Origin of the sequence: Streptomyces sp. WAC05292, from assembly GCF_003949955.1 — a bacterium.
GTDB classification, from domain to species: Bacteria; Actinomycetota; Actinomycetes; order Streptomycetales; family Streptomycetaceae; genus Streptomyces; species Streptomyces globosus.
Genome location: NZ_RPSE01000011.1, coordinates 1 through 50,194 on the forward strand (window position 1 = coordinate 1; position 50,194 = coordinate 50,194).

General features: G+C 69.8%; 32 protein-coding genes and 3 pseudogenes. 8 read left to right on the forward strand and 27 right to left on the reverse strand.

The window, feature by feature from the left end; genetic code table 11:
* Positions 1 to 176: 176 nt before the first annotated feature.
* Complete coding sequence (locus EF903_RS02580) at positions 177 to 413, reverse strand: hypothetical protein (RefSeq protein WP_125540943.1); 237 nt, start codon at positions 411 to 413, stop codon at positions 177 to 179.
* A gap of 692 nt (positions 414 to 1,105) precedes the next feature.
* On the opposite strand from EF903_RS02580, the gene EF903_RS02585 reads away from it, so the two are divergent.
* Complete coding sequence (locus EF903_RS02585) at positions 1,106 to 1,435, forward strand: MerR family transcriptional regulator (protein ID WP_125540944.1); 330 nt, start codon at positions 1,106 to 1,108, stop codon at positions 1,433 to 1,435.
* Positions 1,436 to 1,463: 28 nt separating this feature from the next.
* Here the strand turns inward: EF903_RS02585 and EF903_RS02590 are convergent, their stop codons facing one another.
* The 15 genes and pseudogenes from EF903_RS02590 to EF903_RS02665 form a co-directional block, all read right to left on the reverse strand.
* The gene (locus EF903_RS02590; RefSeq protein WP_125540945.1) at positions 1,464 to 2,735 is read right to left on the reverse strand and encodes an APC family permease; all 1,272 of its coding nucleotides are present in this window, start codon (positions 2,733 to 2,735) and stop codon (positions 1,464 to 1,466) included.
* A gap of 104 nt (positions 2,736 to 2,839) precedes the next feature.
* A complete protein-coding gene (locus EF903_RS02595) occupies positions 2,840 to 3,493 on the reverse strand; it encodes a DUF305 domain-containing protein (protein WP_125540946.1) in 654 nt (217 codons plus the stop codon).
* 93 nt (positions 3,494 to 3,586) lie between these two features.
* On the reverse strand, positions 3,587 to 4,024 hold the full coding sequence (locus tag EF903_RS02600) for a DUF6153 family protein (protein WP_125540947.1): 438 nt from the start codon (positions 4,022 to 4,024) through the stop codon (positions 3,587 to 3,589).
* Positions 4,021 to 6,522: a cation-translocating P-type ATPase gene (locus EF903_RS02605; RefSeq protein WP_125540948.1), complete on the reverse strand. Its 2,502-nt coding sequence runs from the start codon at positions 6,520 to 6,522 to the stop codon at positions 4,021 to 4,023. The genes EF903_RS02600 and EF903_RS02605 overlap by 4 nt, the downstream gene beginning before the upstream one ends.
* A 119-nt stretch (positions 6,523 to 6,641) precedes the next feature.
* Positions 6,642 to 9,185, reverse strand: a complete 2,544-nt coding sequence (locus EF903_RS02610) for a sensor histidine kinase KdpD (RefSeq protein WP_125540949.1) — start codon at positions 9,183 to 9,185, stop codon at positions 6,642 to 6,644.
* 20 nt (positions 9,186 to 9,205) lie between these two features.
* A complete protein-coding gene (locus tag EF903_RS02615; protein WP_125540950.1) occupies positions 9,206 to 9,892 on the reverse strand; it encodes a response regulator in 687 nt (228 codons plus the stop codon).
* 98 nt (positions 9,893 to 9,990) lie between these two features.
* Positions 9,991 to 10,668, reverse strand: a complete 678-nt coding sequence (locus EF903_RS02620; RefSeq protein ID WP_125540951.1) for a potassium-transporting ATPase subunit C — start codon at positions 10,666 to 10,668, stop codon at positions 9,991 to 9,993.
* A gap of 7 nt (positions 10,669 to 10,675) precedes the next feature.
* A complete protein-coding gene (gene kdpB / locus EF903_RS02625; RefSeq protein WP_125540952.1) occupies positions 10,676 to 12,778 on the reverse strand; it encodes a potassium-transporting ATPase subunit KdpB in 2,103 nt (700 codons plus the stop codon).
* 29 nt (positions 12,779 to 12,807) lie between these two features.
* Entirely contained in the window at positions 12,808 to 14,472 is a 1,665-nt protein-coding gene (gene kdpA, locus EF903_RS02630) for a potassium-transporting ATPase subunit KdpA (RefSeq protein WP_125540953.1), read from the reverse strand.
* 7 nt (positions 14,473 to 14,479) lie between these two features.
* Positions 14,480 to 14,569, reverse strand: a complete 90-nt coding sequence (kdpF, locus tag EF903_RS02635) for a K(+)-transporting ATPase subunit F (RefSeq protein WP_125540954.1) — start codon at positions 14,567 to 14,569, stop codon at positions 14,480 to 14,482.
* A gap of 476 nt (positions 14,570 to 15,045) precedes the next feature.
* Positions 15,046 to 16,379, reverse strand: a pseudogene (gene lysA / locus EF903_RS02645) (diaminopimelate decarboxylase).
* The gene (locus EF903_RS02650) at positions 16,376 to 16,786 is read right to left on the reverse strand and encodes an SAV_915 family protein (RefSeq protein WP_125540956.1); all 411 of its coding nucleotides are present in this window, start codon (positions 16,784 to 16,786) and stop codon (positions 16,376 to 16,378) included. The pseudogene lysA and the gene EF903_RS02650 overlap by 4 nt, the downstream one beginning before the upstream one ends.
* Before the next feature lie 209 nt (positions 16,787 to 16,995).
* A complete protein-coding gene (locus EF903_RS02655; RefSeq protein WP_125540957.1) occupies positions 16,996 to 17,202 on the reverse strand; it encodes a ferredoxin in 207 nt (68 codons plus the stop codon).
* On the reverse strand, positions 17,199 to 18,392 hold the full coding sequence (locus EF903_RS02660) for a cytochrome P450 (protein ID WP_125540958.1): 1,194 nt from the start codon (positions 18,390 to 18,392) through the stop codon (positions 17,199 to 17,201). The genes EF903_RS02655 and EF903_RS02660 overlap by 4 nt, the downstream gene beginning before the upstream one ends.
* A 238-nt stretch (positions 18,393 to 18,630) precedes the next feature.
* Complete coding sequence (locus tag EF903_RS02665) at positions 18,631 to 19,038, reverse strand: RidA family protein (protein ID WP_125540959.1); 408 nt, start codon at positions 19,036 to 19,038, stop codon at positions 18,631 to 18,633.
* A 100-nt stretch (positions 19,039 to 19,138) separates the two neighbouring features.
* Between EF903_RS02665 and EF903_RS02670 the strand changes: the two genes are divergently transcribed.
* Entirely contained in the window at positions 19,139 to 19,525 is a 387-nt protein-coding gene (locus EF903_RS02670; protein ID WP_125540960.1) for a helix-turn-helix domain-containing protein, read from the forward strand.
* Positions 19,526 to 20,222: 697 nt separating this feature from the next.
* On the opposite strand, the gene EF903_RS02675 is transcribed toward EF903_RS02670, so the two are convergent.
* Positions 20,223 to 21,317 (reverse strand): hypothetical protein, encoded by a 1,095-nt coding sequence (locus tag EF903_RS02675; RefSeq protein ID WP_125540961.1) that lies wholly within the window; start codon positions 21,315 to 21,317, stop codon positions 20,223 to 20,225.
* A 501-nt stretch (positions 21,318 to 21,818) separates the two neighbouring features.
* On the opposite strand from EF903_RS02675, the gene EF903_RS02680 reads away from it, so the two are divergent.
* Positions 21,819 to 27,065, forward strand: a complete 5,247-nt coding sequence (locus EF903_RS02680) for an AAA family ATPase (protein ID WP_125540962.1) — start codon at positions 21,819 to 21,821, stop codon at positions 27,063 to 27,065.
* Positions 27,062 to 28,258, forward strand: coding sequence for a hypothetical protein (locus EF903_RS02685; protein WP_125540963.1), 1,197 nt, complete (start codon positions 27,062 to 27,064; stop codon positions 28,256 to 28,258). Before EF903_RS02680 ends, EF903_RS02685 begins: the two co-directional genes overlap by 4 nt.
* A 649-nt stretch (positions 28,259 to 28,907) precedes the next feature.
* Here the strand turns inward: EF903_RS02685 and EF903_RS34950 are convergent.
* On the reverse strand, positions 28,908 to 29,243 hold the full coding sequence (locus tag EF903_RS34950; RefSeq protein ID WP_260614732.1) for a hypothetical protein: 336 nt from the start codon (positions 29,241 to 29,243) through the stop codon (positions 28,908 to 28,910).
* A 300-nt stretch (positions 29,244 to 29,543) separates the two neighbouring features.
* Between EF903_RS34950 and EF903_RS02695 the strand changes: the two genes are divergently transcribed.
* The 3 genes from EF903_RS02695 to EF903_RS02705 all read left to right on the forward strand — a co-directional run bounded on the left by EF903_RS02695 (position 29,544) and on the right by EF903_RS02705 (position 36,674).
* A complete protein-coding gene (locus tag EF903_RS02695) occupies positions 29,544 to 34,811 on the forward strand; it encodes a sacsin N-terminal ATP-binding-like domain-containing protein (RefSeq protein ID WP_125540964.1) in 5,268 nt (1,755 codons plus the stop codon).
* Between the two features lie 643 nt (positions 34,812 to 35,454).
* Positions 35,455 to 35,718, forward strand: a complete 264-nt coding sequence (locus EF903_RS02700) for a hypothetical protein (RefSeq protein WP_125540965.1) — start codon at positions 35,455 to 35,457, stop codon at positions 35,716 to 35,718.
* Between the two features lie 155 nt (positions 35,719 to 35,873).
* Complete coding sequence (locus tag EF903_RS02705; protein WP_125540966.1) at positions 35,874 to 36,674, forward strand: hypothetical protein; 801 nt, start codon at positions 35,874 to 35,876, stop codon at positions 36,672 to 36,674.
* Here the strand turns inward: EF903_RS02705 and EF903_RS33785 are convergent.
* From EF903_RS33785 to EF903_RS02745, 9 genes and pseudogenes are all read right to left on the reverse strand, one after another.
* Positions 36,671 to 37,494 (reverse strand): annotated as a pseudogene (locus EF903_RS33785) (IS5 family transposase); the annotation flags it as partial. The gene EF903_RS02705 and the pseudogene EF903_RS33785 sit on opposite strands and share 4 nt — an antisense overlap.
* An 18-nt stretch (positions 37,495 to 37,512) precedes the next feature.
* Positions 37,513 to 38,682, reverse strand: a complete 1,170-nt coding sequence (locus EF903_RS02715; RefSeq protein ID WP_125540967.1) for an HNH endonuclease — start codon at positions 38,680 to 38,682, stop codon at positions 37,513 to 37,515.
* Between the two features lie 14 nt (positions 38,683 to 38,696).
* The gene (locus EF903_RS02720) at positions 38,697 to 40,340 is read right to left on the reverse strand and encodes an ATP-binding protein (protein WP_185902500.1); all 1,644 of its coding nucleotides are present in this window, start codon (positions 40,338 to 40,340) and stop codon (positions 38,697 to 38,699) included.
* A gap of 10 nt (positions 40,341 to 40,350) precedes the next feature.
* Positions 40,351 to 43,260, reverse strand: coding sequence for an N-6 DNA methylase (locus EF903_RS02725; protein ID WP_125540969.1), 2,910 nt, complete (start codon positions 43,258 to 43,260; stop codon positions 40,351 to 40,353).
* Entirely contained in the window at positions 43,257 to 46,160 is a 2,904-nt protein-coding gene (locus EF903_RS02730; RefSeq protein WP_125540970.1) for a type I restriction endonuclease subunit R, read from the reverse strand. The genes EF903_RS02725 and EF903_RS02730 overlap by 4 nt, the downstream gene beginning before the upstream one ends.
* Positions 46,161 to 46,741: 581 nt before the next feature.
* A complete protein-coding gene (locus EF903_RS02735) occupies positions 46,742 to 47,215 on the reverse strand; it encodes a hypothetical protein (protein ID WP_260614733.1) in 474 nt (157 codons plus the stop codon).
* 317 nt (positions 47,216 to 47,532) lie between these two features.
* A complete protein-coding gene (locus tag EF903_RS34955) occupies positions 47,533 to 47,889 on the reverse strand; it encodes a hypothetical protein (RefSeq protein ID WP_260614734.1) in 357 nt (118 codons plus the stop codon).
* On the reverse strand, positions 47,867 to 48,871 hold the full coding sequence (locus EF903_RS02740; RefSeq protein WP_260614735.1) for a hypothetical protein: 1,005 nt from the start codon (positions 48,869 to 48,871) through the stop codon (positions 47,867 to 47,869). Before EF903_RS02740 ends, EF903_RS34955 begins: the two co-directional genes overlap by 23 nt.
* A 132-nt stretch (positions 48,872 to 49,003) precedes the next feature.
* Positions 49,004 to 49,189 (reverse strand): annotated as a pseudogene (locus EF903_RS02745) (thioredoxin-disulfide reductase); the annotation flags it as partial.
* Between the two features lie 312 nt (positions 49,190 to 49,501).
* Between EF903_RS02745 and panD the strand changes: the two are divergent.
* Entirely contained in the window at positions 49,502 to 49,924 is a 423-nt protein-coding gene (panD, locus tag EF903_RS02750; protein ID WP_125540972.1) for an aspartate 1-decarboxylase, read from the forward strand.
* Positions 49,925 to 50,194: the final 270 nt, after the last annotated feature.

Here is a 50,194-nt window from a genome sequence, read left to right on the forward strand (position 1 = left end):
GGGCGGGGGAACGGAGCGAGGGTGCCGCGGGCGGAGATCCGACGGATCAGCGGCCGCGGGGGCGCGCCGCCGGCGGACGCACCGGCGAGTGACCCGGGTACGCCCGGCGAGCCGGGCGACGGATGGAGCGTCGGGCCGACGGGGCCGGGAAAGGCGGGCCCCGAGCCGGGAACGTGTCAGAAGCGCCGGTCGCCGGAGCCGCTGAGGCCGATATCAGGCACGCGGCCGCGGGGGGCGTTGTCGACGCGGACGGCCCGCAGGGCACGGCCCCGGAACGGGCGGAAGCGCTGATCCGCGGGAGCGGAGGGCAGGGTCGGGGCGTTGCAGTGTCGTCGCACGTCGTCCCCCGTTCTTCCGTCCGGCATCGGCGGGCCGCCCACGGCGTCCGCGAAGTTGAGCGCGAACCCGCTCAACGGAGCGTAAGGGCTCGGTAAAGGATTCTAGCGCAGGAAAAATACGATCATCCTGGCCGTATCGGCCGAACGGGATCAAAGGGTTCTTCGCCGCGGCTGCGGCGGCTCCCTGCCGGGGGCGGGGTCCCGGAGTGCCGGCCTTCTTCCGGCGGATCCGAAAATCTGTCGCGGCTGAAGTAGATTTTCCGCAGCGGCGGGGGTATGGTTTCTCTCGTAACGCAGACGGTCCGCAGGGCCTGGCAGAGACGAACTGCCAGGAAGCAGTACGTAGTTGCATGTCCGCAGGACGGTGCGGCGGTGGAGTTCCGAAGCCAGGTTGAGCGTAGGACGGCGACGGGGCTGACCACCGCACCGGGCGGCTCGCAGTGATCAGGAGCCGCCGACAGCCGCAGGTGCGGCTGGGCAGTGAAGCAGTGAAGTGCAGAGCACACCGAGGGAAGAAACGGAGGAACAGAGCGCCATCAGGATCGCCCGGGCGGGCAGTCGAGCCCGGGTACCGCAGGACATCGACAGCGAGGTGGTCTCCGGTCAAGCAGCCGCGATCCCCGCACTCCCGGCAGACTCTGCGCCGGGGCGGCGGAAGTACAGGGTCGGCGCCATGTCAGGGCCGACAGATGGTGTAGTAGTTCCTTCGGGGCCCTGGTGCCGTACGGCGCCAGGGCCCCTCAACGCGTTCCGTGAGAGAGGTGCAGATGACAGCACGCGAATCGTTCGACGATCGTCTCGACGACGACGACTACCCCGCCTACACGATGGGCCGGGCCGCCGCCATGCTCGGCACCACCCAGGGCTTCCTCCGCGCCATCGGCGAGGCCCGCCTGATCACCCCGCTCCGCTCCGAGGGCGGACACCGCCGCTACTCCCGCTACCAGCTGCGCATCGCCGCCCGGGCCCGGGAACTCGTCGACCAGGGCACCCCCATCGAGGCCGCCTGCCGCATCATCATCCTCGAAGACCAGCTCGAAGAGGCCCAGCGCATCAACGCCGAGTACCGCCGCGCGGCCGAAGCGTCGTCGGACTGAACCGGACCGCCACCCGCCCGCGCCGGACCTACGGCTCCCGGGTGAACAGCGCACGGCGCACCGCGTAGGCGGCGACGCCGACGGCCAGCACCGCCGCTCCGGAGACCACGGAGGAGGCGGGCAGGGCGAAGGCGAGGACGAGGCAGCCGGCCAGGCCGACGACGGGAACGATCCGTGCCGGCCGCCCTTCGCCGGGGGTGAGCGTCCAGGCGGAGGCGTTGGCCACGGCGTAGTAGACGAGCACGCCGAAGGAGGAGAAGCCGATGGCGCCCCGCAGGTCGGCGGTGGCGGCGAGTACGGCGACGACGGCGCCGACCGCGAGTTCGGCACGGTGCGGCACCTGGAACCTCGGGTGCACGGCGGCCAGCGCGTGCGGCAGGTGGCGGTCGCGGGCCATGGCCAGCGTCGTCCGCGAGACCCCCAGGATCAGGGCGAGCAGCGAGCCGAGCGCGGCCACCGCGGCGCCCACCCGGACCACCGGCGCCAGCCGGTCCGCGCCCGCGGCACGTGCGGCATCCGACAGCGGAGCGGCGGCGTCCGCCAGCCCCTGCGGGCCCAGCACGAGCAGCACGGCGACGGCGACGGCGGCGTAGACGGCGAGCGCGATGCCGAGAGCCAGCGGGATGGCCCGCGGAATGGTGCGGGCTGGGTCGCGGACCTCCTCCCCGAGCGTGGCGATGCGGGCGTAGCCGGCGAAGGCGAAGAAGAGCAGGCCCGCCGCCTGGAGAACCCCGCCGAAGGTCGCGTCGCCCCCGACGTCCAGGCGGGCGGCGTCCGCGGCGCCGGAAGTGGAGGCGGCGACCACCACCGCGGCCAGGACGGCCAGCACCACGCCGACGATGACCCGGGTGAGCCAGGCGGACTTCTGCACTCCGGCGTAGTTGACGGCCGTCAGCGCCACCACGGCCGCGACGGCGACGGCGTGGGCCTGCCCGGGCCAGACGTAGGAGCCGACGGTCAGCGCCATCGCCGCACAGGAGGCGGTCTTGCCGACCACAAAGGCCCAGCCGGCGAGGTAGCCCCAGAACTCGCCCAGCCGCTCACGCCCGTAGACGTAGGTCCCTCCCGAGGCGGGGTAGCGGGCGGCGAGCCGCGCCGAGGACGTGGCATTGCAGTACGCGACCACCGCCGCCAGCGCCAGGCCGAGCAGCAGCCCCGACCCGGCGGCACCGGCCGCCGGAGCCAGGGCCGCGAAGATCCCCGCCCCGATCATCGACCCCAGGCCGATCATCACGGCGTCGAACACACCCAGGTGCCGCTTCAACCCGCCCGCGCCCGCCGACCCCGACGCCACGCCCATCACTTGCTCCCCGACCGCTCCGGCAGATGTACCGGCGCACCGTACAGCAGCAAGGTGACGGGACAGGAGCAGGGGGCGGCAGTCCGGCCGCGGGCCCGGTCCCCCTACGGCCGTCCGGCGTCGAGCATCTGCCGCATCCGGGCGATCTCGGCCGTCTGGGAGGTGATGATGGCGTCGGCCAGATCCTTGGCGGGACCGTAGGCGCCCCGCTGCTTCTCGGTCCCGGCCATGTCGATCGCGCCTTCGTGGTGCTCGATCATCATGGTCAGGAACATGGTGTCGAAGGCGTTGCCCCGGGCGTCGCCCAGCCGGCCCATCTCCCGGTGGTCCATCATCCCGGGCATGCCGGAGCCGTCGTCGCGGTGGCCCATGCCGTCCATGCCCGTGCCGGCGGGAACCTTCTCGCCCCATGCCCTGAGCCAGCCGGACATGGTCTCGATCTCCGGGACCTGTGCCTTCCTTATCTCGGCCGCGAGCGTCTTGACGTCGGCGGAGGCGCCGTGCGCGGCGACCATGTCGGACATCAGGACGGCCTGGCGGTGGTGGGGGATCATCCCCTGCGCGAACGCGACGTCCGCCTGGTTGTGCCGGTCGTCCGGTGTCGACGCAGGCGTGGTCGTGGTCGTGGTCGAGGCCGCGGCGCTCGTGTCGGCCGTGACCGTGCTCTCGCCGCCGCCGGACGCGGCGACGACCAGTGCGGCTGCGAACGCCGTGGCCGCCAAGGCCGCGCGGCGCGGCAGGGATCGGTGCGTGTTCATGTCTCTGGACTCCAGTGATCGGATGCGGAGGGAAGGGCTGTGCGGTCCGCGCCCTGTGCCCGCAGGCGCAGGCGCAGGCCTGGGCACGGACCCTCATGTCCGCATGGTCTGGAGTTCGGTGATCAGGGGCGGTGCCCGTCCGCCGGCGGGCTCGTAGGCCAGAGCGGCGATCGGCAGGGCGGCCGGGAGGTGGGCGAGGCCGCCGGGCCGGCCGGTGAGAGGCGCGGTGTCCGGCGCGAGGATGCCGGGGGATCCGGGCAGTGCCGCGGACGCGCACATCCGGTCCGCGTGGCCGGTGTGCCGGGCCGGCGCCCCGTCCTCGCCGTCCGGGCACTGGTGGCGTGGGGCGTCCTCGGCGGTCGCGGCGTGGTGGACCGGGACGTACCCGGCTCCCTCCCGCGGCGGCAGGGCGGCGGCCGTGCCCAGGGCGTGCATGCCGAGCAGCCCGATCAGGAGCCCGAGGGCAAGCAGCAGGACGGTCCGCGGCGGTCGCCGGGACTGCGGATGCGAGCGGGGCTCGTGACCCGTCATGTCTCCACCGTACGACCGCTCCCGGCCCGCGCGTGTGACGGGCCGGAACCCGGCTGTCCGTCCTTGCCGGCGCCCCGGGCCGCCGGGTCCGCGGGGTCGGGACCGGGCAGGCGGAGGCGTTTGAGGGCCAGGGCGTTGACGGCGACGATGATGCTGGATCCGGACATGGAAAGAGCGGCGATCTCGGGGCGGAGGACCAGCCCCGTGGCGGGTTCGAAGACGCCCGCGGCGATGGGCAGGGCGATGGCGTTGTAGCCGATGGCCCAGCCCAGGTTCTGGCGCATCTTGCGCAGGGTGCCGCGGCCGATGCGCAGCGCGGTGGGGACGTCCAGCGGGTCGGAGCGCATCAGGACGAGGTCGGCCGTCTCGATGGCGACGTCGGTGCCCGCGCCGATGGCGATGCCGAGGTCGGCCTGGGCGAGGGCGGGCGCGTCGTTGACGCCGTCGCCGACCATGGCGACCGTGCGGCCGCCGCGCTGGAGCTCGGCGACGGTGGCCGCCTTGTCGCCGGGCAGGACCTCGGCGATCACGGTGTCGATGCCCAGCTGGCGGGCGATCCTCTCGGCGGTGGCCCGGTTGTCGCCGGTGAGCATGACGACCTCGACGCCCAGCGCGTGCAGCTCGCGGACCGCCGCCCGGGAGGTCTCCCGCGGTGCGTCGGCGATACCGATCAGGGCGGCGGCCCGTCCGTCGGCGGCGGCGATGACGACGGTTCGGCCGGTGGCGGCGAGCTCGTCCCGCCGGGCGGCGAGCGGGCCGAGGTCCACGCCCTCCCGTTCGGCCAGCCGCCGGTTGCCCACGGCGATGCGGTGACCGTCCACCACGGCGGTCGCCCCGTGACCGGGCACGTTCTCGAAGTGACGGGCCCGGTACGGCGGGGCGCCGCGCGAGTCGGCGTGGCGGACGATGGCCCCGGCCAGCGGGTGCTCGGACTCCCGCTCGACCGCGGCCACCAGCCGCAGGACCTCGTCCGCATCCTGCCCGGGTGCGGCGACGACCTCCGTGACCTCCGGTTCTCCGCGGGTCAGGGTGCCGGTCTTGTCCATCACGACGGTCCGGACGCCCGCCGACGCCTCCAGGGCCATCGCGTTCTTGAACAGCACCCCCCGCTTGGCGCCCAGCCCGGTCCCCACCATGATCGCGGTGGGGGTGGCGAGGCCCAGTGCGTCGGGGCAGGTGATGACGACCACCGTGATCGCGAACAGCATGGCCTCGCCGAAGGGGCGGTCGGACGCCACCAGCCAGACGGCGAGGGTGAGTGCGCCGCCCACGAGGGCGACGAAGACCAGCCAGAACGCTGCCCGGTCGGCCAGCCGCTGGCCCGGTGCCTTGGAGTTCTGGGCCTCCTGGACCAGCCGGACGATCTGGGCCAGGGCCGTGTCCGCGCCCACCTTGGTCGCCCGTACCCGCAGCGTGCCGTTCGTGTTGAGGGTGGCGCCGACCACGGCGGAGCCCGGCGCCTTGTGCACCGGCAGGCTCTCCCCGGTCACGGTCGACTCGTCGACCTCGCTCTCGCCGTCCTCCACGACCCCGTCCGCCGCGATCTTCGTACCGGGACGGACGAGCAGCAGGTCACCCACGGCCACCTCGGCGGTGGTGACCTCGACCGGTTCGCCGTCCCGCAGGACGACGGCCTTGGGCGGTGCGAGGTCCAGCAGGGTGCGGATCGCGTCGTTGGCGCCGCCGCGGGCGCGCATCTCGAACCAGTGGCCGAGCAGGACGAAGGAGGCCAGTACGGTGGCGGCCTCGTAGAAGACCTCCCCGCCGCCGGTGAGCGTGACGACGAGCGAGTACAGCCAGCCGGCGCCGACGGCGACCGCCACGAGCACCATCATGTCCAGCGTCCTGGCACGCAGGGCACGGGCGGCCCCGGCGAAGAACACCGAACACGAGTAGAAGACCACCGGCAGGCTCAGCAGCAGCGCCCACACGTCCTGCCGGAGGCCGAACGGGACGGGGGCGTGCCACCCGAAGACCTCCTCGCCGATCGGTGACCAGACCACGATCGGAACGGAGAAGAGCACCGCGACGAGGAAGCGGTTGCGCATGTCGGCCGCCATCGCCGCCATCGACGTCCCCGCATGCCCGCCGTGCCCGCCGTGCCCGCCGTGGCCCGCCGCCTCGTCGGGCGGCGCGCCCCCCGGCCCGTGCTCCACGTGCGCGGGGCGTACCGCTTCGGCCGATCCCGCCGCACCCGGCGGGTCGGGCTCGTCCATCGGGTCGCAGATGCGGGCCGGCACCGACTGGCCGGCGCAGTGGTAGCCGCACTCGACCACCCATCCGCGCAGCTGGGCGAGTGAGGTCCGGCGCGGGTCGAAGACGACCGTGGCCGACTGCGCCACGGGGTTGACCTCCACGTCGAGGACGCCCGGCCGGCGGCCCAGCACGGCGGCGACGGTGTTCTGCTGGGTGGCGCAGACCATCCCCCGCACGTCCAGCACCGCGGTACTGCGCTCCTTGCCCGCCCCGCCCGGTCCGAGGTTCCTCGGGTACGGCATGCCCGTTCACCTCCCCGGTACGCCGCGGGGGGCGCACCCGGTCGCAGTGCCTCCCCTCCTTCACCCTGGGGCCGCGGCGGCGTCCCCGCAACGGCGGCCCGGGCAGCGGCTGCCGACCGTCAGCTGACTGCCGAGGTGGGCAGATCGGCCGTGAACGGCGGCTCGTGCCCCGCCATGGGCAGGGTGAGGACCATGGTCAGTCCGCCGCCGGGTGTGTCCTCCGCGGCGAGGGTGCCGCCGACGGCCTCGGTGAAGCCGCGGGCGACCGCGAGGCCCAGGCCGACGCCGGCACCGCGCGGGGCGTCACCGTGGCGCTGGAAGGGTTCGAAGATGCGGCCCTTCGCCTCGTCCGGGACGCCCGGTCCCCGGTCCACCACGCGGAGTTCGACCCGGTCGCGCAGGGCGCTGGCGGTGATGAGCACCGGCCGGCCCGCGGGGCTGTACTTGACGGCGTTCTCGACGACGTTGGCGACGGCGCGCTCCAGCAGCCCGCGGTCGACGGCGACCATGGGGAGGGTTTCGGGGATGTCGAGCGCGACGCTGTCCTCCGGCAGGCCGCCCAGGGCCATGGGCACGACCTCGTCGAGGTAGGTCTCGCGGATGAGCGGCACGACGGTGCCCGTGTTGAGCCGGGACATGTCCAGCAGGTTGCCGATGAGCTGGCCCAGCCGGTCGGCGCCCTCCTCGATGCCCTCCAGCAGGTCGGCCCGGTCTTCTTCGGACCATTCGACGTCGTCGGAGCGCAGCGAGCTGACGGAGGCCTTGATGCCGGCGAGCGGGGTGCGCAGGTCGTGGCTCACGGCTGCGAGGAGCGCGGTGCGGATCCGGTCGGCCTCCGCGAGCCGCCGGGCCTCCTCGGCCTCGCCGACCAGGCGCTGCCGGTCGAGGACGACGGCGGCCTGGGCGGCGAAGGCGCCGAGCACGCGGCGGTCCTCGGCGGGCAGCACCCGGCCGGACAGGGCCAGCGACAGGTTCTCGCCGACGGGCATGTCGACGTCGGCGTCCTCGGGGCGGCCGACCGGACGGGACCCGACGCCGGCGGCGAGCGTCCAGGGTTCGACCTCGCTCGCACGTTCCAACAGCGCCACGGAGTCCATCGTGAAGGTCTCGCGCAGGCGTTCCAACAGGGCGTCCAGGGAGTCGTCGCCCCGCAGGACGCTGCCGGCCAGGAACGACAGGATCTCGGACTCCGCCCGGAGGCGGGCGGCCTGGTGGGTGCGGCGGGCGGCCAGATCCACCACGGAGGCCACCGAGACCGCCACCCCCACGAAGATCACGAGGGCCACGATGTTCTTCGGGTCGGCGATGGTGAACCGGTGGACGGGCGACGTGAAGAAGTAGTTCAGGAGCAGTGAGCCGACAGCCGCCGAGGCGAGCGCCGGCATCAGCCCGCCCAGCAGGGCCGCCGCCACCGTGCAGGTCAGGAACAGCAGCATGTCGTTCGCGAGCCCCAGACCGGGGAGGACCTGGCTGAGCAGCAGGGTGAGCAGGGCCGGGCCGGCGATCGCCGTCAGCCAGCCCCAGATGATCCGGGACCGCCCCAGCCGCGCCGTACGCGGGATGGGCAGGCCGCGCCCCTTGGCGGCGGCGTCATGGGTGACGATGTGCACGTCGAGGTCCGGCCCGGACTCCCGGGCCACGGTGGCGCTGACCCCGGGCCCGAACACGTACTGCCAGGAGCGGCGCCGACTCGCGCCGAGCACGATCTGCGTGGCGTTCACGCCGCGGGCGAACTCCAGCAGGGCCTCGGAGACGTCGTCGCCGATGACGTGGTGGAAGGTGCCGCCGAGGTCCTCGACCAGGGTGCGCTGGACGGCGAGTTCCTTGGGCGAGGCGGTGCTCAGCCCGTCGCTCGCGGCGATGTACACGGCGAGGACCTCCCCGCCCGCGCCCTTCTCGGCCAGGCGGGCCGCCCGGCGGATGAGCGTACGGCCCTCGGGGCCGCCGGTGAGGCCGACGACGATGCGTTCGCGGGCCTGCCAGGTGGTGCGGATGTTGTGCTCGCCGCGGTACTCGCGCAGGTACTCGTCGACCCGGTCGGCGGTCCAGAGCAGGGCGAGCTCGCGCAGGGCGGTGAGGTTGCCGGGCCGGAAGTAGTTGGACAGGGCGGCGTCGACCTTGTCGGCCTTGTAGATGTTGCCGTGGGCCATCCGGCGGCGCAGCGCCTGGGGGGACATGTCGACCAGTTCGATCTGGTCGGCCCGCCGGACGACCTCGTCGGGCACGGTCTCCCGCTGGCGTACCCCGGTTATGGTCTCGACGACGTCGCCGAGGGACTCCAGGTGCTGGATGTTCACCGTCGAGACCACGTCGATGCCGGCCTGGAGCAGCTCCTCGACGTCCTGCCACCGCTTGGTGTTGCGGGAGCCGGGGACGTTGGTGTGCGCCAGCTCGTCCACCAGGGCCACCGCAGGCCTGCGGGCGAGGATGGCGTCCACGTCCATCTCGGCGAACGTGGTGCCCCGGTACTCCAGGTCGCGCCGCGGGACCAGTTCCAGGCCGTGCAGCATCACCGCCGTGCGCGGCCGGCTGTGGTGCTCGACGAACCCGACCACGCAGTCGGTGCCCCGCTCGATCCGGCGGTGGGCCTCGGAGAGCATGGCGTACGTCTTGCCGACGCCCGGTGCCGCGCCCAGGTAGATGCGCAGCTTTCCGCGTCCCATGATGGTGGCTCTTCTTCCGTTCAGGGTTCGAAGCGGTAGCCCATGCCGGGCTCGGTGATCAGGTACCGCGGCCGGGAGGGGTCGGCCTCCAGCTTGCGCCGGAGCTGGGCCATGTAGACCCGCAGGTAGTTCGTGTTCTCGCGGTAGGTGGGACCCCAGACCTCCAGCAGGAGCCGGCTCTGCGAGACGAGGTGTCCCGGATGGGTGACGAGGATCTCCAGCAGGTGCCACTCCGTCGGGGTGAGCCGTACGGTCCGGTCACCGCGCCGCACCTTCTTCGCCGGCAGGTCGATGGTGAACTCGTCGGTCTCGACCACCGTGACGTCGTCGGCCCGCCGGGCCGGCTCGAGCTGCCTTCGGGAGGCGGCCCGCAGCCGGGCGAGGAGCTCGTCCATGCTGAACGGCTTGGTGACGTAGTCGTCGGCCCCGGCGTCCAGCGCCCGGACCTTCTCCTCGGAGGTGTGCCGGGCCGACAGCACCAGGATGGGGACCCGGCTCCAGCCGCGCACGCCCTTGATGACCTCGATGCCGTCCATGTCGGGCAGCCCGAGGTCGAGGACGATGACGTCGGGTTTGCGGGCGGCGGCGAGCCGCAGGGCGGTACCGCCGTCGGAGGCCTGCTCGACGTCGAACTTGCGCGCCTGGAGGTTGATCCTCAGTGCGCGGACGAGCTGGGGATCGTCCTCCACCACCAGCACCCGGGTCATCGGTGGGCAGCCTTTCCTTCGTAGCGGGCAACGCGGTGGGAACCGGCGGGCGCGCGTGTCCGTGCCCCCGCCGGTCCCCGGTCATGCGGGGTGGGCCGTCAGTCCTCGGCCAAGGCCTTGAGGGCCGTGTTGAGCTCCAGCACGTTGACGCGGGGCTCGCCCATGAAGCCTAGCTGCCGGCCCTCGGTGTGTTCCCTCACCAGCTTCTCGACCTGCCGGACGTCCAGCCCGTTCCTCTCGGCCACCCGGTGCACCTGGAGCTGCGCGTACGCGGGGGAGATGTGCGGGTCGAGTCCGGAGCCGGAGGAGGTGACGGCCTCGGCCGGCACGTCTTCCGGTTTGACCTGGTGGGTGGCGGTGGAGTTGTCGGCGATGACGGCGGCCTTGGCGTCGGTGACCCACGCGATGAGGTCCTCGCTGTCGCCGGCACGGTTGGTGGCGCCGGAGAGGACGAGGGAGTACCGGGTGTTGACGCTGTTGGTGCCGAGGCCGTTGGAGGGGCGGGGCTGGAACCACTTCAGGTCCGGCTCGGCTGCCTCCTCCGGGTCGTCGGGGTTCTGCCGGGGCAGGTTGTACGTCTGCCCGATGAGGGAGGAGCCGACGACCCGTCCGGTCTTGTCCTTGATCTCGGAGCCGTTGGCCTTGTCGTGGAAGAGGGCCTGGGCGATGCCGGTGACGGCGAGCGGGTAGAGCACGCCGCACACGATCGTCAGGACGAGCAGGGCCCGCAGGCCCGCGCCGATCAGGCGTGCCGTGCCGGCTACGGAGTTGTTCATGGTCGTCTCAGCCGATTCCGGGGATGAGGGAGATGAGGAGGTCGATCAGCTTGATGCCGATGAACGGGGCGATCAGGCCGCCGAGTCCATAGACGCCGAGGTTGCGGCGGAGCATCCGGTCGGCGCTGGTCGGCCGGTACCGGACGCCCTTGAGGGCGAGGGGCACGAGGGCCACGATGATCAGCGCGTTGAAGACGACGGCGGACAGGATCGCCGACTCGGGGGAGGACAAGCCCATGATGTTGAGCTTGTCCAGGCCCGGGTAGGCCACGGCGAACATGGCCGGGATGATCGCGAAGTACTTCGCGACGTCGTTGGCGATGGAGAAGGTCGTGAGCGCGCCGCGGGTGATGAGGAGCTGCTTGCCGATCTCGACGATCTCGATGAGCTTGGTCGGGTCGGAGTCGAGGTCGACCATGTTCCCGGCCTCCTTGGCGGCCGAGGTGCCGGTGTTCATCGCCACGCCGACGTCCGCCTGGGCCAGTGCCGGGGCGTCGTTCGTCCCGTCGCCGGTCATGGCGACGAGCTTGCCGCCGGCCTGCTCCCGCTTGATGAGGGCCATCTTGTCCTCGGGGGTGGCCTCGGCGAGGAAGTCGTCGACGCCGGCCTCCTCGGCGATGGCCCTGGCGGTGAGCGGGTTGTCGCCGGTGATCATGACGGTCTTGATGCCCATGCGGCGCAGCTCCTCGAACCGCTCGCGCATGCCCTCCTTCACCACGTCCTTGAGGTGGACGACCCCGAGGATCCGGGGCCCGTTCTCGTCCTCGGCGGCGACGAGCAGCGGCGTACCGCCCGCCTGCGCGATCGTGTCGGCGAGGGCTCGGGCTTCGTCGCAGACGGTGCCGCCGCGCTCGGCCACCCACGCGAGGACCGCCCCGGTCGCGCCCTTGCGGATCTTGCGGCCGTCGACGTCCACGCCCGACATGCGGGTCTGGGCGGTGAAGGCGATCCACTCCGCGTGGGCCAGTTCGCCCCGGTGGCGCTCGCGCAGTCCGTACTCCTCCTTGGCCAGGACGACGATCGAGCGGCCCTCGGGGGTCTCGTCGGCCAGGGAGGAGAGCTGGGCGGCGTCGGCGAGTTCGGCCGCGGTGGTGCCCTCGACGGGGACGAACCCGGCGGCCCTGCGGTTGCCGAGGGTGATGGTGCCCGTCTTGTCGAGCAGCAGGGTGGAGACGTCGCCCGCCGCTTCCACCGCGCGGCCGGACATGGCCAGGACGTTGCGCTGGACGAGCCGGTCCATGCCGGCGATGCCGATCGCGGAGAGCAGGGCGCCGATGGTGGTGGGGATCAGGCAGACCAGCAGGGCGGTCAGCACGATCATCGACTGCTTGGCGCCGGCGTGGACCGCGAACGGCTGGAGGGTGACCACGGCCAGCAGGAAGACGATGGTGAGGGACGCCAGGAGGATGTTGAGGGCGATCTCGTTGGGTGTCTTCTGCCGGGCGGCGCCCTCCACAAGGTTGATCATCCGGTCGATGAAGGTCTCGCCGGGCTTCGTCGTGATCTTGATGACGATCCGGTCGGAGAGCACCTTCGTGCCGCCGGTGACGGCGGAGCGGTCACCGCCGGACTCGCGGATGACCGGCGCGGACTCGCCGGTGATGGCCGACTCGTCGACGGACGCCACGCCCTCCACGACGTCACCGTCGCCGGGGATGGTGTCGCCGGCCTCGCAGACCACCAGGTCACCGATGCGCAGCTCGGTGCCGGGCACGGACTCCTCGGCTCCGGAGGCGGTCAGCCGGCGGGCGACGGTGTCGGTCTTGGCCTTGCGCAGGGTGTCGGCCTGGGCCTTCCCGCGGCCCTCGGCGACGGCCTCGGCGAGGTTGGCGAAGACGGTGGTCAGCCAGAGCCAGGCGGTGATCGCCCAGCCGAACCAGTCCGTCGGGTCCGCCAGTGCCAGCACGGTGGTGACCACCGAGCCGACCAGGACCACGAACATGACCGGCGACTTCGCCATGGTGCGCGGGTCGAGCTTGCGTATCGCGTCCGGGAAGGACTTCAGCAGCTGTGCGGGGTCGAACAGCCCGCCGCCGACGCGGCCGGCGGCGGCCTTGCCGCCGGCGGGTGCGTCCTGGTGCGGAGCGCGGGTCGGAGTCACGGTCGGCATGACGTCCTCTTGCTTCCTGGTGTCGGAGGTCATGAGGCCAGCCCTTCGGCCAGCGGGCCCAGCGCGAGCGCGGGGAAGTAGGTCAGGCCGGCGACGATGACGATCGTGCCGACGAGCAGGCCGGCGTACAGCGGCTTGTCGGTACGGAGGGTCCCGGCCGTCTCGGGGACGGGCTTCTGCTCGGCGAGCGAGCCGGCGAGGGCAAGCACGAAGACCATGGGCAGGAACCGGCCCAGCAGCATCGCGATGCCGATCGTCGAGTTGAACCACTGGGTGTCGGCGTTCAGGCCGGCGAAGGCGGAGCCGTTGTTGTTGGCACCCGAGGTGTAGGCGTAGAGGATCTCCGAGAACCCGTGCGCGCCCCCGTTCAGCATCGAGTCCGCCGGGGTCGGCAGGGCCATCGCCGCGGCGGTGAACCCGAGGACCAGCGCCGGGGTGATCAGGATGTAGCAGGCCGCGAGCTTGATCTCGCGGGTGCCGATCTTCTTGCCCAGGTACTCGGGCGTGCGGCCGACCATCAGGCCCGCGAGGAACACCGCGATGATCGCCATGATCAGCATGCCGTAGAGGCCGGAGCCGACACCGCCGGGCGCGATCTCGCCCAGCTGCATGCCCAGCAGCTGGATGCCGCCGCCGAAGCCGGTGTAGGAGGAGTGGAAGGAGTTGACCGCACCGGTCGAGGTCAGGGTGGTCGCCACGGCGAAGATCGACGAGCCGCCGATCCCGAACCGGGTCTCCTTGCCCTCCATCGCGCCGCCGGCGATCTCGAACGCAGGGCCCCTGCCGGCGAACTCGGTCCACATCATCAGGGCGGTGAAGCCGATCCAGATGACGGCCATGGTCGCGAGGATCGCGTAGCCCTGGCGCACCGAGCCGACCATCCTGCCGAAGGTGCGGGTGAGCGCGAACGGGATGACCAGGATCAGGAAGACCTCGAAGAGGTTCGAGAACGGGGTGGGGTTTTCGAAGGGGTGGGCGGAGTTGGCGTTGAAGTAGCCGCCGCCGTTGGTGCCCAGCTCCTTGATGACCTCCTGCGAGGCCACCGCCCCGCCGTTCCACTGCTGCGTGCCGCCCGCGAACCGGCCGACCTCGTGGATGCCGGAGAAGTTCTGGATGGCGCCGCAGGCGACCAGAACGACCGCGCCGATCACGGAGAGGGGCAGCAGGATCCGGACCACACCGCGCACCAGGTCGGCCCAGAAGTTGCCGAGCTCGCCGGTGCGGGAGCGGGCGAAACCCCGTACGAGGGCCACGGCGACGGCCATGCCGACGGCGGCCGAGACGAAGTTCTGCACCGCCAGGCCGCCCGTCTGCACGACGTGCCCCATGGCCTGCTCGCCGGCGTACGACTGCCAGTTGGTGTTCGCCGCGAACGACGCGGCGGTGTTGAACGCCTGGTCCGGGTCGATCGAGGCGAAGCCGAGCGAGCCGGGCAGGGAACCCTGCAGGCGCTGCAGGGCGTAGAGGAACAGGACGCCCACCGCGGAGAAGGCGAGGACGCCGCGCAGGTAGGCGGGCCACCGCATCTCCGCCGAGGGGTCGGCGCCGATGGCCTTGTAGATCCACTTCTCCGGGCGGAGGTGCTTCTCGGAGGAGTACACGCGGGCCATGTGGTCGCCGAGCGGCCGGTAGGCGAGCGCCAGGGCGGCGATCAGGGCGAGCAGCTGGAGCACACCAGCCATCTGGGGACTCATGTCCGGCTCAGAACCTCTCCGGCTTGACGAGGGCGAGGACGAGGTAGCCGAGCAGGGCGCCGGCGACCAGCAGGCCGACGATGTTCTCGACGGTCACAGCTTCGCCACCCCCTTGGCGATGAGGCCCACCAGCGCGAAGACCGCGACCGTGGTGACGACGAAGGCCAGATCGGCCATCGTGAGCTCCTGGAATGAAGTGATGAGATGACAGGGAATCGGCCGGAGTGGCCGAGACAGAGCAAACCGCGAGTCGGCCCCCGCGTTAAGACGCCTTGACGAGGCCCATACGGGCGCAGCGGAATCCTTGACGCCGCCCTGACGCCGCCCTGATGCCGCCCTGATGCCGACGGTCCTCGCCTGCCGCGAATGGCGGCCGGGCCGACCGGGCAACAGCCGGGGACGCAGGTGACGGCGCCGATGCCCGAGACCGGGCCGGAGCGCCTCCCGGTGCGGATCCCCGACGGCGGCCGGGAAGCACGCGACACCCCGGCGACTGCGGAATCCCGCCGGTCCCTCGCCATGGGCGGGGGCCGGCGGGATTCTCCACCGCAACGGGCGTCTCCGCGTGCGCCGCTACGCTCCGATGTCGCGCCGACGCAGGTCCTCCGGGGTTTCGCGGCGGACGAGGAGGCGGGCCACTCCCTCGTGGACCGCCACCACCGGCGGCCGGCCCACCATGTTGTAGCCGGAGGCCATGGAGAGCTGGTACGCGCCCGCCACCGGCAGCGCGATCAGATCGCCGGGCCGGACGTCGCCGGGCAGGTCCACCCCGGCGGCGAGCACGTCCCCGGCCTCGCAGTGCCGGCCGACCACCGTGGCCGCACGGGGTCCCGCCGTCGGTGCGCGGCCGATCAGCCGGGGCGCGTAGCGGGCCCCGTACAGGGCCGGCCGGGGGTTGTCGCCCATTCCGCCGTCGACGGCGACGAACACGGTGTCCCCGGTGTGCTTGACGGAGAGGACCCGGTACACGGCGACACCGGCCGGCCCCACGACGGCCCGGCCGGGCTCGACGGCCAGCCGGGGCAGGGGCATGCGGGCGGCGGCGCAGCTCTCGGTCAGCGTGCTCCGCAGCCTGCGGGCGAGCGTGGCGACGTCCAGGGCGGGTTCACCCGGCCGGTAGGCGACGCCATGCCCGCCGCCCAGGTCCAGCTCGGGCAGGACGCGGCCGTGTGCGTCGCGGATGCGGGCCATCAGCCCGACCATGCGGCGCAGTGCGGTGAGGTAGGGCTTCACCTCGGCGATCTGGGAACCGATGTGGCAGTGCAGCCCCGTCAGCTCCAGCCGGGGCTGGGCCAGCACGCGGGCCACCGCGTGCAGCGCGGATCCGTCGGCGAGGGACAGTCCGAAGTGCTGCCCGTCCGTGCCCGTACGGATCTTGCTGTGGCCGCCGGCGGAGATACCGGGCACCACCCGCACCAGCACCTTCTGCCGCCCCTCCGGCCCGACGGCGGCGGCGATGCGTGCGATCTCCGAAGGGCTGTCGATGACGATCCGCCCGACGCCGAGCCGCAGCGCGCTCCCCAGGTCGCGAGGGGACTTGGCGTTGCCGTGCAGCACGATCCGGTCGGGCGGGAACCCGGCCGTGACCGCGAGCTCCAGCTCTCCGGCCGAGCAGACGTCCAGGCCAGTCCCTCCTCGCGGACCCAGCGCACCATCGCGCGGGAGAGGAACGCCTTCGCGGCGTAGAGGACGTCGCCCTCGGGGAAGGCGTCCCGGTAGGCCCGGCAGCGCTTGCGCACCTCGCCCTCGTCCAGGACGTAGACGGGCGTGCCGAAGCGTTCCGCCGCCTCCGCGAGGTCCACCCCGCCGACGGCCAGGCCGCCGTGGGCGAGCCGGGCCGTGGAGGCCGGCCAGACGGAGAGGCCGCCCGTACCGGAGTCCGGTGCGGGTATGACCGCAGTGGTCATCGCGTGGTCCCCCGCTCTCCGGCGGCCGGCGCCGCACCGGAGCGTCGGGGGGCCGGGACCGCGGCGGGACCGGTCGCGGGGGAGTCCGCCGCGGGCGGACCGGAGACCGCGGGACCGGAGACCGCGGGAGCGGTGAACGTCGGGTCGACGGTCAGCAGCGCCGTCCCGAGCGGCTCGACCAGAGCCCGCAGCGCGGTCTCGGACAGCCTGATCCACGGCTGCTGCGCGCCCAGCGTCGCGGCCAGCCGGGCGGCGTCGGTGAAGCCGACAGCGGTGCGTGCGCCCAGCGGGGTGCGGAACACGCGTACCACCACCTCCGCCGCCCCCGGCCGGACGGGCACGTAGAGCAGCCCGGCCGGGACCCGTTCCTCGGGATCGGGATCGTCGTCGTACCGGAAGAGACACATGGGGCCCTCCTCGAGGAGCCGTGAACGGAAGACGCTGCCCCGGTGCGGGGAGGCAGTCCGGAGCGGCACTCGAAAGCCATACCCGGCCCCATGGCCCCGTGCGCTGCCCCTGACGGGATCCTGACGCCGGCCGGCGGAGCCCATACGCATCGCTGACGGCCGGCAGGCGGCTCGGCCGGACGGCGTCCCCTCTCCGAACGGCCCCCGGGTTACGCCCCGTCGAGGCTGATCGCCCCGGACGGGCAGACGCCGGCGGCCATCCGCACGGCCGTGAGCCGGTCCGCGGACGGCACGGCCTCCAGCAGGACCACCAGACCGTCGCCGGCGTCCTGGTCGAACACCTCCGGGGCGGTCATGGCGCACATCCCGGCGCCGATGCAGCGCTCGCGGTCGACGCTCAGGCGGGGCGCGCTCATTCCGCGTCCCAGGTGACCGGCAGGCTCTTCACACCGAAGATGTCGGCGGTCTCCGGGCGCAGGCGGACCTCGCCGGCCGGGACGGCCAGGCGCAGCGTGGGGAAGCGGTCGATCAGGGCGCGGAACGCCACCCGCATCTCGACGCGGGCGAGTTGCTGGCCCAGGCACTGGTGGATGCCGTGGCTGAAGGCGAGGTGGCCGTCGTAGGGCCGGCGCAGGTCGAGCACGTCGGGGTCGGTGAAACGCTCGGGGTCGCGGTTGGCGGTGTGGAGGGAGAGGACGACCGTCGTGCCGGCCTCGATGCTCTGGCCGCCGACCACGACGTCCTCGAGAGCCGTCCTGTGGAAGGTCTTGGCGACGCTCAGGTACCGCAGCAGTTCTTCCACGGCCCCGTCGGTGAGCGCGGGGTCGGCGCGCAGCGCGGCCAGTTGCCCCGGGTTCTGCAGCAGCGCGAAGGTGCCGAGGGCCAGCATGTTGGCGGTGGTGTCGAAGCCCGCCGCCAGCAGGATGAGGCTGATCCCCTTCAGCTCCTCGTCGGTGAAGTCGCCGTCCGTGAGTTCGCTGAGCACGTCGTCGGTGGGGTTGGCGCGTTTGGCGGCCACCAGCCGGGCGAGGTACTCCTGCGTCGCGGTGTAGGCCGCGATCAGCTCCTCGTCGCTCGCCTCCCCGCCCATGAACGCGTCGATCTGCTCCTGGAAGGAGGCGCGGTCCCCGTACGGCACGCCCAGGATCTCGCAGATGACGATGGTGGGAATGGGCTTGGCGAACGCGGTCACCAGGTCCGCCGTCGGCCCGGCCTGCTCCATGGCGTCCAGGCACTCGGCGGTGATCTGCTCGATGCGCTCCGTGAGCAGCCGCATCCGCCGCACGGTGAACCTGCCCACCAGCGGCTTGCGGTAGCGGCTGTGCTGCGGCTCGTCCATCAGGAGGAACTCGCCGGGCGGCGCCGGAGGAAGCTCGAAGTCGACGACGCTCATCAACTCCTTGCGCGAACTGAACCGCGGGTCGGCCAGGACCGACCTGACCAGGTCGTACCCGGTGATCATCCATCCGGGCTTGCCGCCCGGATGGATGTACCGGCTGACGGGACCCCGCCGGCGGGCGTCCGCCAGCTCCGCCGGCGGGTCGAAGGGACAGCCGGATCGACGCTCCGTGGGCAGGGACGTGACGGTGTGGACGGATTCGCTCATGGCCGTTCCTCTCACGATATGACGCGTTCGGCGACCCTCGAAAGCTATGTTGCATTCACATATGCGTCAATGTTCGAACCGCATATTCCCAGCTCAATGCCGGTCAATTGATGCAATGGTCTGCGATCGAATGCAACATCGCATTGCAATGAATGAAAGCGAAGGCAATGCGGCCGGCGGATCGGGAAGCCGGCTGTCAGAGCGGGACGGCCGGCCCCCGGTCCCACGCGGGGGCTGATCAGCCGAGGACCGCGGTCGCCTCGATCTCGACCAGGTGCTCGGGCACGTCCAGCGCCGCCACGCCGATGAGCGTGGCCGGCGGCACCGGGGTGACCCCGAGCTTCCCGGCCGCCCGGGAGATCCCGGCCAGGAGGAGGGGCATCTTGTCGGGTGTCCAGTCGACGACGTAGACGGTCAGTTTCGCGACGTCGGCGAAGGAACCCCCTGCACCGGCCAGGGCGGTGGAGATGTTCAGGTAGCACTGCTCGACCTGGGCGGCCAGGTCGCCCTCGCCGACCGTGGCGCCGTCGGCGCCCCAGGCGACCTGCCCGGCGATGAAGACCATCCGTGTACCGGAGGCGATCGCCACCTGTCGGTAGACGTCGATCTCGGGCAGTCCGTCCGGGTTCACCAGGGTGATGGGCATGGCTGTGTTCCCTCCTCGTGCTCTCTTGTGGTTACTGGGGAACCGTAGGAGAGTGAGCGCTGACGTGGAAGAACGCACTTTTCGGTGACTGGGGAACCTCATGGTGAGCAAGCAGGTCAAGGGCTCGGCCAAGGACGAAGCGGATGTGACACGGGCGGATTCCCTCGCGCGGGAGATCTTCGCCGACATCGCCAACAAGTGGGCGCTGCTGATCATCGAAGCGGTGGGCGACCGGACCCTGCGCTTCACCGAGCTGCGGGGCCGGGTCGAGGGCATCAGCCACAAGATGCTCACGCAGAACCTGCGCCTGCTGGAGCGCAACGGCCTGGTCGAACGCACGGTCCACCCCACCGTGCCGCCACGCGTCGAGTACACCCTCACGGAGCCCGGCCGGGCACTGCGTGCGACGGTCGACGCCATGTGCGACTGGACCCACCGCCATCTGGACGCGATCGAGACGGCCCGCCGGCGCTTCGACTCGGCCTGACGGCGGCGACGACACCGAGAGGCCGACACAGGCCCTGTGGAGCCCGGTGGCCGGCATCAGCCCCCCGCGTCCCGACGAGGCCGGCCGATGCGAAGTGCAGGCCGGGAGCCTTCTCGTTCCGAGGCGGTGGATTTTCCTTTGGAACTCCGCTCCGACGCCTCCCGGTGTAGAGTGCAGGACGCCCTTGACCTGCATAAAGCCGGCAGGGAGCCGTCTTCTAGGAGCTCACATTGCTGCGCACCATGTTCAAGTCCTACATCTGACATCTGGACGTTTCCGCAGGTCAGCAGCGTGGTGACGGGGCTTTCGTCAGCAAACAGTCAGCATCAGCCCCTGGGGTTGCTGATGGGTGCACCAGTCGGTATTCGCGCATATTGCTGGCGCAGGTAGCGTGTCGGCATGCCGTGGCGGCTTCTGTCACGTGGACCCGACGTCGTTGAGGCCGACTCCGGCCGTCCTCGCCAGCGACACGGGTGCAGTTATCCACCGGACGACGACGGCGGCGACAGCCCTCGTCTCCTTCGTTCAGCGCTGGCGGTTCGGGCGGTTTCGAACGCGGCCGAACCGGTTCCAGAGCCACCTGGAGGGTCTGCCAGGGGCCTGCACTGTATTCCTGCCGGATCATCGCCGCGGTTTGTTCCCGGGCCAGGGAGGGATCGGTGATTGGGACAGACCTGCATGGCAGTTTGGCGGCTACCTAGTTTTCGCACCAGGCGCTCATGCGGCTGGCAACATGAGCCGTGTGGTCCGCGAGTTGCTCGTACAACGCTTGTGCTTCATCCACAGAGAAATAGGCGTCTAGGAGACCGTAGAGCGGCGCCTGGAGGGAAAGCCGTTCTTGCACGTGCCATGAGGGGCGGTAGTGAACCAAAGTGTTCCGGAACCCTCCGTGGGCCTGGAGAATCAGGTTGCTTGTCGGGGAGTCGAGGACGCCCTTCAGCAGTGATCGGTCCGGCGGGCGGAGTTGGGCTCCGTACTCTTCATCAAGCTTGCGGAGACTGGAGAGCGCGTGGTGGAGCGTGATGTACCGCAGCTTCCACAAGGTGATCGCTGAGGAGGGGTTGCGGTCGTCGGTGACGAGGACACTGGTCGTGTTTAGCGCGCAGGTCATGGCTGCCAGGGATGCCTTGATCTCCTCTGGCAGGATCGGATCGAAGCTTCGACGGTAATACTTCTCTGCACGTACCTCTGTCTTGGTCAGGTCCGTCTCCTGCACGGTGTCGAAAAATGACTGTCCTTCCCAAGGAAGTCCGTCTGCCGCTGTGGCGATATAGCTGCCCTGTTCCACGGCGATGGCGTGGAGTTTGGCGCCAAGCATCTCGGAATCCTTGAAAGCTTGCGGGGGGAAGGCGAGGAAGAAGCTGGCTGTGTGGGAGGTGGAGACGAGCCTGCCGCGAAAACGCCACAGGACGAGGTCCTTTTCCAGCGGCCGGGCCAGCGGTAGCCAGGTATTGTTCAGGAACTCCTCGCGGTGCTCGTCGACGATGCGCCGGAAGTCGGCGCCAACGTCGTCCAGTTCCTTGTACTTGTCGTCGTATAGCTTGACCGATTGCCGAGCGCGCTCGATGGCAGGTGCGTAGTCGTAGGCAAGTGCGTCCGAGAGGTCGGGAGCGATGTGGCGAAGCGCTCGGTGGGACTCGTGGATGATCAGGCACATGTAGTTGTGCATGCAGAAGATCGGGACGACAGCCAGTTGTGGGGCGGCTGTGATGCTGCGGGCGAAGCGTCGCAAGAACATGATGTCCTGCGCGATCAGCGCCAGGGCTATGTCGTTGCCGGGGGTCGTCGTCACTGGTGCTCTTCTCCAAGTGCAAGGGGCGGGTGCTGCCTCCTGCTGTACGGCATCAGTCCCGCAATAGGGTCGCTCCATGGACCAGTCGTGCAGGGCATCGTGTCAGCAATCTGTGCTGCCGCACAGCAGGGTTTCGAGCGGGAGGACCGTTGCGTGCACTGCGGCGGCCCGCCGGCGGCGCAGAGCCGTGGGGCGTCTTGCGGTTTCGTGGGCCCCGCTGCCGTGCGGGATGCCAGCGGCTACAGCGGCGTACTTCGAGGGAGGGGAGCGTGAGGACTGCCCGCAGCGCATGCGGGCCGCGAAGGCAGATGTCGTTCAAGAACGAGGCGCAGTCAACGCACCAGCGGATGCAGTCGGATCCCTACGCGATCTCGTAGCTGTCTGATTGGTAGCTACGAAGGCTATATATCGGACAGCGGTGGGGCTGCTGAGGTTAGAGTTCGCTCAGACTCATGCCCGGGGCCGACGTCCCTGTGAAGCCAGGGCGTGCCGGAGGTATGTGTGGACCTGCGCCCGACGCATCTTGGTTATGCCTATCAGGATCTACTCACCGCGCTGCGTCTGGTGGATCTGACGGTGGGACGTGCGAGGTCGGTGCTCGTCGACACGAAGATGTTCGCTGGGGACCGGTTCGACGACATCACCTGCGAGTGGGCCGACGGCAGCCGTGAGCGGCTGCAGATCAAGCACACGACTCACGATCGCACGTTGTCGCTGAAGAGTTTCACCAAGGATCAGCGCGGCCTGCAACTGGATCTGCTGTTCGCCTCCGTCAGTCAAGATCTGCAAACGGATCCCCGTACCTCGCACCGCCTCGTGGTACGCGACACGGAACCGGATGACCCTGATCTATCCCAGGTTCTGCAGCCTCTCAGCGCGAGCAGCGACCCGGGGCCAGCGCTGTTGGGGCTCAGCAGCAGGCGCTTTCGGTTCAGCGCCACTGCGCTGCGGGAACACGAGCCGTGGCGGTCGATGCTCGTCGACATGGACGATGACCTGCTCCGGAGCGCATGCGCCTCCTTGATCGTCGACACGGGTGTACCGGCGTGTTCGCTCAACGTTCGCGAGCCAGGGCCCGCCGAGGCTGCATTGCTGCATCGCGTCCGGGAGGAACTCGGCGCCGGCCGGCCGCCGAACCGGGATCGTGCACCTGAAGATGTAGCCTTGGCCCTTATCGAGGCAGCCAAAGAGGCCCGTGCCAGAGCGGGGACGGTGGCTCTCGAGAGCTTGTTTCCCCGGATGGCATTGAGGGTCGACTTCGGGGCGGCTCAGGAAGGGCACCCTGTGGACCGTGCCGCGGAGGTGACTCGTCCGACGGTTCTTACGCGCATGGTGGCCGCCCTGGAGAGTGCGGCTCGCTCGGGCGGTGTCGTCGTTGTCACCGGTGGTCCTGGCGTCGGCAAGTCCTGGTTGTGCGAGCAGCTCGGTGATGCGCTCGGGGACACCTGGGTCGCTGCGAGGCATCACTGCTGGCTCGGAAGTGATGACGAGCGGCTTCGTGATCGTGTCCTGACCGAAGTGGTGATCGGCAGTCTTCTGCAGCAGTTGCAGACAGCGGTCCCAGAGGCTGTGGCGCAGATCAGACCACGCTACGCGGCCACCTCCGAGACGCTCTCGGCGGCAGTTACAGCCGTGCGTAGCCTGGTTCCGGATCAGCCGGTGGCGCTGATCGTGGACGGTCTCGACCATGTCAGCCGGGTCCTCGGGAGCATCACCGGCAGCGCGTTTCAGCAGCAGTCGGACCCGGCCGCCTCCTTGGTGGAGGAACTCGCTGCCCTCAGCCTGCCTCCAGGTGTCGTCCTGGTCCTTGCCAGCCAGCCTGGCCTCCATCTTCAAGCCCTGGGCGCCCATGCGGAACACCTGACGGTCCCTGCTCTTGATCGTGGAGAGCTGTATGCGCTGGCGGATCGGCTGGGTGTCTTGTCGGCCCTGGCGGAATCGGGCTCAGAACAGCCATCCGCTGACCTTGCAGAGGCCGCTGTCGGGCTGATCGATGAGCGCTCACGGGGCAATGCCCTCTACGCCACGTACCTATGCCGACAGGCGGTGGGACCGACACCCGTCGTGGCATCGCTGTCGGCACGAGACGTTACTGAGATCCCTCTGGAGCGTCTGCGCGCAGTTCCTTCCTCAGCACAAGACCTCGACGACTACTACGACTACCTTCTCAAAGGCCTTACCAGCGAACAGCGGCAGGCCGTCAGCATGCTTGCCATCTGCGACTTCGCCGTCACCGCGCAGGAGCTTGGAGAGATCTTCCCGCTGCCCGGTCCGATGCTCGGCGCTGCGCTGACGAGTGTGGCACCGATTGTCGCGCAGCAGCCGGGCATTGGCGGGCTGAAGATCCACCATGAGAGTTTCAGCCGCTTCATCCGGAAGATCGACAGCAAACAGGGGTGGGTCGATCTCGTTAGGAAACAGGCTGCCGCTTGGCTCACCAGGCGCGGGTTCTTCACAGACCCGCGGGCATTTCGGCACCTGCCGGAGCTTCTGTCCGCCTTGGGTCACGACGAAGAGCTGGCCTCTCACATCGGACCAGATTTCCTCTCCCGAGCGATTGCCGGTCTGCAGCCCCCGCAGGCCATCGTCCACACCTTGACCGTGGCCGCGCAGCGAGCGGCAGTCCGGAGTGACTGGTCCACACTGGTGCGCTGCGTCGAACTCAGCCGGGCCCGGGTGACCTACGAGCAAGAGGGCCTGCCGGGCTCCCTCGTGCCGTACGCCGACGTCCTGGTGACACTGTGTGGGGCCGACCGGGTGGCAGCGAGCCTGATGTACGAGGGCGAGCGCACCATGATGGCGCGATGGGGCCTGCCGCTGTGCGCGGCTGTCGATCGTGCTGGCTTGGCCGCACCGTGGGCGACGTACCTGGCGGCCTGGGAGGAGGAACGCGACGACAATGTCCGTTACGGCTCTGACATTGACGACGCTGTGTTCCTCGCGGAGCTGCGTGGACGGATCAGGCAGCCACGCAGGAACATCGACGGCGATGCCGCGCCGCGCCCTGTCGCGCAGAGAGTGGCGCAGTTCTTTGACCAGGAGAATATGCGGACTGTTGAGCGTGCGCTGGGCGTAGTGCTGGAGTGTTTGGGGCACGAGGCGCTGATGGCGAGCGTGGAGCTCATTGAGCGTGCTGACCGGCGTGTGGCTGTTCTGCTGTGTCTCGCCGACGCCCGGGCCGACGTTGTAGGAGAGCTGCCTTCGGCACGCATGCTGGCCGCAGCGGCCTGGGCGAGTGGGCCGTGCGACCCGCGGCGTCTGCTCCGTCACGGCGTGCCCGCGGCGGATCTGGTGCATGACGTCTTCTCCGGCGGCATCACCGATGTCCTTGAGAAGGCGACGCGGGAGGTGCTGGCCGACCACGCTGGCGACCTGCCGGCTCCGGTGAACAGGTGGCTGTCGCTGCTTGCCGTGGCTCATGTCTGCGACCGGCAGGCCGCGGCCCGATTGCTCCCGCTCTTTGAGGGCGTTGGTTTCTACCGCGCGTGGCTGCGCTTTACCGTGGCGACCCTGGGCCTGCGCCACGATGTCGAAGCGGGCGTCATCCCAGCCGAGGCGGCTTCTTTGACCGCCCGTGTGGCACTTGAGCATCTGGCCCAGCACAATCAGCCGTTCGCGGGCCAGCCCAAGGCAAGCGATCTCGGCGGCATCCACAGACTGGTGCGAGAGGTACTGCACGATGCCGTCGTCGTGCTCCGGGACCAGGACGTGGCGCTGGGTATCGCAGCCTTGCAGGCCATCAGCCACGGAACCACCACATCCCTCATGGGCATGGCCGGGAGCGGGCCCCTCATCACGACGGAACTGGTGTCCCTGCTCGCCGAGAGCGTCGGCCGGGTTGGAGCCGGTGTCGTGCGCGAACTCATGGACACCCTGCGCGCAGCACAAGCAGGCCGCCGGGCTTTGTATGCGGAAGACGCGGACTTCGAGCTGGAAATGGCCCGCGTGAGTCTCGCCTGCGGCGATCTGCCAGCAGCGCAGGAGTGCTGGGACCGCGCCGCCCGGTTCATGGGCGCATATGGCGGCCACAAGGACGCCACCATCAGCGAGCTGCTCGATCCATTGACCGTGCTATTCCAGGCCGAACCTGCTCGGGCCCGTGAGAGGCTCGCCCGCTCGCAGCCTCTCACCTACCTCGTCTCCCAGCACACCAACGGACGAGGCACCAGTGGAATTCCCCATACATGGTGGGGGCTGCTGGCCCGCTTGGATCCGCAGGCCGCCGCACAACTGGGAGCCCGTGCTCTGCTGGCCGAGCCCGGCCTACCCGACGCCCGAGTGGAAGAAGCCCATCACCAGCTGCTCGCCACACAGGTCGACACAGCCGACCCCGTGATCCTGGCCACGCTGAGGATCGCTGCCGGCCACGCGGGCCAGAGCCTCGACACCGACATCGCTCTTCTCCACAGACTTGCGAACCTACCCCGCGACGATGCGGCACGGGCACAGCGCCTGCTGCCGGTACTAGCCAACGCGATCACTGCCACCTACGACGACCAGAGCCTGGTCTCCACTTTTCGCAGTGCCGGAGACCCACGAGCCACGGCGCTGTCCGCGGCAGCGCAGCAGTGCGGTGGTGAAGGCGGTCCGCTGTGGTCACCGAAGCAGGCCACGACCAAGACTTCTCGCAATTGGTACGGTCCCGAAGGGCGCTATGCCACAGACGCCTACCTGCACGCGCAACAGCGCCCCACACTGCCAGGAGGTGCTGCCGGCGCCTTGGCCGCAGTCCGTGACTACGACGACAAGCCATACAAAGCTCCTCCCGGCCCCCGGTGGTCGGCAGACGCCCTCGCCAATACAGTCGGATGGAGGCTCCTGGAGATCGCCGACCGACACGGCACCGATGCGGCGACCCGACTGCTGCACCGGCTTGCCGAAGACACGAGTGTGTACAAGCCGCGTGAACTTCTGGCCGATATCGCCACCGGGCTCTGTCTGCGCCAAGAGGCTGCCCCCGACACCCTCGGCACGCTCGCCGCTACGGCCGGCGCGCTCGCCTTCACCACGATGCGGGGAGGAGGCGGATGGCGCTCCTTCGCGGGCAAAGACAGGCTCGAGCTATGGCAGCAAGCCCACAGGGCGGATCCCTCCACCGCAGTCAGCCTGCTCGCCGACCAAGTGGCACGCGCCGTGGCCGGCGCCTCATACGACCGGACGATTGGTGTCAGCCAGGCCCTGGTCTCCGCCTTCGCCGCACAGGCCCCGCTCGACGGGACGCCAGGAGCCGACGCGCTCTCCTGTTGGGACGCGGCCTATGAAGTCATCGCTCACCGCCTACCCGGCGACGCCCGTCTCGATGACGGCGTCTATCAGCCGAGCCCGGAACCGGCCGCACAGCAAGACATCGACACCGCGCTGTGTACTCTTGCTCTGGCCACCCTTGCTCTACCCGAACGCGGCGACAAACGCCGCGCCTTGATCGCGGCGACTGTGCTGCTGGCGAGCCGCCCCGGTCAAGCCCAGACCGCACTTGCGAACGTGCTTTCCTTCTCCCTCGGTGCCGGGCCACTAACCTGGCTCCTGTCCGTTCTGTGTGACCACTTGCCACCGGACTCCCTGGACGCATCACTCCTCGACCGACTCGTTGCCTTGTGTAGCAGTGACATGCTGTCCGTGCGGGCCGAAGCTGCTGCGATCCTTACGCGTGCTGGGCGTCAGCCTCCTCCGCCCCCCGCAACACCGGCCCACCCGACACTCACACGTGCCGTAAGTGCCGTCTTTTCTCGTAGGGAAGGCACGCCATGACGAACTTCCAAGAGGCAGCGACCGAGATCGTCGATCAACATCTGGCGACCCGTCTCATCTCCGCGGGTGATCCTCCGGGACTACACGAGACCGTTGTCGACCTCGTCACCGAGGCATTCCCCCAGCACGTTGAAGCGCTGATGGGGCACCAGCTGGACTCGCTCACCCACCCGAGTGGGACTCAATGGCCCGATGCCTACCTTGCTGACGAAAGTGCTGCCGAAGACGCACTTCAGCAAGCTGCGGCCGGGCTGCGCGTCGCGCTTGCCCAAGCCGGACAGATGAGCGGTAATGCGCAGATCTTCGAACGCAAGACTGCCGCTCGACTACGTGACGATCCACGAGCGGCGCTGCGCGCGGAGCTGGCCCGCGTGCCGCGGCCCCTCACTCGCCCACAAATTCTGGAGTGGTCACTCGACCCTGCCCCCTGGTTCACAGAAAGCCGCGGCGAACCTGGCGTCTGGCCACCTGTGGGATTCGAGTCAGTTGCCGGTCAACGACGGTTGCCGGACGGCGTCGAGGCACTCCCTCGTGTGAGCAGCGGCCCCCACGAGGGATGGGTACAGATCGGGTTCACCGAACGGCAACTTACCCCTGCACGCCGGTATCCAGATGAGCCCGCCCGCCAGATACAGATCATCGTCGGACTGGAGGCTGGCGGCGGTCGTACACCGGCCAGCCCCCTGCCCCTCGCTAAAGCTCCCTGGCAGTTGTGGACGCGCCCGCTGCGGCATCTGGTGCCTCACCTTGTCGACACGGGCGCGGCCGTGAGGCATATCAGCACCACAGATCAACCCTTCGTGGCTCTGACCGATGCCAGCGCTACCACCCTAGTCAACGCGCCCCTTCCCTCGTACGGCCTGGGGCTACCTCACCTTGTCCTCGCACCGGCTGTCAGCGTCATTGCTGCTCTCGGCCTCGAACCCACGGAAGGAGTCTGTGGTTTCAGCCTCAGCGACGCGCAGGGAGAAGCACTGGTCGGTCGTCAATGGCGAGGCCACCTTGTCCACGACGGGAACTACAGACCTCTGCTGCCCGCGATCGAGGGGGCAGATCTGCTGATCCGCCCCGACTTGTTTGCCCGCCTTCACAACTTCGTTGGTGCCGCTCGCTGTCACGTCGGTCTCCGAGTGGTTCTCAAGCCAACAGAGCAGCTCAGTGCCATCTCGGCCAAGGACGATCGCAACCACTGATCACGTCGGCGGTGAGGGCGACTTACAGGGCGCTTTGTCCTGGCGAAGGTGCTTGGTAAGCCCGTCGAAGATGATGGCTGAGTGTTGGTCAAAGTAGAGGCAGTGCAGCCGGCCCGGTCGGGGCCGATATTCGCCCGAGCGCAGTCGGCAGTGGGCACTGCTGTGCTGCTCTGGCAGGGGGCGCCCGAGGCGGTGGGGCGAGAGCACCACGTCGAGTGGACCGTGGATGAGGACATCGTCTGGACGGAGAACGCCCGGCAAAGCACTGATGGAACGCCTGAGCTGCGGGAAGACGGTGACCGCATCGTCTTTCGTGGACGGCTGAGTCTCGACGAGGACGGAGGGGCGGCCCTGGACGTGGGCGGCTCGGTGATCCTGTTCGTTCTTGCCAACCCGCCTCTGCCGGATGGTGTCGACGGGGCGTGGGTCGAGGCCGCGTGGCAGCGGGCAACGTCACGGTCTGGCCCCACGCGGTCTGACCGTCGGTGGGCGGTTAGGTGTCGCACCAGTCATATGCCTGCGCCGCCTGGGACCTGATCCTGACGCGATCAGCTGGCGACGCTGAACCACCCCGGCCGCACCTCGGTCAGAAGCCCTGGTCCGTGACGTCAAGAGGTTCGGGCAGGCTCAGCCCGTACCAGCACAGCCGTCAGAGGTCGAAGATTTCTCTCCGGTCGGCTGCGAAGTCGAAATCGATCTCCGTGCCGTTGTCGCTGACGAAGAGGCACGTGCCCCATGAACTGTGTACGAGTAGGTGCCGACCTGCCCACTGCGGCTGATTCGGCGCGAGCCGGGCGCGGAGGCGGTCGACTTCGCGGGCGTCGGCGTGCAGGTCGGCGAAGTCGGTGGCGAGACCGGTGCCTCCCTGTACCTCGGTGAGACCGGGAACGGGTTGGTAGAGGACGGAGGTCTTGACTGGGGTGGTTAAGGACGACGTCGTGCGGGCTGGGACGGCTTGGCCAGGGGGCTGAACAGTGTCGCGCATCCAGGCAGCACTGGGATGTGCCAGAACGTCCGCTCACGCATCCAAGGCAGGAACCCCCGGACGGAGGGGCCCTTGCGGGTCCTACTCGGTAGTCGACCGTTGGCGCTGCCCTCTGCGCCCTGCGCACTCCCGGCCCGTGGGCCAGAATGCAGAATCCTCGGACGATGTGATCGCTGATCCGGTTTGATGGCGCCACAGGGCTCACCGCCCGGTAGGCGCCGTGCGGCGAGCGTTCGAGGGACGAGGGGAACGACCATCACATCGACGTACGACACCGTCGGCAGCGCATTCCGGGACACCGTGACCGCCCTGACCCGACGGCGGATCGAGATCTACCAGCACGCCGGTGAGGAATGGCGATTCGCGGAGAGCCTGAAGTCCGTCAGCGAGGACACCGCCCAGGAGTACGAGGGCCGCACCGTACTCGAACTCGTCCAGAACGGGCACGACGCACTCGGCAGCGACCGTCCGGGACGCATCTCCGTCCTCGCGGTCCCCGACGAGGGCGGCGGTGTCCTCTACGTCGCCAACGAGGGCGCGGCCTTCGAGGAGAAGAACTTCCGCGCCATCACCGAGGTGGCTCTGTCGAGCAAGGCGGCGGGCGAGGGCATCGGCAACAAGGGGCTCGGTTTCCGCAGCGTGCTGCAGCTGACCGACTGGCCGGAGATCTACTCCAAGACCTCGGCCGACTCCCCGGTGTTCGACGGCTACTGCTTCCGGTTCGCGCGACCCGACGACGTACACGCCCTCGTGGACGATCCCGGGCTGGCGGCCCGCGTGGTCGAGGACATCTCCCCCCTCGCACTGCCCGTGCCGGCCGAAGTCACGGACCCTGTACTCAAGGAACTGGCCGAGGACGGATACTCCACCGTCGTACGGCTCCCGCTGCGGGACCCTCACGCCTGGGGACTCGCCGTGGCGCAGATGAGCGGGATGGCGAACGGCGACGCGCCGCTCCTGCTCTTCCTCGACCGGGTGGCCGCACTCCTCATGGAGGTGCGCGGCGAATCCCCTGACGCGTTCACGCGGGTCCTGTCCCGTACCGAGCACGCCTCGGACCTCGTCCGCGACCTCGTCCGCGACCGCGAGACTGACCGCGAGGGCGACCGCGCGAGCGACTGGGTGACGGAAGTCGACCTCGCTGACGCCGGCCGCTATCTGCTGGCGCGCCGCACCGTGGAGGCCGGCGCCCTCAGCGAGGCGATCCGGCGCAGCGTACGAGCCCGGGAGATCGATGCAGCCTGGGAGAACTGGAACTCCGACGCCTGGGTGGCGGTGGCCCTGAGGCTGGACACCCCGCTCGCGCACGGCCGTATGTACACGTTCCTCCCCATGGCCGCCGCTGCCCGGGCTCCCTTCCCCGGGCACGTCCACGCCCCCTTCTTCACGAAACTGGCGCGGCTCGACATCAGCGAGTCGGTGGCACTCAATGACCACCTCCTCAACCACGTCGCACACCTGGCGGTGGATCTGAGCCGGCGCATCCGCTCGGAATCACCGCACCTGGTGGCCGCCGACCTCGTGGTCGACCTCGTCAGCTGGGACGCACCGAAGCGGTTGAACGACGCTCTCGACGGCGAACTCGCCACCGAACCGATCGTCCCGCTGCACGGCGCGGACACCTGGGGCTCACTGCGGGACTCCTACGCGTGGCCCGAAGGAAAACGCTCCTGGCGGGTACTGACCACCGACGCCCTCGCCCGCGCAGGAGCTCCGCTGCTCGCCGCGTCCGTCGGTTCCGTCCGCCACGCGCGACTCGACAAGCTGTGCAGAGCCGTCCTCCCCACCTCGCTTCGCGCACCGGCACCACTGTCGGCCGAATGGGCCGAGCGCGTGGCTGCCACGCTGCCCCGAGAGGACGAGACCGCGGCAGGCCCCCTGTGGGGCGACTTCTACGGTGATGTCGCGCATGCGTTCGCGAGGGACCAGGAGGCGTTGCGGGGCCGCCGCATCATCCTCGACCAGAGCCTGCGGCTGAGGAAGACCCTCGGCGGCGCGGCCGAGTCGCAGCAGAACGACGGAACCGTCTTCTTCCACCCCGACGCCGACTCCGTCACCCGGGTCCCCGGTGACCTGAAGGCGCTGCGCCGCCGCATCGCCTTCACCCACCCGGCGATCGTCTGGGACCCCCAGGGGCGCGACTTCCTCCAGCGCCACCGGCTCGTGCGCCCGTACGAGCTCGACCGGGTCTTCGACGCGCTGGAGGACCTGCTCGCCGGCCGGCCCACCGATGCCCTCGGCCGCGACGCCCTCGTCTTCGCCTTCCGGCAGTACCCGACCCTCACCCAGACCCAGCGAGGCCGCCTGCCCCGCATTCCCTTCCGCGTCCCGCTGGCGGCCGACGGCTGGGGCAGGGCGGCGCGGTGCTCCTTCTCACCCGCCTGGGGTACCGAGGGGGCACGGAGGCTGGACCGGTTCCTCGGCGAAGCCGGGGCCGGGGTGCCCGCCGCGATCGCCGCTCAGCGAGAGGGCTGGATCAGCGGACCGGACGACTGGCCCACACCCGTCCGCGACCCGTCCGCCTACGTCGAGTTCCTCTCCGCACTGGGAGTGTGCGACGGGCTACGCCCGGCCCACGTCGGCGGCCGGCTGCAACCCACTTACGGCAACGACCTGCATCCGGCCGGCCTCGCCGTACGCTTCGGATTCGGGGACCAGCTCGCCGCCGCCTGGACCGCGGACGTCCGCAAACAATGGACGAAGTTCGCGCACCCGTGGACCCCGTACGAGTTCACGCGCGCACCGGCCCACCTCGCGGGAGCGGCCGACGTCGCGGCACTGCCCAGAACGGCTCGGCGCGAGTTCGCCGAACTGCTCCTCCACGGGCTCCGCACCTGGGACGGCAAGGTGTTCACCTTCACCGTGCACAGGCCGACGTATCCCTTCAAAGACGAACACCTCTGGCCGACACCGCTCGCCTCCTTCCTCCGGGGCTTGGCATGGCTCCCCGTGGAGGAAGCGGACGGACCCTTCTTCGTCGCGCCCGGCCAGGCGTGGTTCAGCACCGACGGCGAACTCCCCGCCTTCGTCCCCGCCCTGCCCCTGACGATCCGGCGGCTGCTCGCCGACAGGACCGTCGCCGACCGCCTCCTCCACCTGGGTCTGCGCAGATGGGACGACCCACAGCACGCCGGGGCGGTCGTGCTGCAACTCGGGGACACGCTGGACAACAGCGAGGTCCCCGAGTACCTCAGCGTCGCCTTCAAACGGCACTACGAGCGGGCCTGGTCGCAGATCGCGCAGACGGGAGCCTGGCCTTGGGAACCCGGCGAGGAGATCCGGCTGGCCGTCAGCCGCGCCAACATGCTCGGCGCCCTGACGGTGCCCGCCTCCGCCGGGGGAGCCACCGTCTACGTACGCGACCAGGAGGACCCCCTCAAGGAAGCGCTCATCGAGCTGGCGGGTCACCCCGTCCTGGTCGCCCCGGCCGAGTCCGGGGAGGCGATCGTCCGACTGGCCGGGGCACACGGGCTCCGGGTGGAACGCACGTCCGCCACCCATGTGCAGGTCCGGCACCGGGACGGCTCCCCGATCACCCCGGACGGAGCGGCCACCGCGCTGGTCGAGCGCGGGGAATGGCTGGTCACCGTCGTCGCCCTCGCCATGGAGCTGAAGTCCGGGGCGTTCGTCCGGCGCAGCGAGCGCGGCGTGCGTGCCGCGCTCGAACGGCTCCGCACCATCCGCGTCGTGCACGCCGCCGACGTGGAGATCGCCATCGCCGGCGCACCGGCCGAACCACCGTCGACCACCCGGGCCCTGCCACTGCCCGACGACGACCACCCCACCGTGGTGGTCTGGAGGAGCGAGGAAGGCTGGGACGAACTCCAGGCGGCGACACCGGCCATCGCACAGCTCCTGAACCGTCCATGGCTGCAGGACGCGCTCGAACTCGTCCTGGTGAAACTGGAGCGGCTCTTCGACGGCCACGTGCCCGCCCACATCGACGACGGTTCCCTCGCCCAGGCACTGGACACGACTGAGGCGAAGGTCACCGAGATCAGACGCCATCTCACCGGCGACGTGCAGGACGCCGTACGGCTGATCCGTCCCGTCCTGGCCTGCGTCACCACCGGCGACTGGGACGAGGAGTCGGAGAACCTCCTGGCCCGTGCGGGAAACGAGTCCGAACTCCAGGCGGTCATCGACCGGTGTGCACCCGGCCTGCTCGTCCCGTCGGAGGCCCTGGTGGCCCTCGCTCGCTCCTCCACGACGCCCGCCGAACTGCGCGACGAACTACGGCTCGACTTCATGGAGTTCAACGCGGCGCTGGCCACGCTCGGCCCCGGGTACTCGCCGTACTCCTACCCCGACGTCCACGAGCAGGCCTTCGGCGACTTCGTGCGTGCGCACGCCGACGCGATCCTCGACCGGCTCCGCGAGCGCTACGCGGCCGTCGCCGACGAGGGCGGCGACTGCACCCCGTACGCCGCGGCCCGGGGCCTGCACGACCTGCGGTTCGACCCGGACTGGCTGCCCCGCTTCATGACCCCGCCCCCGGAGGCGATGCGCGCCAGGGTGGGGGAGTGGCTGCGCGAGCACGGCGCCGACGACGACCTCGACCGGCCGGGAACCCTCCCGCCCGTCGACCTGCTGCGTGAACGCAACGCCTCTGCGATCGACCTCCTGGTGAAGGTTCTGCTTCCCCAGGTGGAGGCCTGGTGCCGCAAACAGGGCGTCGAACCTCCGAGCGGCTGGCACGGCGCGGTCTTCCTGGAGTCCAAGAGCTGCGTCGACAGGTCCGGGCTGGGCGATCTGGCGGAGCTGGGCGAGAGCCAGCTGATCGATGCGGTGGAGCGCGCGGTGGAGTGGCCCGACGGCATGCCGCGGACTGCGGACCTTGTCCTGCTCGGCCTGACGCCGGACGATCTGGCGCGGTCGGCGAAGCGCCTCTCCCGTGCTTCCGGCGGTACCGGCGGTACCGTGCCGCGCACCATCACCATCGGGGACGCCGAAGTCAGCGTGGGACGCGACCAGCTCTCCGCCATCGCGGACATCGCGGCGCGCACGGTCGGTGAATCCTTCCTTGAGCAGAGCGGCAGGGTGCGCCTGGACGCCGTACACGGCGTACCCCGGCCACGCGGGGCAACGAACTACCCCAGACAGCGCATCGTCGTGGCGAAGATGAACCAGACCAACGAGGACCAGCGTTCGGCCATCGGCCTGGTCGGAGAAGTAGCGGCCCGCGCATGGCTCCAGCGCCGGTACGCGGACGTGTACTGGCGGTCCGGATACGCCGCTGTCGTCAACGGAGACCGCGACGCGTCCGACTCGCTGGGGTACGACTTCGAGGTGACGTGGCGCGACACCACCCGCTTCTTCGAGGTGAAGGCGCTGAGCGAACCGAGCGCCGACCGGGTCGAGTTCGAGCTCGGACCGTCCGAGGTGGATGCGGCCCGCCGCCACGCACGCGGCAACCGCTACCGCATCCTGTTGATCACCTCCGCGCTCGCCCCCGAGGGCCGCAGGGTCTTCGAGCTCCCGAACCCCTTCTCCGCGCAGGGCCGGGACCGGTTCAAGATCGTGAGCCGAGGGTTGCGCTATCAGTGCTCACCTCTCGAGAGGGGGTAGGCTCGGCGCTCCAGCCTTCCTCGGCAATGGCTATGGCTAGGGGCGGGCCAAGCTCAGCGGTGAGGTCGAGTTGGCGCGCTTCGTGCTGCGGCCCTCAACCGCACTCGAGGAAGCCGCCGAGGTGCTCAACAGGGTGGCCGTGATCGGGCCACGGATGGCCCAGCACACGACTCAGCCGCAAGCCAAGGAGACTGTGATCGCGTTGATCGACGGAGAATCTGATGGCGCCGATGCAGGGGTGGACGGATAGATGACGGGCGACTTTGGCCCCGACCGCTTGCGGCAGCTCTTCGGCGACCCGAACGAGGACGGGGTCTACCTTGTTGGCGTCGTGGAGTTCTCGGACGATGCGAGCGAGGACCAGTGGTCGTACGTCGGGAACACTCAGATGGGGACCCTGGAGTCAGTTGCCAGCAGGCTCGGCTATGAGCGGCGTGACATCACGATTGTGGAGCCTTACCGAGAGCCTGGCCGTGGGGTGCTGCCGGACGGAACAGAGCTGGCCGTGACCTCGACCACCGTGCGAGGGAGTGCGTCATGGCATCGGAGTAGCCGGGAGCCAACGCCGGAGGAACGGCTCCGGTGGGCAGGGCATCCAGTGCCGCCGCCACCTCCGCCCGAGCCGGTGCCGGTTGGCCCCAACATGGAGACGGCGAGGCCTCGGATCGAGGAGCACCAGGGCGATGTCTTTTACACGAAGACCGGCAAGCCCTTCATCTACCGGACCAACCGCTACACCCTGGTCATCGTCGAGAGCCGGCGCAACGTGCAGTGGCACGAGATCAGGTCAGCGCTGGAGGCATGGCCGATCGCGGGGCCGTCGGAGATTCCACGATGCCCCGAACGTTCTGGGCGGTACGTCTACGGGATCGTGTCCGACGAGCGGATCCGGCAAGGGGACTGGTGACGACCTTGGACCTGCGGCTCTGTGGCGGCTGATGCGATGCTCGCCGAACCTGTCGAATCGTCGGACGCTACAGCTACGGTTATGGGTAAGTTTCTACTATCGCGACTTCCTCGTCGACCGAGCGCCGAGAAGCACCCGAGCAATGCCGAGGACGCATGGCCGAGGACCAAGAGTACGAAGAGGTCGAAGCAGTTGTTTGCATCCCCAGGGGTGAGCGCCTCGCCGACTCGCGGAAGAGTGAAGGCTGGAGTCGTGGGTTCACTCCCAGGACGAGCGACAAGGGGCCGGAGCACGTCGAGGTCCGCCTGAAGGCCGACAAGGAGTCAGGTTTCACAGACAAGCCCGAGATCGTCTACGTCACCGAGTACGTGGAGGATCAGCCTCCTCAGCTCACCCCCGGACAACAGGCCGTAGTTAACATCGCGGTCCAGGTCATCGATGGTCTCGTAGAAATCGCGAAACCTCTCGTTGCGCATTGGTGGCACACCCAGGCCGTGCCGGTCCTCGTTGCGAAGCGCGAAGGCTTGGTGCTGAAGCAGCAGGCCCGCAGAGCCCAGAAGAAGGCCTTGCGGGCCGGGGGCACGACGTCACCTCATGTTGCTGTTCCGGGGGTTGCGGCTGACACGCTTTCCCAGGATGTGGCCACCGCGCCCAGCGGCCCGAAGGCCACTGTGACGAGCGAGCAGTTCCAGCAGATGTTCATGACCTGGCTCGCTCGTGAGGACGCCCAGCAGGCGCTCTGGAGACTCATCATGAATGCCGAGGTCGAGGATGGCGGTGCTGCCACCCTGGCATGGCAGCAGGAACTGAAAGAGCTTTCGCCTGAGCAGCGATCTGAGCGGGTCATGGAGTTCCTCGCTACCAACCCATCGATCCTGGAGGACTTCGCTCGTCAGCTCATGGGCAGCATGGCCCCCGGGCTCGGCGAGACGACTCTCAGGTACGACCGGGTCTAGGCAGTGTCTGATGGCTCTTTGGTGAGGTCGCGGAGCCAGATCACTATGGCTGCGGTGGCCAGGGTGCCGTTGAAGATGTAGTCGCGTTTGTCGTACCGGGTTGCGACGGCCCGGTGCTGCTTCAGCTTCCCGATGCAGCGTTCAACGGTGTTGCGTTGGCGGTATTGCTCACGGTCGAAGGACGGCGGGCGGCCGCCGGCCCGGCCGAGCCGGCGGCGGTTCGCGCGCTGGTCGTCCGGCTGGGCGATCGTTGCCTTGATCCCGCGTTTACGCAGGTAGAGGCGGTTGGCGCGGCTCGAGTACGCCTTGTCGCCGCGGGCCCGGTCCGGGCGGGTGCGGGGACGCCCGGCCCCGGTGCGGGCCACGCTCAGGACCTTCATGAGCGGGATGAACATCGGACTGTCACCGCGCTGGCCAGGCGAGGTCAGCCAGACCAGAGGGCGGCAGCGGTCATCCGCCAGGAGGTGGATCTTGCTGGTCAGCCCGCCCCGGGAGCGTCCCAGGGCCTCGCGGCCCTCTGCATCCACACGGGTCCCACCCCTTTTTCGGGGTGGTCGGCCGGGGCCGAATGCCGGGCCCCGGCCGCGTGCTGGTGGGCCCTGCAGGTGGTGGAGTCGACGTTGACCGCCCATGAACCGTCCGCGTCCCGGGCGATGGAGTCGGCGCCGGCCTGCAACGCTCGCAGGATCTTCGACCAGGTGCCGTCGGCCGACCAGCGGCGGTGGCGTTCATAGACGGTCTGCCAGGATCCGTAGCGTTCGGGCAGGTCACGCCAGGGAATCCCGGTCCGCGTCCGGTAGAGCACACCGTTGGAAGGGCGGCTGACAGGCGGTGTCCGTCAGCCGCCCTCGGCGATCAGGAAGTCGCGCAGGTCGGAGAGCGTCCGGGTCGTGCCGTCCACCGTCAACGACCAGAAGGTCCACCCATCCACTTGGTCGTCGCCGGTCGCCATCCGTGCCGCGGACGTGGGCGTGGCCAAGGGCCGCTGGAAGCACATGATGCTGCCGTCCGCCAGCAGGGTCGCCCTGGCCGGGCCTCGTTTCCCCCGGCCTGTCAACACGATCCCGCCTGCGGAGAATGTCTCAGGCGGCAAGGCGGCTACCAGAGTCCGCAGGTCAGTGCGATGCTCTGTTGCCGTGGCCGCAGGGGGCTCGACTCCGTCGCTCGCTTGTCCGGCGACGTCGTCCGCCGCCCCTCCCTCAAGGGGTGCGTCGTTTCCCGAGAGGTCGTGGGCGAGGAGGGCCAGGCGTTCGGCAGCAGCGGCCGCTGCGCTCCACTCGGCGGTCGTCCGGGTCAGGTCGTCGAGCTCGGTGCGGGCGTACAGCGCCGCGCCGACGTGCCCTCCGCTGGCGAGGTACAGCTGGACGAGTCCGTTCACCCTGCCGAACAGGGTAGATCTACTCTCGATGAGTAGGTCCGAGTTGAGCGCGAGCATGCGTATGGTCTCGTCTACCCGGCAGAGGTCTCGTGCCACTTCGTCTTTGGAGTACGGCTGCTCGGGACGCCGCCGAGCATGACCCTGCCCGTCGAATCCCATGAGTTCGGCATCCTCGGCCACCACGGGATCGAGCAGGACGGGTAGCTCGCCATCCAGGCTCCCGCCCACCGATGCGCGTTGCCCAAGCAGGGGAAAGCGGGCTCCCTTGCCAGGTCCGGCACTTTGATTGCCGTAGCGGGCACCGCCGCTGTTGCAGTGGTGGCAGGAGAGACGGTAGTTGGCAGGGTCGTAAGCGAGCCACCAGTACCCGCGGCGCTCCGTCTCACCCACGACGACGGACTTCGGCCGGTAGTGGTCTACGTGGTAAGGCGAGCGGACGAACCTGGTCTCGCAGTACCAGCACTTCTCCCCGATGAGGGCGATCAGCGTGTCGCGGATCGCGTCCTCCCGCCACATCTCGCGGAAGGAGAGCTGCTTGTCCGCGTCCTTCGCGTCCTTATGGAGCTTCGCGAGTTCCTTAGCGGCCCGGTCCGCCCACTTCTGCGGCGCGGTGAGTCCGCTGTTGTCCACGTGGCGCACCGGGATCAGACCCCCCGGGAGAAGCGCTCGTCGAAGAGGATCCGTGCGGTCGCTTCGAGCTCCTCGCCCGTCATAGTCCCGTTCCGGGCTCGTTTGACGAGTTCCGCGCGCCGACGGTGCAGTTCCGCCAGGAAGGAAGAGAGCACCTTGTCGCGGCGCCATGTGGCGAAGCCCAGTCCGTCGAGCTGGTCGGTGACCTCCTGGAGTTCCTGGCGAGCCTCGGGATCGTCCTCGGCCACCGGTATGAGGCGGTACTGGGTGTCGATCAGGTCCTGGGTGTGTTCGTCGAGTTGGCTCCGGAGGCGGAATAGGTCCGAGGTGAGCAGCCCACCGGCTCCTTGGCCTCGTGGATTGGTGTCCGGGTCGAGCGCCTTGGTCCGTCCGTCGGCGTCCTTGTCGAGCACCCGGATCTGCTGTCGCAGCATGTTCGAGACGAGGAGGGGCTCGTGGGTGGCGGCGATGAACTGCGAGCGCTGTCCGTCGCCGAGCATGCTCTGGACGGACGAATACCAGCGCCGGCTCCACTCGGGGTGGAAGTGTGCGTCGGGTTCGTCGAGGAGGAAGAGCGACTCCTGGCCTCGCTGCAGCCGCAGCAGACCGAGGACGGTGAGGATCTGCTGTTCTCCGGAGCTCAGCTGGTCCGCCCGGACGAGGGCGCCATCCGCCTTGCGGACGCGCACGTCGACCGTGAGGTAGCCGGCCATCTGAAGGGTGGACAGGAGCCCGAACATCGACAGGTCGCTGTCGAAGAGGTTGCGGAAGGCGAGCACGTCCTCGGCGCTGCTCATGGCGAGGGCGAACCCGTCGTCGGGGGTACCCGCGCTGTACAGCGGGTCCGATTCCGGCACCGGTCCGAAACGGCCTGATGCTGCCGCCTCCGCGAACAGTGCGCGCGGCGGCCCGCCCAACCCCCAGTACGGCAAGGCTGACAGCTCTTCCCCTACCGACGCGGGGGCGCGCAAGTGCAGCGTGGCGGACACCACCCCGTCCACCCTGGCCTGCTCCTTGAGGTAGTCGCCGAAAACGTCCGCCCACTGGGCGGCCAGGGAGAGCAGGACCAGGGGGAGCCAGTCGGGCGTGCACAGGAATCCCGGGGCGTACAGCGGGCACGTGATGGGCAGCTCCAGCTGCTCCGACCACACCCCGTCCTCGTTCTCCGGCCGATCCTGCCAGGCAAACCAGGACTCGGTCCACTGCTCGCGCCACGTCGCCAGCTCCGCCTCGGCGAAGTGCACGTGGCGCTCGAACTCGGAGCCCCGCGGGACCCGGCCGTGCACCTGATACCCGAAGACGTGGTCGGGAAGGTGGCGGCGCCAGTCGTGACGCGGTGTCTCGTCGCGCGACCCGGTAACGTCCGTCACCCACATGACCGGATCTGCCTCGGCGGACGGCTGCACGATCTCGACGGTCGTGTTGCGGAGCCGGTAGCGCACCTCGTATCCGAAGTCCGTACGGCCCGAATGGCCGAGGGCGCAGCGGTAGAGAGCCCCGAAGAGCTCCGCGAGCGCGTGTAGGATCCGAGACTTCCCGCCTCCGTTGGGACCGATCAGCACGGCAATGGCCTGCCCCTTGTCGACGGCCCTCTCCAGGTCGAGGGTGAAGTCCCGCAGGCCGCGGTAGTCGGGCAGCCTCAGCTGCAGCAGCTGCATCGGATCCCCCTCAGCCGGACCGGAACGTGCGGGCATCGCGCGGCGGTGTGAGCTCCTCCGCAAGCCTGGCGAACCGTCGCCAGGCATCCTCCAGCCGCCCGGAGATCTGCTGGGCGATCAGATGCGGCTCTGGAGTGTCCCCCGGCTCCTGCTCGCCCAGGTCGGCGCCGAGGTCGAGGTTGACGTCGGGCCTGGTGAGGAGTGCGTCGACGGAGTAGGGCTTGAAGGCCCGCGACGCGACCCGGGAGTCGGGCGGGTGCCCGGGCCGGTAGGCAGCGACGAACGCGTCGAGACCTGAGCTTTCCGGGGAATCGGCGACGGCCGTGTCTCCGGTCCGCGCGTCGTAGACCCAGAGGTGGCGGGTCGCTGGCGATCCGTCGGGGCGGGCCGCGGCCTTTTCGAAGAACAGGACATTGAGCTTTACCCCCGAGGAGCCTCCGGAGAACCCGGTGGGGAGGCGGAGCAGGGTGTGCACGTCGCACTGTTTCAGCAACTGTCTCCGTACCCGTTCCCCGGCGCCCCTCATGAAGAGGACGCCGTCCGGTACGACAACGGCGGCCCGGCCGCCGATCTCCAGCAGGGTGTAGATGTGCTGGATGAAGTTGAGCTGCTGATGGCTGGTGGCCGCCCAGAAGTCCGGCCGGGCGAGGGCGAGCTCCTCAGGGCCATGGAGGTCGGGTGCGCCGGTGGACGGGGGCACCCAGCGTCGCTGCCCCAGCGGCGGATCGGCGAGGACGAGGGTGGCCTGGCGGCGGGGGCTCGCGGTGAGGGAGTCCCGCACCTCGATGGCCGCCGGGTTGCCGTCGAGGCGCTCGACGCCGTGCAAGAACAGGTTCATGCTGGCGAGGCGCGCCGTCGCGTCCACCAATTCCGTCCCGCGGATCGCGCCGTGGGACAGCTGTTCCCGCTGGGCGGGCGGGACGCCCGGCGGGAGGTGTCGGGCGATGTGCTCGAAGGACCGCACCAGAAATCCCCCGGTGCCTGCGGCCGGGTCCACGATCGTGTCTTCGACGGTCGGACGGCAGCACGCGACGATGACGTCGATCAGCTGCCGGTGGGTGAAGTACTGGCCTGCGGCGGTCCGGTGGTCTTGAGCACACCGGGCGAGGAACGCGTCGAAGACCGGCGCGCGCCACTCCGGCCGTTTGTCCCACCACGAGAGCCCCTCCTCGATCTGTTGGATCAGGTTCTGGAGGTGCATCGGGCGGCGTAGCCGGTTCTGGGCCTTGTGGAAGATGCGGCCGATCACGCCGCCGCGCTCGCCAAGCTCCGCCAGGAGGGCGCCGTAGTACCGGATCAGGTCCGTGCCCTCGTGTAGCGCGAGCTCGTCCCAGGCGTCGCGCCCCAGGACGTCAACGCGGTTGAGGGGCCGGTGCCGCAACTCCTGTGCCGCCTTGAGGAAGAGCAGGTATGTCACCTGCTCGCCGTACTCCAGGGCTGTTAGACCATCGTCGCTCAGTGGCGGGAAGAAGGACCAGAGGTGCTCGGCCCGGCGCTCCACCTCGGAAGGTCGGTTGACAGACCGTCGGGTGGGCGTCGTCGGCGGCACGGTCACTGCTCCCTTGAGTCGTACGTCGTTCTCGCTGCTCGGCGCCGCGCCGTGGGGCAGGCTGCCCGTGAGGGCCTGCTCCCGGCAGCCGTCGCGCAGCCGAAACGCCATCGCCAGGGCTTCCTCGGCCGAGGACGTAACTGAGTTGAGTTCGCTGTTCCACGCCTCCAAGGAGGCGAGGAGCGTGCCCTGTTCGGCGAGTGGAGGCACGGGGATGGGCATCTGCCGCAGCTGGTCGAGGCCCAGGGAGGCTAGGCCAGCTGTGCTCCGTGCGGCGTCCCGTAGCCAGCTTCGTCCGGGACCGTTCGCGTACAGGGCGAGCAGCCGGGGGTGCAGGGCGTCCCCGGTTATGCGGACCCGTGCCACGTGGTGGTTCGGTACGTACATGAGGTGGGAGGAGTCCTGTTCCCATACTCGGGCGAGGCCGAGGCTGTCGGGTTGTCCACTCAGCACATAAAGGACGTCCCCAGGGCTCAACCGGGTCGCCTCCGCTCTACGGGCGTCCAGCCGCACCGTCGGCATCTGCTTGTGTGCCCAGCGCTCGCCCCGGAGTTCGGCCGGGCGCAGGGAGCCCACTTCGACGCCGTACGGATCGTCGGCATGCCGGCTGTTCGTCACGGGCCCGCGTACGACTTCGGCCAGCTCGCCGAGGGCGACCCAGCGCCATCCCAGGGGGATGGCGGGCAGGGGAGCGCGGTGCGTGGCCGCGGAGGGCTCCGGGCCCGCGTGCGGCCCGGTCGTGGTGTGGCCGAGGAGTCCCTGGTCGATGACGAGGGTGCGGAGGTCTTCCACCTGTCGCAGGGTGTCGCGGACGGCGGCTTCCTCCTCGTCGACCCGGACGAGCCAGAAGGCGAGAGAGGTCTTGATCCGCTCCTGCTCGGATCGTGGGGGCAGCGGCAGCCGAACCCGTTCCAGATCCCGTGCCGCGATGTGCCCCAGGCCGGCACCCTGACGTACGGACGACTCGATCTGGCGCCGTACGACGCGGGAGTCCCATGCCAACACCAGGTACTCGGGGTCGATCAGCCGCTCGTCGACCCTCACCCGGACCATGGTGGCGGGGTACGTCGTGGGCCCGGTGGTCTCGCCGACGAGGGCGGCCCGCCCGATCCGCGCCCCCGGCCCGTCGTTGCGGCTCATCAGGATGTCGCCCGGCCGGATCAGATGGCCGGCCGCTTCCGCTTCCGCTGCCGAGGCACACGGGCCTTCCCGGGACTCGGTGAGGTCGGCCGTCGCCGACCGGAGCGCGGGCAGGCGGAGGACGGGCACCCCTCCCGGGACGGCCTGACCGGACCGGCCCGCCGCCAAGGGCTCGCGCAACAGTTCGCCCAGCGGAACCTCGGTCCAGCCGGGCGGCAGTCCCGTCCTCACGCCAGCACGCTCCGCAACTCGTCCAGCAGGCGGACCGCACCCTGCTCCCCGTGCTCCCCGAAGGCGCGCAGGAAACCCGACGTGCCGCCCCTGACGGTGAAGGGAACGGCGTCGAGAGACGCAGCGGCGAAGTGTCCGCCGGCCGCCGTGCCGTCCGCGATGTGTTCCATCCACCAGACCTGGTCGGAGTCGAAGGACCGTCCCCGGCGCTTTTGGCGGTCGATCCATGCGTCGAGCCGGTCGAAGACCTGGTCGCGGTAGGGGCGCGGGCGCGGCTCCAGGCCCGCTTCGTACCGGACGAGGGCAAGGAGGTCCGCAGGCCCCTTCGGTGCCCGCGGCCGACGGGGATCCGGCACAGCGACACCGACGCGTTCGTAGGCGCTCCAGATCCGCTCCGCCGTCAGGCCGTGGGGCGGCCGTGCCAGAGACTCGGCCCACGAGCGAAGCCTGCGGAAATCTTCCTCGGACAGGCCCCCTGTGACGGTGATTAGATCCCGCGCCGCGGCATTGCCCGCCCGCAGGAAGGACTGCCAGCGCTCCATGACCTCGGCGTCGTCGACTGTTGCGAGGGCGGCCGGGTTCGGGGCCTCGTCCGCGTCCTTCCCCCGACCCCGCCCCCGCTTCCGCGTCGTGGAAGGCCGACTGGAATGGTGTCGTGCGACGCCGACCGGATCCACGACCACGCACCGGGTCTTGGCCGACGCGCCGGGGGTGACCGCCCTCAGTGCCGCCGAGGCGATGGGGCGCGTCCCGACCGCGAGCATCTGGAAGTAGCGATATGAGGACTTGACGTCCCGCAGGAACAGCAGACATTCGACAGGGGCGATGTCCGTCCCGGTAAGCAGGTCCACCACGACGATGACTCGCGGTTCGACGGTGTTACGGAACTGCGAGAGCAGCCGGTACGACGATCCGCCTTTGAGCGTCACCTTCTGGCAGAAGCCAGGCCCCTGCCCGAAGACCGCGCGCACCGCGTCGACCACCTCGTCCGCATGCCGGTCGTCGGCCGCGTAGACGACGGTCTTGGGCAGCGACACGTCCCCGGTACCGGGCCTCGCCCGCTCGGGGAACATCGACGGCAGCCCCTCCTTGAACGCCGTCAGCGCGGCGTGTAGCGCCTTGCCGCTCACCCCGGAGCGACCGTGCCCGAGGGGGCCCTCCACGTCGGGGTCGAACTCCTCCTCCAGTATTTCGGCCGCCCGCTCTGGTCGCGTGCGGAGGCTGCCGACACGGTAGATGGTGACGTCCACGGCCCGGCCGTCGGCGACGGCGTCCTCGAAGGTGTAGGAGCTGATGAGATTGCCCTGGAAGACTTCCAGAGACCGGTCCGTCGGGGTGGCCGTCAGGCCGAGCACCGGGGCGTCGAAGTAGTCGAATAGCGCACGCCATCGGGGGGAGACTGACCGGTGGCAGTTGTCGGCGATGACGAGGTCGAAGGACTCGGGGGGCAGATCGGGCCGGTAGCGGACTCCAGACGCCGGATTGTCTCCGCACAGGGCGTTGTGGAGCCGCGGCACGGTGCTAACGACGACTCCGTGGGGTGGCACGGCGTCCGGGCCCAACCGCTCCACCCGGTACGACTCGGTGAACTTCCGGCCGTCGTCGCCGGGGCCAGAGTAGGCCGCGAAGGTCGCCAGCGCCTGGTTCTCGAGCTCCAGCCGGTCGACCAGGAAGAGGATCCGGCGGGCTCGGGCGTGCCGCAGCAGACGGTGGGCTGCGGCGACGGCCGTAACCGTCCGGCCACCCCCAACAGCGATCTGGGCCATGGCCCGGCGCTCGCCCCGGCGCAGCGAGCTCTCGAACGCCCGCACCGCCTCGTACTGCACCGGCCCGAGGGAGTCCCGGGGGTAGCCGTCATCACCGAGGTCCGGAAGACGGTGGCGCACGCGGCCCTGGAATGTTGGCGCCTGGGGGTCGGTCGCGGCTTCGCGCAGCCAGCGGGCGACGGTATCCGGCTGGTGGAAGGTGAAGACCTCCCGGGGGCGCGGCTCGGGGTCGTCCCCATTCCGGAACAGCACCCGGACGCCGTCGGTGGCGTATGTGTAGGGCATCCGCTGCTCTGCAAACGCCGTCGACGGAGTGCCGGCCTCACGGGTCCATGCGATCGCCGCGCGCAGGTCCTCGCGGGGGTGCCACACCTTGACGGTGCCTACTGGCTGGCCGTCGACGCGGAGCACGTAGTCCGGTCCCGCCGCCCAGTCCGGTTGCGCCGTGCCCCTCATCGCGACCCCGCGCACTGGTAGCTCGTCCAGCGGGTCCGAATCATCCCGTACGGTCCATCCCGCCTCGGTCAGCAGCTCCACGACGCGCCACTCTGCCTCCAGGAGGGCCGAACGCGCCTTCAGGGACGCGCTGGTGGACGTCCCGACGGGCGTACGCCGGTCGAAGGTTCGCCGCAGCACGGGGACGTACTCCTCGAGCAGGGCGACCCAGGTGCCCCGGTCGGTCACCGGCTCGCATATGGCCACGTGTCGGCGCGGTGAGCTCGCCGGCATGTCGTCCCACTCGGCAGGCGGGACGAAGGACAGCGCGTCACGCACTCCGGTCCGTAGTCGGAAGTACCAGACGCCCAGCTCGAAGCAGTGGCGTACGAAGCGCTGGGCACGGGACCGGTCATCTGCTCCGGCCTCGCTGTCCGGGGCGGGGTCGCCGGAGCGTCGTAGTTCGGCCAGCACGTGGTGCACCGGGCCGACTGCGGAATCCGAGCCGAGCAGCCGGGCGGACTCCGCAGTCAGCACCTCGGCGAACTGCCGGGCATGGGCGAGGGACCGTTTCGGGCGGTCGTGCGCGACGGCCTCAGCACCCGCGCCGTACAGCAGTAGGAGGGGCTCCAGCGGCAGCAGAAAGCCGAAGTTTGCGGAAGCGGCGGCCAGCTCCGCCAGGGCTTCCTCGGCAGCCACTTGGTGCACTCGGCCCACGTTCCCTTCGCTCTTCGTCAGCGTCACCGGCGACCGTGGCACGGTGTTGATCAAGCACCTCAAATCTATCGCCTCAGGTTCGACTTTGGGTCCGACCTGAGGGAACCTCCAAGTGGCGTCGTCGATGTTGTCCTAGAAGGTGACCAGACAGCAGGGACGAGGCTTACCTGGGCAAGCTTGCCACCCGCGGCCTGGTCGTCGTGGTCGGTCGGCCGGACCCCATCGGCGTCTGGGGGAAGCCGTGCCGGCGTGTGAATTCGTCAGTCGAGCGGAGCCTGGTGTCGCACTGCCGAGCAACTCGTGAGCGCCGGGGGCGTCTCCTTGGGGTGTGGGGGATTCTCGACGCCGAACAGCAACTGCCCGCGGAGGCGGACGCCAGTTGGGTGTGAGATGTGGCGGCGTTGCTGCGGCTGCCTTTGAAGGCGATCGGGATGGCCAACGACGCCTCGCTGGGCTTTCACAGAGCGGGTGGTGTCCCGCTGCATGACTCCGGCGGGGGTCGAAGCCGAACGCTGCTCGGTATGAGCGCCGTACCGAGCAGCGTGTCTGGCGCGGCGCTGGGCTCAGGCGGCGTCGCTTGCGACGGACGGATTCCTTCGCGGGCCGAACGCGGTGTCGAAGGGGCGGCAGAGCGTCGTAGGTACGAGCAGGTACGGCGCGCCCGAGCCTGTTCGGACCGAGCGGGGGCCGGTCTGTCCTGCGGTGAGGGCGTCGTACGGGGTGAGGACGTCGAGGTTGTCGAACACGTAGTAGAGGGGCAGCCTGGTCCACGCGACGAGCTGGAGGTGCGCGTCGACCGCGGCGCTCTCGATCGCGTGGCGGTGCGTCGCCCGACTGGTCATGCTGCTCTTGCAGTCGATCAATGCGACGCGGCCCTCTTTAGCGGCAAGGAGGTCGGGCGTCCACCGAAGAGAGCTGTCGGTCTGTCGGAGTGCGGCTTGAACGGGCTGGGTGAGGACTCCTTGCCCCCACGGGTTGACCGCCCATCCGCGCGCGGTCAGTTCCTGGGCGATGCGCTGCTCGTGGGCGTCCCCCACGGCTTTCCTCTGCTGAAAGCTCGGCATGACGTGAAGTGTTGCGTAGCACGCTCCCGTCAAAACGAGAGGCAGACGCAGACCGGCCAGGCGGAACGCCGCAGAAGCCGTCTCACTGCGTCCGGCTGTGTCCGCCTGCGTCCGGCTGTGTCTCACTGCGTCCGGACAATAATGGCCGGAAGCCATCCACGTTTGGCCCTCTTCGCTCGCAGAGCTGTTGGCGCCCGGCAGGGCGCCCGTTGGCCCGTGTATCCACGCGTTAGCCGTTCGAAGGCTTCGGGGAGCCGTCCGGCTCCCCGAAGGCCTGACAGCAGTGGTGATCAGCGGAGGCGGAGGCGGCGCAGGGCCATGACGGTGCCGTCGGGGTGGATGGAGACGGGGCCGCGCCACTTGGCGTCCCAGGGGTCGGTGGGCCAGGAGTCGCGGAGGGCGTTGGTCTCGTGGCGGTACTGGTCGACCCTGCCGTCCCGGAGGTGGCCGAAGAGGTTCTCCGCCAGGCCGGAGAAGGCCTCCACCCGGACGCCGTTGAGGCGGAAGACGTGATCGGTGCCCACGAACGTCCTGCCGTGGATGGTGTGGGTGACGTCTTGGACGATGCCGGTGCCGGCGTGGGTGAACGTCTCGAAGTGGCCTTTGCCCTGGCGCTTGGTGAGGTTACCGGGCGGTGGGTTCGCCACCTCCGGTGAAGGCCATCAGGCCGGCGGCATCCGCCTGGGCGAGGACTCGGCCGAACCAGCCGCACTCCTCGGGACGCACGTGGTAGCCGACCGGTGGTTCCTCGTTCGGATTGGTCGGGGCGTCGATGCCGGGCCGGATGCTGCGGTCCTCGACGGGAGGGTCGAGATAGAGGTCCTTCGCATCTGCCAGGGTGCCGTCGCCTGGGGCGTGGAGCAGGTAGAGCGTGATGCTCTCGCTCTTCTTGGGGAGCGTGGTGCCGAAGACGAAGGCCGGTGTCTCGTTGTACGCGCCGATGTGGATGCCTTCCACGTCGGCGGAGGCGGTGGCCAGCTGCTTGTGGACCTGGGCGGCGTTTCCGTGCGTGCCCTTGCAGGTGACCGGGATGACCCGGGACGGCTCGCCCGGCTTCCACACCTCCAGGAAGAAGCCCGGCCGGCGCGGGGCACTGCTGCGTCCGGCTTCCCTGCCGGTCAGCTCCCAGCCGGCACGCATGGCTATCTCGGCGTCGATGACCGAGACCGAGTGGTCCGGGTACTGAGCGGCGAGTACGCGCCGGGCGAGGGCCAGGGCGAGACCGATGCCGAGCTCGCCCGACTGTGTGGCCGCGTAGTGGCGCCTGGGGTTACGGCCCTCGCTGGACAGTGCCATGTAGCGCCCGTCGTTGCCGGTGAGGGCCTGGCAGTACTTCAGGCTGGCCCAGTGCTCGGCAAGTCCTCGCCCTGCGCCTTGGCGGGCGAGGACGTTGGCCCGGCCCAGGGCGTGGAGTACGTCCCATGGAGTCAGTTGGAGCGACAGACCGAGTGACTTCACGGGCAGCGGCCGAAGCTCTGGTTTGCGGCGCAGAGGGGCCTGGTTCTTCTCCCGCTTGGCCTTGTCGTCCGCGGTCGCAGCCTTGGCAACGCTGCCCGCGAGGTCCGATGTCGAGTGAACGGCCACGTTCCACGGCTGCGCGAGATCCCTCAGCACGTCTGCTCGCTTCAAGCTGCTTCCCCCTACGTTCGTACGGGTGGTACAGGCCGGTGTCGCAAGTTACGTGGGGGAGCAGGGGCGCATGAAGGGCGTAAGCGCGCACATCGTCGGCGTCGGCCCCACCTTGGTACGGGGGCCAGCCAGTCAGGCGTTGACCTGCGCCATGCCGGCGTCCGTGCTGCTGTCGCTCATGGCGTCGAGGCAGCGCTCGGCGTCCAGGGCCGCTGCGCAGCTCGAACCGGCTGCGGTGATGGCTTTGGCGTGGGTGTGGTCGACGACGTCGCCGGCGGCGAAGACGCCAGGGGCGTTCGTACGGGTTGAGGGGGAGGCAGGCACAGGGACCGGTCCTGCAGGCCTTGGCGGTCGGCCGCTGGGGGATCGGCACGTCTGAGTGACGTGCCGTCAGGTAAGTCAGCATCTGGTCAGCATCAGTCCCCCACGTTCCGGAGAGTCTGGCCGACGCGAAGCCCGGTCCGGCAGCGTCACGACGGCCTGATGCCCACGGCAGTGCAGGCCAGAAGCCTTCTCGTCCGAGGGGGTGGATTTTCCTTTAGATCTCCGACCTGACGCCTCCCGGTGTAGAGTGCAGAACGCCCTTGACCTGCAGAAAGCTGGCAGGGAGCCGTCTTCTAGGAGCTCAAATTGCTGCGCACCATGATCAAGTCCAAGATCCACCGCGCCACCGTCACGCAGGCCGACCTGCACTATGTCGGGTCCGTGACCATCGATGCCGATCTGCTGGACGCCGCCGATCTGCTCCCCGGGGAGCTCGTGCACATCGTCGACATCACCAACGGTGCCCGGCTGGAGACCTACGTCATCGAGGGGGAGCGCGGGTCCGGGGTGATCGGGATCAACGGGGCCGCCGCGCATCTCGTGCATCCCGGCGATCTCGTCATCCTGATCAGCTACGCCCAGGTCGACGACGCCGAGGCGCGGGCGATGCGGCCGCGCGTCGTGCACGTCGACGCCGACAACCGGATCGTCGAGCTGGGCGGGGATCCCTCCGCGCCCGTGCCGGGCAGTGACCAGCAGCGCAGCCCCCACGCCGTGGCGGCCGGCTGAGGCGGCCGGCTGAGGCGGTCGGCGCCTCGGGCGGCGCCGTCGCGCCGGAGGACCGTGTCCGCAGGCGTGGGCTCGTGAATCGGGGGAAGGCGGGCCGTATGTCGATCCACGTCCCTGCCGAGCAGACGCAGCCGCCCGTCCCGGAGCCGACTCCGGTGCCGCCGCCCACGCCGGGGCCGGGTCCCGGGCCGTTCCCCGATCCGGAGCCCGTGCCGCGGCCGGAGCCGCCGGAGCCCGCGCCGTTCCCCGAACCGGACCCGGTGCCCCCGC

Bases quoted from the DNA above. Each gene is read 5' to 3' on its own strand.
- EF903_RS02700 (WP_125540965.1), top strand. From the start codon at position 35,455: ATGGAGACGGCGAGGCCTCGGATCGAGGAGCACCAGGGCGATGTCTTT.
- EF903_RS02660 (WP_125540958.1), bottom strand. From the start codon at position 18,392: ATGAGCGAATCCGTCCACACCGTCACGTCCCTGCCCACGGAGCGTCGA.
- kdpA (WP_125540953.1), bottom strand. From the start codon at position 14,472: ATGAGTCCCCAGATGGCTGGTGTGCTCCAGCTGCTCGCCCTGATCGCC.
- EF903_RS02620 (WP_125540951.1), bottom strand. From the start codon at position 10,668: ATGAACAACTCCGTAGCCGGCACGGCACGCCTGATCGGCGCGGGCCTG.
- EF903_RS02585 (WP_125540944.1), top strand. From the start codon at position 1,106: ATGACAGCACGCGAATCGTTCGACGATCGTCTCGACGACGACGACTAC.
- EF903_RS02615 (WP_125540950.1), bottom strand. From the start codon at position 9,892: ATGACCCGGGTGCTGGTGGTGGAGGACGATCCCCAGCTCGTCCGCGCA.
- EF903_RS02665 (WP_125540959.1), bottom strand. From the start codon at position 19,038: ATGCCCATCACCCTGGTGAACCCGGACGGACTGCCCGAGATCGACGTC.
- EF903_RS02685 (WP_125540963.1), top strand. From the start codon at position 27,062: ATGACGAACTTCCAAGAGGCAGCGACCGAGATCGTCGATCAACATCTG.
- EF903_RS34950 (WP_260614732.1), bottom strand. From the start codon at position 29,243: ATGCGCGACACTGTTCAGCCCCCTGGCCAAGCCGTCCCAGCCCGCACG.
- kdpB (WP_125540952.1), bottom strand. From the start codon at position 12,778: ATGCCGACCGTGACTCCGACCCGCGCTCCGCACCAGGACGCACCCGCC.
- EF903_RS02650 (WP_125540956.1), bottom strand. From the start codon at position 16,786: ATGTGTCTCTTCCGGTACGACGACGATCCCGATCCCGAGGAACGGGTC.
- EF903_RS02705 (WP_125540966.1), top strand. From the start codon at position 35,874: ATGGCCGAGGACCAAGAGTACGAAGAGGTCGAAGCAGTTGTTTGCATC.
- EF903_RS02655 (WP_125540957.1), bottom strand. From the start codon at position 17,202: ATGAGCGCGCCCCGCCTGAGCGTCGACCGCGAGCGCTGCATCGGCGCC.
- EF903_RS02600 (WP_125540947.1), bottom strand. From the start codon at position 4,024: ATGACGGGTCACGAGCCCCGCTCGCATCCGCAGTCCCGGCGACCGCCG.
- EF903_RS02670 (WP_125540960.1), top strand. From the start codon at position 19,139: ATGGTGAGCAAGCAGGTCAAGGGCTCGGCCAAGGACGAAGCGGATGTG.
- EF903_RS02590 (WP_125540945.1), bottom strand. From the start codon at position 2,735: ATGGGCGTGGCGTCGGGGTCGGCGGGCGCGGGCGGGTTGAAGCGGCAC.
- EF903_RS02610 (WP_125540949.1), bottom strand. From the start codon at position 9,185: ATGGGACGCGGAAAGCTGCGCATCTACCTGGGCGCGGCACCGGGCGTC.
- EF903_RS02595 (WP_125540946.1), bottom strand. From the start codon at position 3,493: ATGAACACGCACCGATCCCTGCCGCGCCGCGCGGCCTTGGCGGCCACG.
- EF903_RS02605 (WP_125540948.1), bottom strand. From the start codon at position 6,522: ATGCCGTACCCGAGGAACCTCGGACCGGGCGGGGCGGGCAAGGAGCGC.
- EF903_RS02720 (WP_185902500.1), bottom strand. From the start codon at position 40,340: ATGCAGCTGCTGCAGCTGAGGCTGCCCGACTACCGCGGCCTGCGGGAC.